Source organism: Acidovorax sp. sic0104 (assembly GCF_019219095.1).
Classification (GTDB): domain Bacteria; phylum Pseudomonadota; class Gammaproteobacteria; order Burkholderiales; family Burkholderiaceae_C; genus Acidovorax.
The window spans coordinates 1-55,406 of record NZ_JAHUWH010000027.1; the positions used below are offsets into that span (position 1 = coordinate 1).

At 65.8% G+C, this 55,406-nt stretch carries 57 protein-coding genes, 1 tRNA gene and 1 pseudogene (1 of these 59 running past the window's edge); 31 read left to right on the forward strand and 28 right to left on the reverse strand.

Features of this window, described 5'->3' with window-relative positions; all coding sequences use genetic code 11:
* From KW835_RS25195 to KW835_RS25215, 5 genes are all read left to right on the forward strand, one after another.
* The coding region (locus KW835_RS25195) for an RHS repeat-associated core domain-containing protein (protein WP_218387496.1) at positions 1-587 on the forward strand (587 nt) is incomplete at its 5' end.
* A 28-nt stretch (positions 588-615) separates the two neighbouring features.
* Complete coding sequence (locus tag KW835_RS25200; protein ID WP_218387497.1) at positions 616-1,017, forward strand: hypothetical protein; 402 nt, start codon at positions 616-618, stop codon at positions 1,015-1,017.
* Positions 1,018-1,118: 101 nt separating this feature from the next.
* Entirely contained in the window at positions 1,119-2,147 is a 1,029-nt protein-coding gene (locus KW835_RS25205) for an RHS repeat-associated core domain-containing protein (protein WP_218387498.1), read from the forward strand.
* Positions 2,144-2,515 carry a hypothetical protein gene (locus KW835_RS25210; protein WP_218387499.1) on the forward strand — a complete coding sequence of 124 codons (372 nt, stop codon included), beginning with the start codon at positions 2,144-2,146 and terminating at the stop codon, positions 2,513-2,515. The genes KW835_RS25205 and KW835_RS25210 overlap by 4 nt, the downstream gene beginning before the upstream one ends.
* A gap of 46 nt (positions 2,516-2,561) precedes the next feature.
* Positions 2,562-2,852: a hypothetical protein gene (locus tag KW835_RS25215; protein WP_218387500.1), complete on the forward strand. Its 291-nt coding sequence runs from the start codon at positions 2,562-2,564 to the stop codon at positions 2,850-2,852.
* 263 nt (positions 2,853-3,115) lie between these two features.
* Here the strand turns inward: KW835_RS25215 and KW835_RS25220 are convergent, their stop codons facing one another.
* The 8 genes from KW835_RS25220 to KW835_RS25255 form a co-directional block, all read right to left on the reverse strand.
* Positions 3,116-3,730: a hypothetical protein gene (locus KW835_RS25220; RefSeq protein WP_218387501.1), complete on the reverse strand. Its 615-nt coding sequence runs from the start codon at positions 3,728-3,730 to the stop codon at positions 3,116-3,118.
* 69 nt (positions 3,731-3,799) lie between these two features.
* Positions 3,800-3,874: transfer RNA gene (locus tag KW835_RS25225), tRNA-Arg, on the reverse strand.
* A 63-nt stretch (positions 3,875-3,937) separates the two neighbouring features.
* On the reverse strand, positions 3,938-8,491 hold the full coding sequence (locus tag KW835_RS25230; RefSeq protein WP_218387502.1) for a translocation/assembly module TamB domain-containing protein: 4,554 nt from the start codon (positions 8,489-8,491) through the stop codon (positions 3,938-3,940).
* Positions 8,491-10,308, reverse strand: coding sequence for an autotransporter assembly complex family protein (locus KW835_RS25235; protein WP_255593943.1), 1,818 nt, complete (start codon positions 10,306-10,308; stop codon positions 8,491-8,493). The genes KW835_RS25230 and KW835_RS25235 overlap by 1 nt, the downstream gene beginning before the upstream one ends.
* A gap of 265 nt (positions 10,309-10,573) precedes the next feature.
* Positions 10,574-11,761 carry a VWA domain-containing protein gene (locus KW835_RS25240; RefSeq protein ID WP_218387503.1) on the reverse strand — a complete coding sequence of 396 codons (1,188 nt, stop codon included), beginning with the start codon at positions 11,759-11,761 and terminating at the stop codon, positions 10,574-10,576.
* A 21-nt stretch (positions 11,762-11,782) separates the two neighbouring features.
* Positions 11,783-12,382: a GNAT family N-acetyltransferase gene (locus KW835_RS25245; RefSeq protein WP_218387504.1), complete on the reverse strand. Its 600-nt coding sequence runs from the start codon at positions 12,380-12,382 to the stop codon at positions 11,783-11,785.
* 49 nt (positions 12,383-12,431) lie between these two features.
* Entirely contained in the window at positions 12,432-12,671 is a 240-nt protein-coding gene (locus KW835_RS25250) for a hypothetical protein (RefSeq protein WP_218387505.1), read from the reverse strand.
* A gap of 112 nt (positions 12,672-12,783) precedes the next feature.
* On the reverse strand, positions 12,784-13,638 hold the full coding sequence (locus KW835_RS25255; RefSeq protein WP_218387506.1) for a MoxR family ATPase: 855 nt from the start codon (positions 13,636-13,638) through the stop codon (positions 12,784-12,786).
* Between the two features lie 111 nt (positions 13,639-13,749).
* Between KW835_RS25255 and KW835_RS25260 the strand changes: the two genes are divergently transcribed.
* Positions 13,750-14,412 carry a cytochrome c gene (locus KW835_RS25260; protein ID WP_218387507.1) on the forward strand — a complete coding sequence of 221 codons (663 nt, stop codon included), beginning with the start codon at positions 13,750-13,752 and terminating at the stop codon, positions 14,410-14,412.
* 75 nt (positions 14,413-14,487) lie between these two features.
* Here the strand turns inward: KW835_RS25260 and KW835_RS25265 are convergent, their stop codons facing one another.
* Both KW835_RS25265 and KW835_RS25270 read right to left on the reverse strand, forming a co-directional pair.
* Positions 14,488-17,076: a bifunctional diguanylate cyclase/phosphodiesterase gene (locus KW835_RS25265; RefSeq protein ID WP_218387508.1), complete on the reverse strand. Its 2,589-nt coding sequence runs from the start codon at positions 17,074-17,076 to the stop codon at positions 14,488-14,490.
* A 238-nt stretch (positions 17,077-17,314) separates the two neighbouring features.
* The gene (locus KW835_RS25270) at positions 17,315-17,749 is read right to left on the reverse strand and encodes a DUF1841 family protein (RefSeq protein WP_218387509.1); all 435 of its coding nucleotides are present in this window, start codon (positions 17,747-17,749) and stop codon (positions 17,315-17,317) included.
* A 206-nt stretch (positions 17,750-17,955) separates the two neighbouring features.
* Here KW835_RS25270 and KW835_RS25275 point away from each other — a divergent pair, with 206 nt between their 5' ends.
* A complete protein-coding gene (locus KW835_RS25275; RefSeq protein ID WP_218387510.1) occupies positions 17,956-18,177 on the forward strand; it encodes a hypothetical protein in 222 nt (73 codons plus the stop codon).
* Between the two features lie 99 nt (positions 18,178-18,276).
* On the opposite strand, the gene KW835_RS25280 is transcribed toward KW835_RS25275, so the two are convergent.
* On the reverse strand, positions 18,277-19,077 hold the full coding sequence (locus tag KW835_RS25280) for an IclR family transcriptional regulator C-terminal domain-containing protein (protein ID WP_218387511.1): 801 nt from the start codon (positions 19,075-19,077) through the stop codon (positions 18,277-18,279).
* Between the two features lie 89 nt (positions 19,078-19,166).
* Between KW835_RS25280 and KW835_RS25285 the strand changes: the two genes are divergently transcribed.
* From KW835_RS25285 to KW835_RS25305, 5 genes and pseudogenes are all read left to right on the forward strand, one after another.
* Positions 19,167-19,868, forward strand: coding sequence for a 3-oxoacid CoA-transferase subunit A (locus tag KW835_RS25285; protein ID WP_218387512.1), 702 nt, complete (start codon positions 19,167-19,169; stop codon positions 19,866-19,868).
* 29 nt (positions 19,869-19,897) lie between these two features.
* Positions 19,898-20,551 carry a 3-oxoacid CoA-transferase subunit B gene (locus KW835_RS25290; RefSeq protein WP_218387513.1) on the forward strand — a complete coding sequence of 218 codons (654 nt, stop codon included), beginning with the start codon at positions 19,898-19,900 and terminating at the stop codon, positions 20,549-20,551.
* Positions 20,552-20,694: 143 nt separating this feature from the next.
* On the forward strand, positions 20,695-21,906 hold the full coding sequence (pcaF, locus tag KW835_RS25295) for a 3-oxoadipyl-CoA thiolase (protein ID WP_218387514.1): 1,212 nt from the start codon (positions 20,695-20,697) through the stop codon (positions 21,904-21,906).
* Entirely contained in the window at positions 21,903-22,646 is a 744-nt protein-coding gene (locus KW835_RS25300) for an SDR family oxidoreductase (RefSeq protein WP_218387515.1), read from the forward strand. The genes pcaF and KW835_RS25300 overlap by 4 nt, the downstream gene beginning before the upstream one ends.
* 55 nt (positions 22,647-22,701) lie before the next feature.
* Positions 22,702-23,468 (forward strand): annotated as a pseudogene (locus tag KW835_RS25305) (Bug family tripartite tricarboxylate transporter substrate binding protein); the annotation flags it as partial.
* Positions 23,469-23,555: 87 nt separating this feature from the next.
* On the opposite strand, the gene KW835_RS25310 reads toward KW835_RS25305, so the two are convergent.
* Positions 23,556-24,158, reverse strand: coding sequence for a short chain dehydrogenase (locus KW835_RS25310; protein WP_218387516.1), 603 nt, complete (start codon positions 24,156-24,158; stop codon positions 23,556-23,558).
* Positions 24,159-24,278: 120 nt separating this feature from the next.
* On the opposite strand from KW835_RS25310, the gene KW835_RS25315 reads away from it, so the two are divergent.
* Positions 24,279-25,172, forward strand: coding sequence for a LysR substrate-binding domain-containing protein (locus KW835_RS25315; protein ID WP_218387517.1), 894 nt, complete (start codon positions 24,279-24,281; stop codon positions 25,170-25,172).
* Between the two features lie 29 nt (positions 25,173-25,201).
* On the opposite strand, the gene KW835_RS25320 is transcribed toward KW835_RS25315, so the two are convergent.
* The 9 genes from KW835_RS25320 to KW835_RS25360 form a co-directional block, all read right to left on the reverse strand.
* On the reverse strand, positions 25,202-26,491 hold the full coding sequence (locus KW835_RS25320; RefSeq protein WP_218387518.1) for a type II toxin-antitoxin system HipA family toxin: 1,290 nt from the start codon (positions 26,489-26,491) through the stop codon (positions 25,202-25,204).
* Positions 26,488-27,120, reverse strand: a complete 633-nt coding sequence (locus tag KW835_RS27010) for a helix-turn-helix transcriptional regulator (RefSeq protein WP_255593941.1) — start codon at positions 27,118-27,120, stop codon at positions 26,488-26,490. Before KW835_RS27010 ends, KW835_RS25320 begins: the two co-directional genes overlap by 4 nt.
* Before the next feature lie 163 nt (positions 27,121-27,283).
* Positions 27,284-27,772, reverse strand: coding sequence for a PaaI family thioesterase (locus KW835_RS25330; RefSeq protein WP_218387519.1), 489 nt, complete (start codon positions 27,770-27,772; stop codon positions 27,284-27,286).
* On the reverse strand, positions 27,769-28,476 hold the full coding sequence (locus KW835_RS25335) for a transglutaminase family protein (protein ID WP_218387520.1): 708 nt from the start codon (positions 28,474-28,476) through the stop codon (positions 27,769-27,771). The genes KW835_RS25330 and KW835_RS25335 overlap by 4 nt, the downstream gene beginning before the upstream one ends.
* 122 nt (positions 28,477-28,598) lie before the next feature.
* Complete coding sequence (locus KW835_RS25340) at positions 28,599-29,246, reverse strand: trimeric intracellular cation channel family protein (RefSeq protein ID WP_218387521.1); 648 nt, start codon at positions 29,244-29,246, stop codon at positions 28,599-28,601.
* Between the two features lie 126 nt (positions 29,247-29,372).
* On the reverse strand, positions 29,373-29,720 hold the full coding sequence (locus tag KW835_RS25345; protein ID WP_218387522.1) for a hypothetical protein: 348 nt from the start codon (positions 29,718-29,720) through the stop codon (positions 29,373-29,375).
* A complete protein-coding gene (locus tag KW835_RS25350; protein ID WP_218387523.1) occupies positions 29,717-30,583 on the reverse strand; it encodes a hypothetical protein in 867 nt (288 codons plus the stop codon). Before KW835_RS25350 ends, KW835_RS25345 begins: the two co-directional genes overlap by 4 nt.
* Positions 30,584-30,743: 160 nt before the next feature.
* Positions 30,744-31,907 carry a PepSY domain-containing protein gene (locus tag KW835_RS25355; protein ID WP_218387524.1) on the reverse strand — a complete coding sequence of 388 codons (1,164 nt, stop codon included), beginning with the start codon at positions 31,905-31,907 and terminating at the stop codon, positions 30,744-30,746.
* Positions 31,908-31,939: 32 nt separating this feature from the next.
* Positions 31,940-34,003, reverse strand: coding sequence for a TonB-dependent siderophore receptor (locus tag KW835_RS25360; RefSeq protein WP_218387549.1), 2,064 nt, complete (start codon positions 34,001-34,003; stop codon positions 31,940-31,942).
* A 371-nt stretch (positions 34,004-34,374) separates the two neighbouring features.
* Between KW835_RS25360 and KW835_RS25365 the strand changes: the two genes are divergently transcribed.
* Complete coding sequence (locus KW835_RS25365) at positions 34,375-34,800, forward strand: hypothetical protein (protein ID WP_218387525.1); 426 nt, start codon at positions 34,375-34,377, stop codon at positions 34,798-34,800.
* An 85-nt stretch (positions 34,801-34,885) separates the two neighbouring features.
* On the opposite strand, the gene kefC is transcribed toward KW835_RS25365, so the two are convergent.
* The gene (kefC, locus tag KW835_RS25370; protein WP_218387526.1) at positions 34,886-36,790 is read right to left on the reverse strand and encodes a glutathione-regulated potassium-efflux system protein KefC; all 1,905 of its coding nucleotides are present in this window, start codon (positions 36,788-36,790) and stop codon (positions 34,886-34,888) included.
* A gap of 271 nt (positions 36,791-37,061) precedes the next feature.
* Between kefC and KW835_RS25375 the strand changes: the two genes are divergently transcribed.
* From KW835_RS25375 to KW835_RS25390, 4 genes are all read left to right on the forward strand, one after another.
* Positions 37,062-37,700, forward strand: a complete 639-nt coding sequence (locus KW835_RS25375) for a LysE family transporter (protein WP_218387527.1) — start codon at positions 37,062-37,064, stop codon at positions 37,698-37,700.
* A gap of 153 nt (positions 37,701-37,853) precedes the next feature.
* A complete protein-coding gene (locus KW835_RS25380) occupies positions 37,854-38,471 on the forward strand; it encodes a ParA family protein (RefSeq protein WP_218387528.1) in 618 nt (205 codons plus the stop codon).
* Between the two features lie 102 nt (positions 38,472-38,573).
* A complete protein-coding gene (locus KW835_RS25385) occupies positions 38,574-39,038 on the forward strand; it encodes a MaoC family dehydratase (RefSeq protein ID WP_218387529.1) in 465 nt (154 codons plus the stop codon).
* 185 nt (positions 39,039-39,223) lie between these two features.
* Positions 39,224-40,165, forward strand: a complete 942-nt coding sequence (locus tag KW835_RS25390) for a LysR family transcriptional regulator (RefSeq protein WP_218387530.1) — start codon at positions 39,224-39,226, stop codon at positions 40,163-40,165.
* Positions 40,166-40,174: 9 nt separating this feature from the next.
* Here the strand turns inward: KW835_RS25390 and trmL are convergent, their stop codons facing one another.
* Both trmL and KW835_RS25400 read right to left on the reverse strand, forming a co-directional pair.
* Complete coding sequence (gene trmL, locus KW835_RS25395) at positions 40,175-40,702, reverse strand: tRNA (uridine(34)/cytosine(34)/5-carboxymethylaminomethyluridine(34)-2'-O)-methyltransferase TrmL (RefSeq protein ID WP_218387531.1); 528 nt, start codon at positions 40,700-40,702, stop codon at positions 40,175-40,177.
* Positions 40,703-40,765: 63 nt separating this feature from the next.
* Positions 40,766-41,488 (reverse strand): ComF family protein, encoded by a 723-nt coding sequence (locus KW835_RS25400; protein ID WP_218387532.1) that lies wholly within the window; start codon positions 41,486-41,488, stop codon positions 40,766-40,768.
* 33 nt (positions 41,489-41,521) lie between these two features.
* Here KW835_RS25400 and KW835_RS25405 point away from each other — a divergent pair, with 33 nt between their 5' ends.
* The 8 genes from KW835_RS25405 (at position 41,522) to KW835_RS25440 (ending at position 48,042) form a co-directional block, all read left to right on the forward strand.
* On the forward strand, positions 41,522-42,451 hold the full coding sequence (locus tag KW835_RS25405) for a biotin synthase (protein WP_218387533.1): 930 nt from the start codon (positions 41,522-41,524) through the stop codon (positions 42,449-42,451).
* Positions 42,452-42,689: 238 nt separating this feature from the next.
* Positions 42,690-43,166 (forward strand): DUF2244 domain-containing protein, encoded by a 477-nt coding sequence (locus KW835_RS25410; protein ID WP_218387534.1) that lies wholly within the window; start codon positions 42,690-42,692, stop codon positions 43,164-43,166.
* Between the two features lie 59 nt (positions 43,167-43,225).
* Complete coding sequence (coxB, locus tag KW835_RS25415) at positions 43,226-44,395, forward strand: cytochrome c oxidase subunit II (protein WP_218387535.1); 1,170 nt, start codon at positions 43,226-43,228, stop codon at positions 44,393-44,395.
* A 29-nt stretch (positions 44,396-44,424) separates the two neighbouring features.
* Positions 44,425-46,056 (forward strand): cytochrome c oxidase subunit I, encoded by a 1,632-nt coding sequence (gene ctaD, locus KW835_RS25420; protein WP_218387536.1) that lies wholly within the window; start codon positions 44,425-44,427, stop codon positions 46,054-46,056.
* A gap of 10 nt (positions 46,057-46,066) precedes the next feature.
* Positions 46,067-46,177: a cytochrome oxidase small assembly protein gene (locus KW835_RS25425; protein ID WP_218296306.1), complete on the forward strand. Its 111-nt coding sequence runs from the start codon at positions 46,067-46,069 to the stop codon at positions 46,175-46,177.
* Positions 46,178-46,195: 18 nt separating this feature from the next.
* Positions 46,196-46,828: a cytochrome c oxidase assembly protein gene (locus tag KW835_RS25430; protein WP_218387537.1), complete on the forward strand. Its 633-nt coding sequence runs from the start codon at positions 46,196-46,198 to the stop codon at positions 46,826-46,828.
* Entirely contained in the window at positions 46,825-47,058 is a 234-nt protein-coding gene (locus KW835_RS25435) for a DUF2970 domain-containing protein (protein ID WP_218387538.1), read from the forward strand. The genes KW835_RS25430 and KW835_RS25435 overlap by 4 nt, the downstream gene beginning before the upstream one ends.
* Before the next feature lie 102 nt (positions 47,059-47,160).
* Complete coding sequence (locus KW835_RS25440; protein ID WP_218387539.1) at positions 47,161-48,042, forward strand: cytochrome c oxidase subunit 3; 882 nt, start codon at positions 47,161-47,163, stop codon at positions 48,040-48,042.
* 147 nt (positions 48,043-48,189) lie between these two features.
* Here the strand turns inward: KW835_RS25440 and KW835_RS25445 are convergent, their stop codons facing one another.
* Complete coding sequence (locus tag KW835_RS25445; RefSeq protein WP_218387540.1) at positions 48,190-48,420, reverse strand: twin transmembrane helix small protein; 231 nt, start codon at positions 48,418-48,420, stop codon at positions 48,190-48,192.
* Positions 48,421-48,435: 15 nt separating this feature from the next.
* Here KW835_RS25445 and KW835_RS25450 point away from each other — a divergent pair, with 15 nt between their 5' ends.
* The 5 genes from KW835_RS25450 to KW835_RS25470 are packed head-to-tail and all read left to right on the forward strand — an operon-like array spanning position 48,436 to position 52,610.
* Complete coding sequence (locus KW835_RS25450; protein WP_218387541.1) at positions 48,436-49,221, forward strand: SURF1 family protein; 786 nt, start codon at positions 48,436-48,438, stop codon at positions 49,219-49,221.
* Positions 49,163-49,909, forward strand: a complete 747-nt coding sequence (locus tag KW835_RS25455; RefSeq protein ID WP_218387542.1) for a hypothetical protein — start codon at positions 49,163-49,165, stop codon at positions 49,907-49,909. The genes KW835_RS25450 and KW835_RS25455 overlap by 59 nt, the downstream gene beginning before the upstream one ends.
* A gap of 2 nt (positions 49,910-49,911) precedes the next feature.
* Positions 49,912-51,093 (forward strand): heme A synthase, encoded by a 1,182-nt coding sequence (locus KW835_RS25460; RefSeq protein WP_218387550.1) that lies wholly within the window; start codon positions 49,912-49,914, stop codon positions 51,091-51,093.
* Complete coding sequence (gene cyoE, locus KW835_RS25465; RefSeq protein WP_218387543.1) at positions 51,090-51,989, forward strand: heme o synthase; 900 nt, start codon at positions 51,090-51,092, stop codon at positions 51,987-51,989. Before KW835_RS25460 ends, cyoE begins: the two co-directional genes overlap by 4 nt.
* Before the next feature lie 9 nt (positions 51,990-51,998).
* Positions 51,999-52,610, forward strand: coding sequence for an SCO family protein (locus KW835_RS25470; RefSeq protein ID WP_218387544.1), 612 nt, complete (start codon positions 51,999-52,001; stop codon positions 52,608-52,610).
* A 107-nt stretch (positions 52,611-52,717) separates the two neighbouring features.
* On the opposite strand, the gene KW835_RS25475 is transcribed toward KW835_RS25470, so the two are convergent.
* From KW835_RS25475 to KW835_RS25485, 3 genes are all read right to left on the reverse strand, one after another.
* Positions 52,718-53,749: a tripartite tricarboxylate transporter substrate binding protein gene (locus tag KW835_RS25475; RefSeq protein WP_218387545.1), complete on the reverse strand. Its 1,032-nt coding sequence runs from the start codon at positions 53,747-53,749 to the stop codon at positions 52,718-52,720.
* A 137-nt stretch (positions 53,750-53,886) separates the two neighbouring features.
* Complete coding sequence (gene rpoH, locus KW835_RS25480; protein WP_218387546.1) at positions 53,887-54,828, reverse strand: RNA polymerase sigma factor RpoH; 942 nt, start codon at positions 54,826-54,828, stop codon at positions 53,887-53,889.
* Positions 54,829-55,330: 502 nt separating this feature from the next.
* Positions 55,331-55,406 carry part of the coding region annotated (locus KW835_RS25485; RefSeq protein WP_218387547.1) for a hypothetical protein on the reverse strand (this coding region is incomplete at its 5' end). The annotated region continues 149 nt past the right edge of the window, so 76 of the 225 annotated nt are shown.

A 55,406-nucleotide genomic window follows, 5' to 3' on the forward strand; every position in this document is an offset into this window, starting at 1 on the left:
TTGGCGATGAGCAACCCACCACGGCGGCCAAGCGCTTCACCAGCGAGACTACCACCCCGACGACGGGCGCCACCAGCGTGCCTGAGGTGACCTTCAACCTGCGGTATCCGGGGCAGTACTTTGACGCGGAGACCAAGCTGCACTACAACTACTTCAGGAGCTATGACAGCAGGACGGGGCGGTATACGCAAGGGGATCCGATTGGGCTGGACGGGGGGTGGAATCGGTTTGCCTATGTGGATGGGAACCCTCTATCACAGGCCGACCCAACTGGATTGGCTCCGAATGTTAAACGTGCCAGTTGCACAAAACTCGATCTACAGGTCTGTGATGCAAAGTGTGGCTCTCGGGAAAAAGTACAGGCTTGTTATGTTCAGAATATCCCGCGTTGGAAGAAATACGATCCAGTAACAGGGCAAAAGGATGTGGACATGGAGCGACAAGTTAACTGTGCTTGCAAAGATGAAGAGCCTGTGTGTGGAAAAACATGTCAAACACTTATAGTGGGCGGACTCATTATTCTTGGCTCCTGCCTTGCTGGGCCTGTTGGAGGTGTACTCGGAGGGCTCGCTGGAGCGGCGCAATAAATTCAGCACGACGACGTAGAAAGAAGATATGGATGTCAATTCCCTCGAGATAGGGGCAACTTATTATCGAATTGCTTTTGCCGACGTAGCTCAAACGATGCCTAGCATAGAACCGTTGGTGTACGCCGGAGTTAACATATTCAATCTACCCTCTGGCAGGTCCGATAAGTATTATTTCCAGGATGCGGTCTCCGTCGTAAAGTTTGGTTTGGGTATTCAGTTGGGGCAAGAAGTGCAACCCGCCGCCGAGACGTCGGATCTGAGTCCGACGAGTCATGAGGGGCGTGTGTACTCGGCTCACGAGGCAAGAGAGATAGGTGAGGTGATAGTTGATCTTCAAGCTCTTGCTATTGAAATTAATTGCACGCTCAAACGAGCCAAGGAGTTGCGCTTTCCGAAGCTATCGAAGGCGAAAGGAAAGTGGGTCTAGCGAACCCTGCGCAGACCGTCGCGACTGGGCGTCGGCTCCAACACCGGCCAGGGAACCGACACCCCCAGACCAAATACGCCCACAACGGCCTGGGCCAGCGCGTGTTCAAGACCGAGCCGCTGTACAGCAGCGCAGCGGCCAAGCCCGCCAGCACCAAGACCCTGGCCAACCTGCTGGCCGATGACGATGAAAGCGATGGCAAAAACAGCCAGGAGCAACCCGGCTTCATCGAACAGTTCAAGGCCTTCCTCTCCAAACTCTGGAGCCCGGCCACCAGCGATGCAGAAAAACTCGGCTGGAGCTACGTGTACGCAGAAGACGGCACCCTGCTGGGGGAATACGGCTCGGGCGGCGCCAACAGCGCAGGCACGGCCCAATACCTGTACCTGCCCACTGCCTCAGGTCCTATGCCCATTGCGGCAGTGATCAAGGGTCAGACCTATGCCATCCACAGCGACCACCTGAACACCCCGAGAAAGCTCACGCAGGCAGACGGGCAGGCGGCATGGCAGTGGGAATACAGCGCGTTTGGGGATGAGCAACCCACCACGGCGGCCAAGCGCTTCACCAGCGAGACCACCACCCCGACGACGGGCGCCACGAGCGTGCCTGAGGTGACCTTCAACCTGCGGTATCCGGGGCAGTACTTTGACGCGGAGACCAAGCTGCACTACAACTACTTCAGGAGCTATGACAGCAGGACGGGGCGGTATACGCAGGGCGATCCGATTGGGCTGGATGGAGGGTGGAATCGGTTTGGGTATGTGGGGGGGGATCCGCTCGGTTTTATTGATGTATTTGGTTTGCAAAAGACGGCCGATGAAATGTTAGGCCCTGACACCAAAGACGGTCCTCGGCCACTTGACTACCCCATAACGCCCAAACGGCCATTTATTCCCCCTCCACGTCCTCCGCAGCCGCCGAGTGATCCTGACCCTTGGCCAGGTCCCGACGATGCGAAAGGTCAATGCATCAGGCTATCAGTGCAATGCAGGCAGCAGCGTTGGACCGGCAATTGCAATGCTTGTGAGATGAAATGCATCGCACAAGGCGAATGGCCATTCCGCGGACCTGCCTCATGCCGACCTCGGAAGAATCAAAATCAATGCGCAGCACCAGGATTTGAATGACTAATACCGATGAATTAATGGGTTGGCTTCACAATATGGCAGAACGCTCGGCAAGCGAATTAATAGACCATTTTGATGAAAAAGATAGATGCTCGCTTTCTAAACTTGTAGAGCAGTGTGTGCCGGTCCGGCTGGTGCCGGATGACTTAAATGCGGAGGAGTTTGCTGATTGGATTCATGGCTTAAAAGCTAGTGAAAAAGAATGGAATCGGAATTTGGGAGCTAGAATATTGAAGGCTGAAAATCTCTCAGAGGGTGGTGATCGTGCAAAAGGGGCAGAGTGTTTGGCAGAATTTGCACAGGAATGCCCTTGGTTGCCGCTAAGGGAAATTGCACAGATTGAGGCTGCGCGGCTTCGTAAAGAGTAGTTGTTGAATTCCACTGTTGATGCTTCGAATGCATATTGGAAGTTAATTGCCAAGCGGTTGCCGGAGTACGCATCTGGGGGGGACTCGTGGCCGAGACGCTGGCCATGCTAAGGCTGAACCACAACTGCAAGATGCACTCCGAGTTGGATCTGCACTCTCAGTTAAAATTTTTTTGGTTCGTATTAATAGTAGCCACTTGATTTTTAAAGAAGTGGATGTGGTTATTTGGCTTTCATTTTTGGATTATGTGGCTTTGAAATTGATTTGCCATATTGGAAATAAAAGAATGCAAAAACTATTTTATGGTGCATCCGAAGGCGATATTTTCAAAATTTAGTTTTGATCTATGTAGGGCATTGGTGTTGGTAGGCCTGGTCGGGCTTATCAAAAATACAATTAAGACTCTGAATGCGGAAATTGGAATATAAAAATAGATTCTGTCTTGGATGGAAAGATGGAAGTGGTAGCTCGATATTTGCGCTGGGATTACAAAGACAACTCGCGGGTTGATGAGGGGTCGCGAAAAAGGCCCTGGCATCACTGCCAGGGCCTTTTGCATTTCAGAGCCAGACACGCGCCTGGCCAGGTTCATCGTGACGCTCAGGCCGCCTCAGCAGCATCCGCCCGCTGCAGCTGCAGCGCCTGCACTGGCGTGAGATACGCACGCCCCGCAAACGGCCCGAGTTGCAGCGGCCCCAGCGCTTCCACCTCCGGCTGTGTCTGCGCCTCCGGCTGCTGTTTGGCAGCATCCACCAACCGATTCAATACGAGCTTCATGCGGTGCATCTTCACGTCGTCCACATGGCGCTCCACCTCGATGTCATCCGGCACATGCGACAGCAGCGCCATCGCCCGAGAAAGCCCGTCCTCAGACGCCGCAAGGGCCTTGAACACCTCCACCCGCGCATAGGCCGCATACGCGTTGTCGTGGGCTTGCGCAAAGGCCTGCGCAGCCCGTGATGCGGCGACGCGGCTGGGCAAGGCTGTGCGCTCCGAATCAGCCAGCGCCTCGCGCAGCTCTTCGGCGATGGCCAGTGCATCGTTCTTCTTGAACAGCGCTTCCTTGACCGGCTTCGTCTTCTCATAGCCCGAAGCCGCGAGCACTGCCTTGAACTCCTGCGTTGCCGCCTCGCCCGCCGCTTCATACGTGGCGATCGTATTGGCCGCATGCGATCGCGTTTCCGACGGTGGGCCGTGCAGGGTTGTTGAGCCCAAGAGGCAGACGCCAAGCGAGAGCACATAAAAAAAGTCCGCAAGAGCCTGAACCCTTGCGAACTGTGTGTTTGGTCCCCTCGACAGGAATCGAACCTGTATCTAGCGCTTAGGAGGCACTCGTTCTATCCATTGAACTACGAGGAGAGAGCAACCGCGCATTGTAGGGGCTGTGCGGCGCGGTTTCTGGCGGGGCGGCTCTACCGTGCCTCAGTCGTACTTCATGGTGTAGATCAAATCCACCGCGCTCTTCTCCCCCGTCTGGCCGCGCAATGTGAGGCGGCGGGACAGGTCGTAGAAGATGTACAGCGTGCCCAGCGTGCCCGACAGGCTGCGCTCGTACGTCACATACAAGTCCTTGGACAGGCGCTTGCCGAAGGTGAGCGCCGCGCCCGTGGCATCTTCGCCCGCGCCGGGGCCCTTGAAGCCGATCTCGTCCAGGCCCACGCGGTTGGCGATGTTGGCGGCGGTGTTGTTGCCGCCACCGCCACCTCGGCCCAGCAGGGCCAGGGCGGCTTGCTGCAGCACGGCGGCCTCGGCGCCGCCGGCGGCGGCGTTGCGGCCCAGCACCACCCACGACAGCTTTTCGGCGTCGGGCAGTTCGGGGTCGGAGTACAGGCGCACGCGCGGGGCCTGGGCGCTGCCGCTGACCTGCACGCCCGCGCGCACGCTGATGTTGGGGCGCAAAGCCAGGATGTCGAGCGACGGGTTGTTGTACGGGCCGTTGAAGCGGATGAGGCCGGTCTCCACGTCCAGCATCTGGCCCCAGGCGCGGTAGCGGCCTTCTTCGGTGCGCACTTCGCCGGTCACGCGCGGCGGGGCGCCGGCCACGGCGCTGCTGCGGATGTCGACCTCGCCGGTCAGCCGTGTAGTGATGCCGTGCCCGTGCAGCGCGAAGTCGCGGCCCAGGTTGAGGGTGATGGCGATGTCGGGCGGCTTGGCGGTTTCGGCCTGGGCGGCCACCTGGTTGGCGCGGGCGGCGGCCTGGGCCTTGGCCTGGTCTTCCTTGTCCTTGGCGGCAGAGCGCACGACTACGTCCGAGCCCAGGCTGGGCGCGCTTTCGTCGGGCAGGATGATGGTGGCGCGGTCGGTGGTCAGCTTGCCGCGCAGGCTGATCTGGCCCTGCTGCAGCTGGGCCTGCAATTGGCCCGACACGCTGATCTGCCGGTCTGCGCGCACTAGCACCTGCAGGGCCTTGGCCTCGGCCTGCATCGACATGGCGATGCCCGACATGCCGTTGCCCGCCTGGCCCCAGGTGATGCGGCCCGTGCCGGTCAATGTGCCGCCATCCTGCGGCGCAGCAGTGCGGTTGCCGCTGAATCCCGCGATGCGGGCCCCGCTGCCGCGCCCGCCCTGCAGGCGGAACTCGGTGATGTCGAGCTGGTTGCCGCTCAGCGCCGCCCGCAGGCGTCCGGCTTGCAGGTCCACGCCGTCGACCACAGAGCGCACGGCCAGTTCGTCCGCCCCGAGCGTGCCGGCCCAGCGGGGCACGTCGCGTGTGCCCGACAGGGTGGCGCTGGCATCGAGGGTGCCGCGCACACGCCAGCCAGGCGGTGCCAGGGCGGACCACACCCCGACGTCCGGCAGGCGCGCACGCAACGTGCCGGCCAGCGGTGCATCGGCGGCCCAGGTGATGGCCGCAAGGTCGGTGCCGGCCCCTGCGCTGCTGCTGTTGCTGTTGCCCAGCGTCAGCCGGGTGCTGGCGCTGGCGTCTATCTCGCCGGCACGGTCACTGGCCCAGGCCAGGCGGGCGCGCAGGGCGTCGCCTTGCAGGTCCACCGAGATCTCGGCTTGCCGCACGCCGGCCGGCGTGCCTGCCGCTGGCTTGGACGTGGCCTCCGTCGCGATCACGGTGGTGGCTCCTGCTCCGGCACCTTGGCCGCTGCTTTGCACGGCAGTCACGGCGGTAGGGTCGCCCGCCAGAATGCGCAGGTCGCCGCTGGCGCGGCGCAGGCTGGCGCTGGCGCGCAGGGGGTTGGCCGTGTCCAGGTTCCATTGGCCGTCGAGCAGCAGGGTGCTGGCCAGGCCCATGCGGGCCAGCAGCGGTTGCATGGGGCGGCCCGCCGCTGCCGGGGTGCCGCCGATGCCCAGTGCGTCTACCCAGGCCAGCGGCAGGCCTTGCAATGTGCCCTGGGTCTGCAGCTGCAAGGCTGCTCCGGTGCTCACACGCACGGGCTGCCAGCGCAGCACCACGGCGCCGGGCTCCGGGCCGGTCAGCCGGGCCTGGCCTGCGGAGGTCTGCAGGGTCAGGGCGGACGCGGGGGACGTTGGTGTGTTGGTGCTGCGTTGGTTGTTGGCGCGGGCGGTGGCGCCGGCCGTGCTGCCCGCACCCGAGGCTGTGGTCACGGTCACGGACAGGGGTTCGGCCAGCTGCAGCGACCAGGGGCCGGGCCGCTGGGCATCCTGTGCCTGCACGCGCAGTTCGCTGATCTGCGCGCGCCACTGTGCGGGGGCCGCCAGGCCGCCGGACAGCCGGGCCTGCAGGCTGGCGCGCTGCATCTGCTGGGCCTGGCTGGCGTTCAGGCGCGCTTCGCCGTCCAGCGACAAGGCGGCCTGCAGCACGTTGCCCGACAGCTCGGCCTTCACGCCGCGCAACTGCAGGGCCAGGGGCCGGCTGCCCGCGTCCTTGGATGGGGGCAGGGCCAGGTCGAATTGCGATGTGGCCAGCGTGGCCTGCAGCTCGAAGGTGTCTTTGCCTGCAGGCATTGCGCCGCCGCTACCTGCGGCTTTCAACTGGCCTGCCAGCGTCTGCCAGCCGCCCTTCCAGCGCGACGTCACCGAGACGGCGCCTTTGCCAGACGCGCCCTGCAGGGTGGCCTGCACCGTGCCGCCCACCCACGGCAGGCCGGCGAGCCAGCGCTGGGTGGCATCCGCATCGGTCCACTGCAGTTGCAGGTCGCCAGCGCCGCTTGTGGGCGCAATGCTGCCCTGGGCGCGTGCCGTGGCGCCGGGCACGGTCACCGCCAGCTGGCCCTGCACGGCGGGGCCAGCCAGGGCGATACGCAGGTCGGTGGCCTGGGCGCGTGCCTGCAGGGCGTCGAGCAGCAGGCGGTCCAGCTGCACGGTGCCGCCTCCGGGAGCGCTGTTCGCAGCCGCTGGTTGCCAACTGCCCTGCGCGGCCAGCGTCTGGATGCTGAGCAGCGCGGGGCGGCCCTTGGCCCCCGCGCGTGCGGGCACCAAGGCAGCGCCGGTGGCGCGGATGTCCGCGTTGAAGCGCACCTTGTCGCCCTGCGTGTTCGCGCTGATGCGGCCTGCCAGCGGCACGGCGGCCATGGCGGTGTGCAGCAGGTCGGGGCGCAGGTTGCGCAGTTGCGCCTCGCCCTCCACGGCCTGGGTGGACGGGGTGAAGTGGCCTTGCAGCGTGGCCGTGCCCTGGCCTGCGGTGGCGACGGCGCTGGGCACGGACCAGCGCGTGCCGTCATAGGTGGCCTGCGCCTGCAGGGCGGACAGGGGCAGTCGGCCTTGGTCCCACGGGCCGGCCAGGTCGTTCTTCAGTTCCGCCCGCAGGGCCCAGCCGGTGGTCGGGCCTCCAGGAGCGCTCGGAGCGTTGGGGGCCGTGCCGGGCGCGGGAGGCTGCGGGGCGCCTGGCGTGGTGACTGCCACGGGCCCGGCCTGCACGGTGCCGTGCAGCAGTGTGCGGGGGGCCTCGGGCCACAGCGCGGCCAGGTCTGCCGCGCGCAGTGCGGCGATGGCAGCCAGCAAGGGCTGGTCGGCCCAGGGCGTGAGGGTGGCGGCCAGGTCGGCCTGCATGGGCGCTGCCGGGGGTGGGGGCGATGCTTGTTCGCGCCGGGTTGCGCTGGCTACGCTGGCTGCGCGGGATGCTGTCTTGCTGGCGGCCCGGGCGGTGGGTGGTGTGGCGGGTGCTGCAGCAGGCGGGGCCGACGCGGCAGAAGCTGCGGAGGCCGGTGGTGCGACGGGCGCGGCTGCGGGGCTGATGCGAGCCTTCAGTTCCAGTTGCGCGGCAGCGGTGGCCAGCGTGCCTTGCAGGGTGGCATGCGCGCCCAGGTGCAGCGGCGCGCCGCCGCCGGGCACGGCCGTCTGCACGGTACCGTCCACCGTGGCCGCCAGGGCCATGGGCGCGTCGGCCTGCAGAGTGGCCTTGGCGCTGTAGCGTCCCTGCGCCAGTTCGACCTGCTGGATGTTCAGGCGGTGCTCGCTGCCGTCGTAGCGGTAGTCACCCTGCAGGCCCAGCACCTGCACGCTCTGCGGGCCCGCCCATTCGATGGTGTCCACGCGAAAGGGCGCGCCGATCTGCAGTGGCAGCCGCAGCTGCATGAGCGGTTCGCGCGGTTCGGTGCTGGGCGGCGCATCGGCGGCTGGTGTGATCTGCACCCGCGCGGCGTGCACCTCGCCCAGCTCCAGACGACGGTGCAGCAGGGGCATGAGCTGCCAGCCCAGTGCGATGTCGTTCACTTCCACCGAGAGTGCCGGGCTGCTCCAGCGCAGCCAGCCGATGCGCCCACCACCGCGCAGCGAGCCGCTGACATCGCGGCTCTCCAGCTGCTGGCCTGCAGGCAGGTACTGCGCGGCACGTGCCAGGGCGGCTGCCAGCGATGTGCTGCTGCCGGCCCACCACCACAGCGCTGCAGCCGCTGTGATGAACAGCGCCACCAGCGCCGCGAGGAACCAGCCCAGGCCGCGCAGCGCGCGGTGCGCCTTGCGCCGCTGTGGCGGCTTGTGAGATGACGAGCCGGCGCTGAAGTCCGATGACCTGGCGCGTGGCGACGCCGGAGCTGGCGGCGGGGTGGCGTCCTGGGTGGCCATCAGAAGCTGAACCCCAGCCGCAGGTGCACCCGCACCTCCTTGGTCTTCACACCGTAGGCCAGGTCTGCCTGCAGCGGGCCCACGGGGCTGCGCCAGCGCACGCCCGCGCCCACGCCGACGCGCGGGTCCAGGTCGCCCGCGCGGTCGGCCACGGCGCCTGCATCCACGAACACGGTGCTTTCCCAGTCGGTCATCTCGCCCTTGTAGACGATGGGGCGCTGCCACTCGACGCTGCCCACGGCCATGTAGCGGCCGCCATACAGCTGGCCGTTGTCGGTGCGGGCGCCGATGCTGCGGTAGCCGTAGCCCCGCACGGTGGTGTCGCCACCGGTCAGAAAGAGCTGCGTCACGGGCACCTGGGCGCCGTCGCGCGCCAGCACGGCACCGGCCTCGGTGCGCACGGCGATGCGGGCATTGCGGCCCTGGCCGGCATCGTCCTGCACGCGGCCTGCGGGGATGAAGGTCTGCCAGCGCACGAGCGTACGCACGAAGGGGTCGCGCTCGGGCCGCAAGGTGGTGCCCAGCCCCAGCTCCACGGCGATGCCATGGCCCCGCGTGGGCGCGGTCATGTTGTTGAAGTAGCGGCCCGTCCAGCCGTAGTTGACGCTGACGGCGGTACCCGAGGGCGGTGCGCCCGCGCCCTGGCTGTTGGCGTAGTCGTACTGCAGGAAGTAGCTGCGGTCGATGGCCTTGGTGCTCTTGCTGCGGCCCGAGCGCAGGCGGCCGCTGTTGGTCTCGAAGTCGCCCGTGTCCTCGCGCTGCACCTGGCCGCCTGCGAACCAGCGCCAGCCGTTGGTGTCGGGCAGTGCCGTCCATTCGGTGCTGGCCAGTTTCGTCTCGCGGTCGAGCGACAGCTTGCTGACTGCGCGCCAGCCGATGCCGGGCAGCTTGTTGTGGATGTGCTCCAGCGACAGGCGCGCGCCGCTGTCGGTGGAAAAGCCGGGGCCGAACACCAGCTTTTGCAGCGGCGCCTCGCGCACCTGGGCCACCACGGGTGCGGCCTGCGGGTCGGTGCCTTCGGTGTCGAGCGTGAGGAACACAGCGTCGTAATACCCGCTGCTGGCCAGGCGCAATTGGGCGTCCAGCAACTCGGCCTCGTCGTATACCGCGCCGGTGGGCAGGCGCGCCAGGCGCCGTGCGCCGTCGGGGTCATAGCGCTCGCTGCCCTGCACGCGCAGGGGGCCGAAGCGGTAGGCCGGGCCGGGGTCGTAGGTGACGCTCAGCTTTGCCTCGTGCTTGTCGGCGTCGATCTCGGCGCGGCTGTTGGCGATGCGGGCAGTGGGGTGGCGGCGGGCCTGCAGCTGGCGCAGGCCATCGGTCTTGGCCGAATCCCACGCCGACTGCGTGAACGCCAGGCCCGGCGACAGGGACCAGTTGCGCTGCACGCGCTGCTGCTGGCGGGTGGTGGCCTTGGCGTCTTCGGGGTCTGCTGCGGGGTTGCCCGAGAAGTCGATGTCCGCGCTGGCGATGTGGGTCTGCGGCCCGGGCTGTACGGTGACCACCACGGTGCGCGGCGCGGCCTTGGAGTCCGGCGTTTCGGTCAGCTCGACAGTGATGGTGGGGGCGAAGTAGCCCAGGGCGCCCAGCAGCTCGCGTGCGTTGGCGTCGGCCGCGCCCAGCAGGCGCTGAAGCTCGCTGGCATTCACGTCGGGCAGGTTGCGAAAGCGCTGCAGCTCCAGGTGCCGCTGCAGCGTGCCGCGCACGGTATCGGGCGCGCGCACTTCGACCGCGAACGAGGGCGATGAAGACTCTGCAATGACCGGCGACGTGCCCGATGCGTTGTCGCCCTCGTCCTTGTCGACCCCGGGCCGCAGCATGCTGCAGCCTTGCAGGCCCAGCACGCCAACAAGCAGCAACGCCGGCCACAGGGCCGGCGTTGGGGAGATGGCGGTGGGGCGCAGGGGGCTGAAAGGCACGGTGGGCAAGGGAGTGTGGGGCGTCCGGGGCGTCAAAAACGGCGTTTCAGGTGTCTTGCACGCCGCACCTGCACCTTGTTGGTGCCCTGACACTATGCCCTGAAAGTTTGGCGGTCCTTGTCAGACAGCTTCGCTCACTGTGCCCCCGCGCACAGTGCCTGCGGTTCTACTTGGACAGCAGGCGCATGGTTTCTTCCAGCCCCTTGAGCGACAGCGGGTACATGCGGTTGCCCAGCAACTGCTGGATGATGCTGATGCTCTGGCGGTACTGCCAGACGCCCTGCGGCTCGGGGTTGATCCAGGCGTGCTTGGGAAAGGCATGCGTGAGGCGCTGGATCCATTCGGCGCCCGCTTCCTCGTTGTTGTACTCCACGCTGCCGCCGGGTTGCAGGATCTCGTACGGGCTCATGGTCGCGTCGCCCACGAAGATCAGCTTGTAGTCGCGGTTGTACTTGCGGATGATGTCCCAGGTCGGGAACTTCTCGGCGAAGCGGCGCCGGTTGTTCTTCCACATGAAGTCGTACACGCAGTTGTGGAAGTAGTAGAACTCCAGGTGCTTGAACTCTGTCTTCACGGCGCTGAACAGCTCTTCCACGCGCTGGATGTGCTCGTCCATGGTGCCGCCCACGTCCATGAGCAGCAGCACTTTCACGTTGTTGTGCCGCTCGGGCACCATCTTGATGTCCAGGTAGCCGGCGTTGGCCGCCGTGCTGCGGATGGTGTCGGGCAGATCCAGCTCCAGGTCGTGGCCTTCGCGTGCGAACTTGCGCAGGCGGCGCAGGGCCACCTTGATGTTGCGCGTGCCCAGCTCCTGCTGGTCGTCGTAGTCCTTGTAGGCGCGCTGCTCCCACACCTTGACGGCGCTCTTGTTCTTGCCCGCGCCGCCGATGCGAACGCCCTGCGGGTTGTAGCCGCCGTGGCCGAAGGGGCTGGTGCCGCCGGTGCCGATCCACTTGCTGCCGCCCTCGTGGCGCTCCTTCTGTTCTTCCAGGCGCTTCTTGAGCGTCTCCATCAGCTCATCCCAGCCCATCTTCTCGATGGCGGCCTTCTGCTCGGGCGTGAGCTCGTTCTCCAGGATCTTGCGCAGCCAGTCGGCGGGCACTTCCTTGGTGAAGTCGGCCACCATCTCCACGCCCTTGAAGTAGGCGCCAAAGGCCCGGTCGAACTTGTCGTAGTGCTTTTCGTCCTTGACCAGGGTCAGGCGAGAGAGGTTGTAGAAATCGTCCAGGCTCCAGGCGTCGTCCGAGCGGGGTCCCACCACGCCCGCCTGCAGGGCTTCAAGCAGGGTGAGGTATTCCTTGACCGACACCGGCAGCTTGGCCGCGCGCAGCGTGTAGAAGAAGTCTATGAGCATGTTGTGGGCTCCTGGCGCTTGTCAGGTCTGCGTATGGCGCTCTAAAAGATATAGCAACTGCGCCTTGGCTTCGGGCCACTCGCCAGCGCGCATGCTGTACATCACCGTGTCGCGGATGGTGCCGTCGCGGCGCAGCGCGTGGCCGCGGATGACGCCGTCCTTCCTGGCACCCAGGCGCTCGATGGCGCGCTGCGAGGCGAAGTTGTAGTTGTCGGTGCGCCAGCCCACCACGTGGCAGCCCAGCATGTCGAAAGCATGGCCCATGAGCAGCAGTTTGCAGGTGGTGTTGACGTGGCTGCGCTGCACGCTCTGGCGGTACCAGGTGTAGCCGATCTCCACTCGGCGCACGGCGGGCACGATGTCGTGGAAGCTGCTGGAGCCCAGCACCTGGCCGGTGGCTTCGTCGATGACGGCGAAAGCGAAGCGGTGGCCTTCGTCGCGGCCTTTCAGGGCGGTCTCGATGTAGGCGCGCGTGTCCTGCGGCTCGGGAACCGAAGTGATACGCAGCTTCCACAGCTCGCCGTCGGCTGCGGCCAGGCGCAGGCCTTCTTCGTGCGACAGTGCCAGGGGCTCCAGGCGTACGCCGCGGTCGGTCAGGGTGACGGGTTCTACAAAGGCCATGTTGCTGTCTTTGCGGTTGTTGCCTTCAAGCGTGCGTGCCTCAAGCCACTCAATCTTTGGTGCGCTCGCGGCGGCTCTTCTGCCAGCGCCGCGCCGCATGCAGGCCCAGGCCGCCGCCCAGGCCCACCAGGGCAATGCCCAGCAGCGCCTTGGTGCCGTAGCCGGGGGCAAAGATATCGAGGCCCAGCCACTGGCCGATCCAGAAGCCGGCCAGCGCGCCGCCGACGAAACCGATGGCGTCGGCAATGCCGTCGAGCAGCGAGGGAGTGGGCGGGGTGGGCTGGGTCATGGGGGCTTGTTCAAGTGGGTCAACTGAAGGCCTGCCGCCGGGCTGCGTCAGGGCGGGCCAGCCCAATTTTTGGGGGGAGGGCAGCGGCCCGTGGAACGGCGGAGCGTGGCGGTCAACGATTCCTTTGGTTCATGAACACCAGCTTCTCGAACAGGCTCACGTCCTGTTCGTTCTTGAGCAGCGCACCCACCAGTGGCGGCACGGCCACCTTGTTGTCGGCGCTTTGCAGTGCGGTCAACGGAATGTCTTCGGCCACCAGCAGCTTGAGCCAGTCGAGCAGCTCACTGGTCGAAGGTTTCTTCTTGAGGCCGGGGAGGTTGCGCACGTCGTAGAAGGTCTTCATCGCGACGGAAAGCAGCTCGCTCTTGAGCGTGGGGAAGTGCACGCCCACGATCTGGCGCATGGTGTCGGCCTCGGGGAACTTGATGAAGTGAAAGAAGCAGCGGCGCAGGAAGGCGTCGGGCAGCTCTTTTTCATTGTTGGAGGTGATGAACACCAGGGGGCGGTGCTTGGCCTTGATGAGCTCGCGCGTCTCGTAGCAGTAGAACTCCATGCGGTCGATCTCGCGCAGCAGGTCGTTCGGAAACTCGATGTCGGCCTTGTCGATCTCGTCGATCAGCAGGGCGACGGGACGGTCGGCCGTGAAGGCCTGCCACAGCACGCCCTGGACGATGTAGTTGCGGATGTTCTTCACGCGTTCGGCGCTGTCGCCATCATTGAGCTGGCTGTCGCGCAGGCGGCTCACGGCGTCGTATTCATACAGGCCCTGCTGCGCCTTGGTGGTGGACTTGATGTGCCATTGCAACAGTGGCATGTCCAGCGCCTGGGCCACTTCCTCGGCCAGCATGGTCTTGCCGGTGCCGGGCTCACCCTTGATGAGCAGTGGGCGCTGCAGGGTGATGGCTGCATTCACGGCGAGCATCAGGTCTTGGGTGGCGACGTAGTTCTGGGAACCTTGGAATTTCATGAGGGAAATCACCGGATCGTTGATGGATGGGGCTTGACAGGCGCTGGCTATAATCTGCTGTTGATCAGATCCCCAGAGCTGACTGAACTTCCACGAGATTGTGCGCGCAAAATGAACAAAACGCTGACCACGCTATTCGCCCTGGCTGTCGCTTCCGTGACCGCCGTCTCCCATGCCCAGGAAGCCAAAGGCGACGTGGAAGCAGGCAAGCAAAAGATCGCCATGTGCATCGGCTGCCACGGCATTCCGGGCTACCAGGCCAGCTTTCCGGAAGTGCACAAGGTGCCGATGATTTCGGGCCAGAGCGCCAAGTACATCGCAGCTGCGCTCACCGCCTACCAAAAGGGCGAGCGCAAGCACCCCACCATGCGCGGCATCGCCGATTCGCTGTCTGAAAAGGACATCGCCGACGTGTCTGCCTACTACGAGCAGCATGGCAAGACCGGTGCTGAGCTTCCCGCCAAGCCCGGCCGCGAACCCAGCGTGCAGGTGGCCGAGTTGCTCAAGAAGGGCGCCTGCGTTTCGTGCCACGGCGACAACTTCGCCAAGCCCATCGACCCGTCCTACCCCAAGATCGCAGGCCAGCACGCCGACTACCTTTTCGTGGCCTTGAAGTCGTACAAGGCCGAGAAGAACCCCAATGTGGGCCGCAGCAACGCCATCATGGGCGGCGTGGCCAAGCAGTTCACCAATGCCGAACTCAAGGCGCTGTCCAATTACATCAGCGGCATCGACGGCGACCTGCATGTGGTGCCGCAATCGCGCTTTCGCTGATCGCAGCAAGACCCCGGCGATGTGATCGGTCACCCGCCGCAGCCAGAACAACCCGCCACGCACTGGCGGGTTTTTTCATGCCTGCGTCGATGACGTCGACGATGGTGTGGGCAGCGAACCCGTGCCGTCGCCGTCCAGCGAACGCACCGACAAGTCCATCTCCTGCAGCAGCGCCGGGCGGCCGAACCAGTACCCCTGCGCGCTGGCGCAGCCCATCTCGCGCAGGCGCTGCGCGGCGGCCTGTGTCTCCACACCCTCGGCCACCACGGTCACGCCGAAACCCTGCGACATGTTCAGCACGGCGGTGACGATGGCGGCGTTCTGCGGCGATTCGAGCAGGTTGCGCACAAAGCTCTGGTCCACCTTCACGCAGTCGAACGGCAGGCGGCTCAGATAGGCCAGCGACGAGTAGCCGGTGCCGAAGTCGTCGATGGCGATCTTCACGCCCAGCGCACGGATGCGCGCCAGGCGCTGGCCTGTCACCGCGTCGCCTTCGATCAGCACCGACTCGGTCAACTCCAGGGTCAGCCGCTGGGGCGACAGGCCGCTGGCTTCCAGCACCTGCTGCAGCGTGGCCGGGAAGTCCGACTGGATGAGCTGACGCGCCGACACGTTCACATGCAGGTCGAACCCTTCGGGCAGTTGCGGCAGCTGCCGCGCGATGTCCTGCGTGGCGTGTCGCAGCACCCAGGCACCCAAGGCGAGGATCAGGTCTGACTCTTCGGCCACTGCAATGAAAACGCCAGGCGGCACCATGCCGCGTGTCGGGTGCTGCCAGCGCAGCAGCGCCTCGGCGCCGCTCACGCGGCCGGTGGACAGCTCGATCACGGGCTGGTAGTGCACGAGGAATTGGTCCTTTTCCAGGGCCTGGCGCAGCTCACTGGCCAATCGTGCGCGCTCCTTCGATTGCTCTGCCATGGCGGGTTCGAACACCACGCACTGGTTCAGGCCGCGCCGCTTGGCCTCGCCCAGCGCGATGCTGGCGTTGCGCAGCCATTCGGGCAGGTTGTCGCCGCGCAGGTGCCCGCCCACTACGCCGACCGATGCGTGCACCATGACTTCGTCTGCTCCGGCGGAAAACGGCGTGGTGAACAGGGCCAGCACTGCCTTGGCAGTCTGCGCTTGCGACGCGGCATCGCCGCCGCTCAGGTGCAGCAGCGCGAACTCGTCGCCACCCAGGCGGGCCATGAGTACCGGCGCTGGCAGGCGGGCGCGCAGGCGCTCGCTGACGGCCTGCAGCAGGCGATCGCCGGTGCCGTAGCCCACGTTGTCGTTGATGGCGCGGAAGGCGTCCAGCCCCACTAGCGCGAGCACCGCCGGCTGCGGTTCGGTCCAACTGGCCTGTTCCAGCAGTCCCCGGCGTGTGAGCAACTGTGTGAGGCTGTCGTAGATGAGCAGCTCGCGCATCTGGTTGAACGAGCGCTGCAGCCGGTCCGCCATCTGGTTGAATGCGTGCACGAGGATGGTGGTCTCCAGCAGCGGGCTGCTTTTTTCGATGCCCGTGCTCCATTCGCCGCGTGCAATCCGGTTGGCGGCTTCGGCCGTCATGAGGATGGGGCGGGCGGCGCGCTCGATGACCCATAGCCCGAGGATGAGGCCCAGCACGGCGATGGCAGCGGTGGCCAGCAGCGCCCGGCGGTTGGCGCTGCGCGAGTCGCCCAGCAGATCGGATTCGGGCAGCAGCACCACGATGCGCCAGTCGATGCCGCGCGTGTCCGCATACGGCGTGACGCGGCCGAAGTAGTGCTCGTCCTGGTAGGTGAACCGAAAACCCGTGCCTGCCGCCGGGGGCACCTGCTGCTGAAGGTAGGGTCCTGCGGCGCGAATTTGCGGGCTTGCACTTTGTGCCACGGTCAGCCGCTCGCGCTGGCCGGAGGCGCCCAACTGGTCGCCGAGCGGCGCACCGGCCTCTGAATGCGCCACGATGCGGCCTTGCGCATCCGTGATGAAGATATGGCCCTGTCCGCGCAGAGGTTCCTCGCGCAGGAATCGGCTCAGGCTGTCCAGGCGCACGTCGGCCTCCATCACGCCCAGCAGTTGCCCCTGCGCCACCACGGGGGAGGCGGCGGAGATGGTCACGTCGCCACGCTCGCCGGCCGTGGTGTAGATCGGCGACCACAGCGCCTTGCCCGACTGCGCCACCGGGGCGTACCAGGGCCGCACGCGCGGGTCGTAGTTGGGAAACGCGGCGGCCACCTTGTCCGGCGTGTCGCCTTCGTACACGTTCATCAGGCCCCGCGTCGTGCTGTCCTTGAGGATCAGCCTAAAGCCCCCTGGGGCGCTGGCCTCGCGGCGGATGCCCGCGTACTCGCCGGCCTGGCTGCCGAAGCTCAGCAGGCTGATTTGCTGGTGTTCGGCGTAAAGCGACGAAAAGACGCCCTGCAGGTGCAGATACACAGGCTGGAGGTCCCCGGGGCGGTACAGGCCATGGCGCGCTATCGCATCGCCGATGCTGCGCTGGATGAGGAACGGCGCCTCCAGGAACTCGGCCAGGCGCCCGCGCGAAGTGTTGGTGATGGCGTCGAGCAGGCGCACGCTTTCCTGGTCGATGAGATCGGTGATCTGCCGGTGCTGCGTGACGGCCTGCAGTGCCACCGTGGCTGCAAACAGCATGGCAAAAGGCACGGCGATGGCCGTTCGCAGGGAGAGCTGAAATGCGCGCATCCGTGGGGGCTCCGTGGCCGGACTGTACGGACCGCACGCAAGGAGCATGCCGCGCGCAGCCAGGGTCGATGGGTCCTATGGATCCTACAGGTCCTTCAGGACCCATTGTGTGCGCCACCACGAAGAAGCCGCAAGCGCACCAAAAAATTGGCTCTACCGATGATGTTGTGCTGCAGCCTACGGCCAGGCGTGCAGCTCCCTGGTCCCGTGTGGCGACTGAGGGTTGCGGTGCCTGACCTTAGTCCTTGGTCGCGCGCCGCTGCACGCAGGCGATGTAGGCCTGGCCGTCGGGCGGGCGGCCCGCGCGCTGGCTTTCCCAGAGCATTTCGCCCAGGCAGTCCATGGCGGCGTGGTGGGCGTCGTGCAGCGAGTCCAGGCGCGCTGTCAACAGTTCGACGGCCTGGCGGATGCCGCGGGGCTGGTCGATGCTGCACTGCTCGCTGATCGACAAATGCATCGACAAATGGAGGAAGGGGTTGGTCTGGCCCGGGGTTTCGTCGTAGTTGCGGGCCACGGCCGCGTCGGCGTCGGACAGATCGGCATGGTATTCGGGGTGCTCGGCAATCCACAGGCTGGCCAGCGTCTCGATGGCTTCCATGGGGGCGCCGGCCTGGGTCTTGGTGTGCACGCCGCAGAGAAAGCGGCGCACGTCGGCTTGGGAGGGGCTGAACATGGGCCGGGAGGTTAGCACGCACGCCCCGGGCCCTGTGGGAGCAGGGTTGCCTGCAAAGCCGTTTTCATGCGAGCTTGCCGGCTGTTGCGGCGCGGCGCCGTCCTACGTGTCGCGACTGCGGCCGCTCCTACATTTGCGGTACGCAGAGAGGGCCGGGTCCGATCTGCCAGATTTCATGAATGGCCCGGTGTTTGGGAGAGAGTTTTATGACTGCAATGCGAATCACGGGTGTGCTGCTGCTGGTGCTGGGCCTCGCGGGCTTTCTGACCGGTGGCTTCAGCTTCACCAAGGACACCACGCAGGCCAAGCTGGGTCCGCTGGAGCTGACCGTGAAGGAGAAGGAGTCCGTGCAGATCCCTCAGTGGATGAGCCTGGGCGCGATGGTGTTGGGCGGCATGGTCCTGGTGTTCGGTTTTCGCAAGAACTGAGCCTGCGCGCAGAGTTTCACACCAGCCGACCGCGGGTGGGTCCCGCATGCGGCGCGCAGCGCCCCTGCGATCTTTTTCCGTCTGCCCTTGCTGCGCCCGTCAGCCGCGTGGCGCACCCATCATGCGCGAGATGGTGCGGGCCGCGCCCAGCAAGGCGGGCAGCAGCGTCTCCTGCATCATGGCCGCGCTGGTTCGATTGGCTTGGCCGCTGATGTTCAGGGCCGCGACCGTTCGGCCCGTGCGGTCGGTGAGCGGCGCGGCGATTGATATCAACCCTTCCTCCAGCTCCTGATTCACCAGGCACCAGCCCTGCTGGCGTGCCTCGCGGATGCGCGACAGCAGCGCGGGCAGTTCGGTGGTGGTGTGCTCGGTGAACCGCTCCAGCGGGTGCTGTTCCAGGCGCGCCTGCAGCTCAGCATCGGGCAGCCCGGCCAGCAGCACCCGGCCCATCGACGTCCACGGCGCGGGCAGGCGCGAGCCCACGCCCAGGTTGGTGCGCATGATCTTGTGCGTGGGCACGCGCAGCACATAGACGATGTCCAGGCCGTCGAGCACGGCGGCTGATGACGACTCGCGCACTTCTTCCACCAGGTCCTCCATGACCGGCTCGGCCAGGTTCCAGATCGGCAGCGACGACAAGTACGCAAAGCCCAGGTCCAGGATGCGCGGGCTCAGGCGAAAGAGCTTGCCGTCCGTCTCTACATAGCCCAGCGTCTGCAGCGTGAGCAGGATGCGCCGCGCGCCCGCGCGGGTCAGCCCGGTCTGCGCGGCCACTTCGCTCAGAGTCTGCGCCGGCCGGGCAGCGCTGAACGAGCGGATCACCTCCAGCCCGCGGGCGAACGACTGCACATAGCTGTCGCTGGGCTTGGGGTCTTTGGCGGGAAGCGTTTCCAGGTTCATACGGAGGCCCTCTATAATTCTTTATGCGAACATTTGTTCTATAAGCGAACAAATTCTAAACTGACTCCAGCAATCCCGAAAGCATTTCGATGATCAACAAACTGGCGGACTCTGTGGCCCAGGCCCTTGCGGGGGTGAAGGATGGTGCCACGGTGTTGATAGGTGGGTTCGGCACGGCCGGCATTCCCGGTGAGCTGATTGACGGCCTGATCGCCCAGGGAGCGAGCGACCTCACGGTGGTGAACAACAACGCTGGCAATGCCGACCAGGGCCTGGCCGCGCTGCTCAAGGCGGGCCGGGTGCGCAAGATCATCTGCAGCTTTCCGCGCCAGGTCGACAGCTACGTGTTCGACGACCTGTACCGCAGCGGCAAGCTCGAACTCGAGCTCGTGCCGCAGGGCAATCTGGCCGAGCGTCTGCGCGCGGCGGGCGCCGGCATCGGCGCCTTCTTCTGCCCCACGGCGCACGGGACCGAGTTGGCTGCCGGCAAGGAGACGCGCGAGATCAACGGCAAACACTACGTGCTCGAATATCCCATCCACGGCGATGTGGCGCTCATCAAGGCCGAGCAGGGCGACCGCTGGGGCAACCTCACCTACCGCATGTCTGCGCGCAACTTCGGCCCGGTGATGGCTACTGCCGCCAAGACCACGATCGCCACCGTGCACGAGGTGGTGGAACTGGGTGCACTGGACCCCGAGGCCATCGTCACGCCCGGCATCTACGTGACGCATGTCGTGAAGATCGACCGCACCGCCACGCAAGCCGGTGGCTTCAAAAAATCGGCATGAAATCGGCCTCTACCGCACAAGGATAAAGCGTGAGCAGCTATCAAAAGCGTAGTAAAGAAGACTTGGCGAAACGCGTGGCGCAAGACATCCACGATGGCGCCTACGTCAACCTGGGCATCGGCCAGCCCACCCTGGTGGCCAACCACATTCCTGCGGGCCGCGAGGTCATCCTGCAAAGCGAAAACGGCATCCTGGGCATGGGCCCGGCGCCCGCTGCGGGGCTGGAAGATTACGACCTCATCAACGCCGGCAAGCAGCCTGTCACGCTGCTGCCGGGCGGCGCGTATTTTCACCACGCCGACAGCTTCGCGATGATGCGTGGCGGCCACCTGGACATCTGCGTGCTGGGCGCATTCCAGGTGTCGGCCACGGGCGACCTGGCCAACTGGAGCACGGGTGAGCCCGGCGCCATCCCCGCTGTGGGCGGCGCGATGGACCTGGCCATCGGCGCCAAGCAGACCTGGGTGATGATGGACCTGCTGACCAAGCAGGGCGCCAGCAAGATCGTCACGCAATGCAGCTACCCGCTCACCGGTGTCGCGTGCGTGAAGCGCATCTACACCGATCTGTGCACACTGGCCTGCACGCCCGCCGGTCTGCAGCTCATCGACACCGTGCCCGGCCTGCCGCTGGCGGAGCTGGAGCAACTGGTGGGCCTGCCCATCCGCCCCGCCGCCGTTTGAATGCGTCATTTCGTCACCACACCCCATCCGTTCGGGCTGAGCCTGTCGAAGCCAGGGCGCTGTCAGCGCAGCCCTTCGACAAGCTCAGGGTGAACGGTGTGGGGACATTTCCACTGAGTCCATAGAAACGAGGAGACAAAACCATGAGCCAACAACGCCAAGCCTTCATCTGCGACGCGATCCGCACCCCCTTTGGCCGCTACGGCGGCGCGCTCTCCAGCGTGCGCACCGATGACCTGGGCGCCATCCCCATCAAGGCGCTGATGGACCGCAACCCCGGCGTGGACTGGGCGGCCGTGACCGACGTGCTCTACGGCTGCGCCAACCAGGCCGGTGAAGACAACCGCAACGTGGCCCACATGAGCAGCCTGCTGGCGGGCCTGCCCATCGACGTGCCCGGCGCCACCATCAACCGCCTGTGCGGTTCGGGGCTCGATGCCGTGGGCACCGCGGCGCGCGCCATCAAGGCGGGCGAGGCGGGCCTGATGATCGCGGGCGGTGTGGAGAGCATGAGCCGCGCCCCCTTCGTCATGCCCAAGGCAGAGTCGGCCTTCAGCCGTAACAACGCGGTGTATGACACGACGATTGGCTGGCGCTTCATCAACAAGCTGATGAAGGAAAAGTACGGCGTGGACTCCATGCCCGAAACCGCCGAGAACGTGGCCACCGACTTCGGCATCGAACGGGAGGCGCAGGACCGCATGGCCCTGGCCAGCCAGCTCAACGCCGTGGCGGCCATCAAGGCCGGCCACCTGGCACGCGAGATCGTGCCGGTGCACATCCCCCAAAAGAAGGGCGACGCCATCGTCGTCAGCCAGGACGAGCACCCGCGCGAGACCAGCCTGGAAGCGCTGGCCAAGCTCAAGGGCGTGGTGCGGCCCGATGGCACGGTGACGGCGGGCAATGCGTCGGGCGTGAACGACGGCGCCTGCGCGCTGCTGCTGGCAGACGAAGCCAGCGCCGCCAAGTACGGCCTCAAGCCCCGCGCCCGCGTGGTGGGCATGGCGGTGGCCGGTGTGGCGCCGCGCATCATGGGCTTTGGCCCCACGCCCGCCACGCAGAAGGTGCTGGCGCAGACGGGCCTGACCATCGACCACCTGGACGTGATCGAGCTCAACGAAGCCTTCGCCGCGCAGGGCCTGGCCGTGCTGCGCGCGCTGGGCATCAAGGACGACGACGCACGTGTGAACGCCTGGGGCGGCGCCATTGCGCTGGGCCACCCGCTGGGGGCCAGCGGCGCCCGCCTGGTGACCACCGCCGTCAACCGACTGCATGAACACGCCGGCCAGTACGCGCTGTGCACCATGTGCATCGGCGTGGGCCAGGGCATTGCGATCATCCTGGAGCGCGTGTGACCGTGGCGGATTCCAAAAGCATTCCTGTCACCGTCATCACAGGCGCGAGCAACGGCATTGGCCGCGCCATTGCCGAAGCCGTGCTGGCCCAGGGCCGCGCCGTGGTCAACCTCGACTACGTGCTACCGGCCTGGAGCCACCCGCAACTCACCTCGTACCAGGGCGACCTGACCGACGAAGCCTCGACCCGTGAGCGCGCTGCCGAGATTGCGGCCAAGCACAACGTCACGGCGCTGGTGAACAACGCGGGTGCCACGCGCCCCGGCACCATTGACACCGCGACCACCTCGCAGCTGGATGACGTGGTTGGCCTGCACCTGCGTGCGCCCATGCTGCTGGTGCAGGCTTTTCTGCCCACGCTGCGCGCCAGCGGTCAGGGCCGCATCGTCAACATGTCGTCGCGCGCCGCACTGGGCAAGGGCGAGCGCATCGTCTACTCCGCCACCAAGGCCGGAATGATCGGCATGACACGCACGCTGGCCATGGAGCTGGGGCGTGACGGCATCACCGTCAACGCCATTGGCCCCGGGCCCATCGCCACTGAGCTTTTCCGCCAGAGCAACCCCGACGGTGCGCCGCAGACGCAGCGCATCCTGAACAGCATCGCCGTGGGCCGCATGGGCACGCCCGACGATGTGGCGCGCGCGGCGCTGTTTTTCCTCTCGCCCGACAACGGTTTCGTGACGGGCCAGGTTTTGTATGTGTGCGGAGGCACCACGCTGGGCGTGGCACCTGCATGAGATGACAACCCCCTGAGTCGCTTCGCGCCTTCCCCCTTCTCTCGAATGGCTGCGCCACACCCTGTTCATGGGCACCGTGGGCACGCACGCGATCAACGCCGCGCTGTACAAGAAGATGCCCTTCGATCCCATCAAGGACTTCGCGCCGCTCACGCGCGTGGCCAACGTGCCCAATCTGCTGGTAGCCAACCCTGCACAGCCTTACAAGAGCGTGAAGGAGCTGATCGCCTACGCCAAGGCCAACCCCGGCAAGGTCAACTTCGGCTCGTCGGGCAATGGCAGCTCCATTCACCTGTCGGGCGAGCTGTTCAAGAGCCTGGCCAAGGTGGACATGGTGCACGTGCCCTACAAGGGCAGCGCCCCGGCCGTGACCGACCTGCTGGGCAACCAGATCGGCATCATGTTCGACAACATGCCCGAAGAATCTGCCCAAGGCCTTTTTGGGGACCCCGAAAAGGCCTTGGGCAGATTCTTTCCATCCAGCACGTGCGCAGCGGCAAGCTGGTGCCCATTGCCGTAACCACGGCCAAGCGCTCGCCGGAGCTGCCCAATGTGCCGACCATCGCCGAAGCCGGTGTGCCCGGCTACGAAGCCACCTCGTGGTTTGGCATGTTTGCGCCCGCCGGCACGCCCGCACCTGTGCTGGCCAAGCTCAACACCGCATTGGCGAAGGTGCTGAACCAGGCCGAGGTGAAGAAGAAGATCAACGAGCAGGGCGCCGAGACGTACAGCGAAACGCCCGAGCAGTTTGCAGCCTTCATCCAGGCCGAGTCGGTGAAGTGGGGCAAGGTCGTCAAGGAGTCCGGCGCGAGCCTGGACTGAGCTCCCCGGTCGATTGAAGCTACGATATTGATAGCTTCCAGCGCTTTCCCATCAAGCGCTGGAAGCTATTTTTCTTTCAGGGCCGGGTTATTGCACGCGGTACACGCGCCCCGTCTGCGCGCCTTCCACGCTGCGTTGGTAGGCGAGCGCCACGCGCGCCGCGGGCACGGGCTCGAAGCCCGGGAAGAAGGGGCCATACACACCCACCGACTCGGCCAGGACCGTGGGGCTTACCGCATTGATGCGCAGGCCGCGTGGCAGCTCGATGGCGGCTGCGGCCACGAAGCCCTCGATGGCGGCATTCACCGCCGTCGCATTGGCGCCATTGCGGATGGGCTCGACCCCGACGATGCCGCTCGTCAGCGTGATCGATCCGCCATCCTTCAGAACCTTCTGGCCGATGAGCGCCAGTTGCACCTGGCCCAAAAGCTTGTCCTGCAGGCCGATGTTGAACTGCTCGGCCGTCATCTCGGCCAGTGGGCCGAAATGCAGGTTGCCTGCGGTGCTGATGATTGCGTCGACATGCCCCACCGCCGCGAACAACTGAGCGACCGTGCCCGGCTGCGCAAAGTCCACGCGGTGCGTGCCGCTGCTGCGGCCTGCGGTGATCACGTCATGGCGTGCGCCCAGGTTGGCCATCACGGCCTGGCCGATGGTGCCGCTGGCGCCGATGAGAAGAATCTTGGACATGGTGTTTTCCTCGGTAGATAGGTGGGGGGAACAGACAGGCCTTGATTCTTTTAAAAATCAATCAATGCATAAAGTACATTGGTCTTCTTTTTGTACTAACCATTGATTAGGAATCGGCCCATGGACAGGCTGCGCAACATGGAAGTCATGGTGGCCGTGGCCGAGGCCGGCAGCTTTGCCGCAGCCGCCCGGCAACTGCAGATATCGGCGGTGATGGTGGGCAAGCACATCCAGCAGCTCGAAGCCTACCTGGGGGCGCGCGTGTTCCAGCGCAGCACGCGCCAGAACAGCCTGACCGAGGTGGGCGCCGCGTTCTACGAGGACTGCAAGCGCGTGCTGGAGCAGGTGCGCTGGGCCGAGTCCGCCGTGGAGCGCAGCCGCGCCGTGCCGCAGGGCCTGCTGCGCGTGAGCGCACCCTTCACGCTGGGCAGCCACGTCATCGCGCCGCTGGTGGCCGACTTCCTGCAGCGCCACCAGCAGGTGCGCGTGGACCTGCAGCTCACCGACAGCGTGGTGGACCTGGCGGGCGAAGGCTTTGATGCCGCGGTGCGCATCGGCAGGGTGGTGGACGAAGGCCTGGTGGCCCGCTCCTTGCGCCCGTACCGCATGGTGATCGCCGCCGCACCCGCCTATCTGCAGCGCCACGGCACGCCCGAGCGCGCGGCCGACCTGGGCCGCCACCAATGCCTGAGCCACTCGGTGTGGCAGCGCAGGGTGGAATGGACGCTGCGCGACGGCAGCGAACAGTTCTACTGGCCCGAGAACGCACGCCTCATTTGCAACCAGGGCGACGGCCTGCGGCAGGCGGCGTTGAGCGGCCTGGGCCTCATCATGCAGCCCGAGGTGCTGCTGGCGGCCGACCTGGCCAGCGGGGCACTCGTGCCGGTGATGCAGCACTGCCTGCCGGTGCCGCGCCCGGTGCACCTGGTGTATGCGCCCGACCGGCGGCAGTTGCCCAAGCTGTCGCGGTTTGTGGAGTACGTGGTGGAGCGTCTGGGTGCGCAAGAGAACTGAACGGCTTTGAAGTTCTCGCAGAAGGAGGCTCAGCAGAACGCCCGGCGCTGCTGCCGGAGTGCATCGCGGTCGATGCTGGCCGCCAACTGCTCCATGTCTGCCGCGCAGACGCCGTGCTGCAGAAAGTGCCGGGGCCATTGCTCGACCGCCTGGGCGACTTCCTGGATCAGTGCGATGGCACGTGCCCGCGTGATGCCGAATTCGCTCAGATCGGTCAGCGCGTTGTCCAGCGTGGACTGCGCGCCGTGCCGGCCCACCACCATGGCCTGGTAGCCCATGTTCTGCAGCGTGGGCACCACGTCGAACGCAGGGGCCAGGTCGTAGTACCCGTCAAAGCCCAGGCGCAGGCAGTGGTTGCGCTCGTGGTCATCGGTGTTGTCCATGAGGATGTTGAACACCATGCGCCGAAACAGCTCTTCGCGCAGTGCCTTCTGCCTGTCGGGGTGTGCTTGGCGCAGCAGCACGGTGGCGAGTGCTCCATAGCTTTCGGCCAGTCCCGCCGCTGCCAGCGCTGTCCTGGCAGAGATGCAGTGCACGCGCAGGCTCAGCGTATCCAGTTGCACACGGTCAAACCGCTGGATCGTGAGTGCGTGGCGCCGCGGTCCCCTGCCCAACCGCGATGCAAGGGGCAGAACGCCCGTGGAGGCCACATGGATGCCCGCCTGCTCCGCCAGCGTCATGGTGGCGTGCTCGATGAGGGGCGTGTCCACGGTGTCGTCCAGCTCGCTGAACTTGATCACGCAAGGGCCGCTGTCGGTTTGCAGCAGCGCCTTGGGCCGCGCCCCGCCCAGCGTCACGCCAGGCTGCACCAGCCGCTGGATCTCGGGGGTGACCGGAGCTTGTGACTGCACCTCTTCCACCGCCCGCACCATGGCCTCCAGATCGCGCAACTGCGGGTACGGCCCGATGCGGCGGGGGATGTAGTGGTCGGCCGATGTCGAGATACCCAGCGCGCCAAAGCGGTCGTCACCGGCAAACAGCAGCATCTCCAGAATGGACAGGCGTGCGGGGCGGTCGATGTGGCGGATGATGCGCTCGCCCCAGCGGTCTGGCCGCGCATCGTCGATGGCGCCAGGAGCGCTGTCCTTGTGGCCCGCGCTGTACGCTTGGCCTGCCAGCAAGGGAAGGTCTTCGCTCAGCGCAAACTGCCACCAGTCTGCTGCGTAGGTGAACGTGGCGCAGTTGGGCACCAGCTGCGACAGACCCACCGCTCCGGTCAGCACGGGCTGTGCGGGGTTGACCAGCGCCCAGACGTAGAGCGTGTCTTGCGGCAGGTAGGACTGCGGCATGACCTGCGGCGCGGCGGACTGCGGGCTCATGGCCGCGCTTTCTTGTGCCCCGCGATCAGCGCGGCCAGGCCTGCGGCCGTGCTGTTGGGCGAGCGGTTCGGCGCGCCGAGCCCCACGACTTGCAAGGCTTGCTCGATCTGTTCTTCGGGGCTCAACCCAGTGGTCTTCTGCATGGCCTTTTTTGCTGGGTTGGCAGGGCTTGTTCCCTCGAAGGAGCCCTTCGTCTCTTGGACAAAGTGCGCGGCTCCCAGGCGGGCAGGTACGCTGGTGTTTGAGACGGGCGGCAGGACCGCAGGTTTTGCGGTGCTTGCTGGCGCCTTCGCGTCTTTGTGCGCCGCAGCCTGCGCAGCGCGCCGTGGCCGGGCTCTGGCCACTTCAAGCTCCAGCGATGTGAGGTCGTTCTGCGGCGCAATCAGGTCGGCCAGTCCCTGGGCTTGGTTGATGAGCCACATGCACATCACATACGACGCCATGGACACCGACGGGTCGCCGCGCTCGATGCGCGCCATGGTGGGTTGCGATACGCCCAGCCGCTGGGCCCACTGGGCCTGCGTTTCCTTTCGGCGCTTGCGTGCAATCACGATGTTCTGCGCGAGCAACGCGATCTGCTGAAGAACTGCCTGGGGGTAGTCAGCGGGCTTGGTGTTTTGGGATGGCATTCATAGATGTTATCTGAATAATATTTAAAAGAACATCTATGAATTAACTTTCCGCAAATGAATCGGAGGGAAAGTATTCATAGATGCATAAAAATTGGCAATTTATGCATGTCTATGAATGAATTTTCCGTCCTGTGCATTCCTTTTGCGGGGCCTGAGCGGATCACTCCACCGCCATGCCAGGCACTTCCGGCCCGATCTTGAACACCCCGCTCACCCGTGCGCACGGCTCGCCATCGGCGGTGACCAGGCCTTGGGCGAACACCAGCGATCGTGTGATGCGCAGCGGGCCCGCCTCACCCTGCACCCACATGCCCAGCCGGACCGGGGCCAGGTAGTCGACCTGCAGGCTGATGGTGGGCAGGAAGCGGCCTTCCAGCTCGGTGGTCTTGTGGTGCACTGACAGCGGCAGCAGCATGTCGCAGAACGTGGCCATCATGCCGCCGTGCAGGTTGCCCATGGTGTTCACATGGCGCTGCTCGACGCGAAATCCGAACTGGACTTCGGCACCCTGCCGGCGCAGGAACAGCGGGCCGTTGCTCTGGATGAAGGGGCCGCCAGCGCCGAGCACGCCGAAGCCCTCCGGAATCGCGGGCGGGTTGTCTGGCGCAAAGGTGTCTGCGGCGGGGCTGCCCTCGCGGTGCCCGGTCACCGGGCTACCTCGCGCGACACGTCCGCGTCGAAGCTCGCTCCGTTCAGCGCGCTGGTGGTGCTGCTGCGGCCACTGCTGCCGGTATCGAGCCAGCCGCTGTACACGGCCTGGAAGTCCGCCACGATCTGCGCGAGCGGCATGTCGTCGAAGGCGCCGCGCTGGTGCACATACTCCATGTGGCGCGCGCCGGATTTGTCGAACGGGTGGTAGATGGAATCGTTCTCGCCGTCGAATTCGAGCGGCAGCAGCCCGAAGCGGTCGCACAGCTCGATGTTGAAAGCCGGCGTGGCCTTGCGCCACTGTCCGCCGAGCCAGATGTCGGTATAGCCGTGCCAGATGAAGAGGTCGGTCTTCATGGTCTCGCGCATGCGCTCGGTGCTGAGGTGGTTGCGCACGTCGGCAAAGCCCATGCGCGCGGGGATGCCCGCAGCGCGGCACGCGGCGGTGAGCAGCGCGGCCTTGGGCACGCACCAGCCGTGGCCGTTGGCCAGCACGCTGCTGGCCGCCATGCCCTCGGGCGACAGGTCGATGCGGTAGGGGTCGTAGCGAAAGCCGTCGCGCACGGCCAGGTACAGGGCGATGGCGCGTTCACGGTCGGTGGCGCCGCGTGCGTGCTCGGCTGCGAAGGCCTGCACGGCCGGGGCGTCGCTGTCGATGAGCGCGGTGGCCCGCAGCGCAGCGGGCGTGGGGTGGTCCGGGGTCATGGTTCTTTGTCTCCTTGCGGCCCAGTGTGACTGCCGCTGCGGTGCGAGGCTGTCACGGTCGTGCCAAGGGGCAGTGTGCCGGATGACGCGCGCAGGCCGCAGGCCATGGGGTTTCGGTGGCGTCACACCCGCCAGGCCGGCAGCTCCCAGTTGCGCCACAGCGCCAGGCCGCGCAGCCCGGCCGTGAGCAGCACACAGGCCACCAGGGGCGCCCAGTCCGGGGCGTGCAGGTGGCGCAGGGCCACGTCGGCCCAGCCGCCGGCGAAGGCGCACAGCGCATACGGCCGGTGGTCGCTGAAGGCCTGGGGCACCTCGTTGCACAGCACGTCGCGCAGCACGCCGCCGAAGACGCCGGTGATCACGCCCATCATCACCGCGATGATCGGCTCCATGCCGATGGCGGTGGCGATGTCCAGGCCCACCGCCGCGAACAGGCCCAGGCCGATGGCGTCGGGCACGAGCATGGCGCGCTCGGTGGGCTCGAAGTGGCGCTGGCGCATGAACAGCATGGCGCCCACGCACAGGGCCAGGATGCCCCAGACAAAACCGGTGTGGCGGATCCAGAAGAAGGGCCGCTGGTCCAGCAGCAGGTCGCGCAGCGTGCCGCCGCCAAAGGCTGCGACGAAGGCCAGCACGCACACGCCCACGGCGTCGAGCCGCTTGCGCGCGGCCGCAATCACGCCCGACAGTGCGAACGCGATGGTGGCCGCCACTTCCAGCAGAAAGCGCAGGGTGTGCACCCAGGGGGCGTCGAGCAGCGAAGGGTCCATGGGCGCGATTGTGCCGTGGCGCCGCGCGAGGAAGGGCAAGCTCCGGGGTGCACCCAAATTGCTATTGAAAATGTAGCTATTAGCGCTTGTTTATCAAGCGCTGGAGCCTGGTTTGACCCAAAAAAATCACGCCCGCACGAGCTGCCAGGCCAGCGCCAGCACACAGCCGGTGCCGCCCAGCGCGCCCAGCCGGCGGGCCCACTGCAGGCTGGCGGTGGGCCACTGGTTCATGGACAGCACCAGCAGCCAGCCCAGCACCATCCATGCGGCCACCACCAGGGCCAGGCCGGCCGCCAGCCCCGCCGCCGTGGTGGCGGCCAGGGCCTGCAGCACCAGGGTGGCCAGCGCCATGGCAAAGGCGCGCCCCGATGCCCCGGTTCCGTCGCCCCAGGCGCGGGTGGACACGGTGCGGGCCCAGCCGGTCAGGGCCATCAGGGAAGCCAGTGCGGCGCACGCGCCGGTGATTTCGTTCATGCGGTCTCCGGGGGCTGGGGATTTGCGGCGGGGGCAGGCGGATGCGGCGTGGCGTGGCCCGCGCGCCGTCCGCGCATTGCGGGCATCGCACGCACTGCACGCAGCAGCCACGGGGCGGCGGCGGCCAGCGCGCACAGCGCGGACGCCGCCGCCCACTGCACCAGCCCGGCCTTGGCCGCCAGGCCGCCATAGGCCAGTGCCGCCAGTGTCCACAGCAGCGCGGTGGTGCGGGGCGCCCAGTGGCGCAGCGTGGCAGCCGGCAGGGCCACGAAGAAGGACAGCAGCAGGCCCAGCATGCCGGAGGATCTTGCAGGCTCCGTGGCGACGATGTGGGCGAGCCGGAACGACTCCACGGCCAGCACACCGCTCAGCCAGAACGGCAGGTGCGCGGGCACCACCAGGCGGCCCCAGCCGCGCGGGTGCCAGCGGGAGCGTGGCGGTGCCACGGGGTGTGCAGCGGTGCCGGACGTTGCCACGGCAGCAGGGCGGACCGCCTTGCGCCGATGCGCCTGTACCCGCTGCGGCCCGATGAAGACAGCGATGCCCGCGCAGGCCATGCCCACGGCGGCCAGGCTGGCGCACATGGCAGGCGCCTGCGCGCTGCCCAGCACCCAGCCCGCCAGACCTGCCATCACCAGCATGGCGCCAGCGCCGCCCAGTGCCACGCGCCACAGCGCGAGGGTGCGCAGCGCGGCAGCGGCCAATGCGGACATCAGCAGCCACACGCCGATGAGCACCCACGTCGCCCACACCGGCCGCTGCGCCAGCGAGGGCAGGCCGGACGGCCCCCACAAATGCACGAACACCGCCACGACCAGCGCGGCGGGCGTGGTGGCGTGCAGGGCCAGGAAGAAGCGTTGCATGGTCGAAGGAATAGAAGAATCCGGCGGCTTGGAGCTGGACATGGGAGCGGATCGGGGCCTCATTCGGATGGGCGTTCGGTCATTCGATACCGTCCGGGCGGAGCCTGTCGAAGCCTTGCCCGGCGCGTCGACAGGCTCCGCGTGAACGGTTCAATGGGTATCAGCCGGCCGCCGCGATGCCGCCCCCCGCAGCGTCTTGCGCAGTCTCGGCCTCGCGCCGGCGCTGCTGGCGAGCGTCCAACCAGATCAGCGTGCCCGAGATCGACAAAAAGGCCGGTGTCATGCCCAGAAAGAAGTACAGCCACTTGAGCGCCAGCCCGCCGAAGTCGCCGAAGTGCAGCGGCTCCATGAGCCCGTTGACGAGCGACCAGAAGCCCGCCGTGCGCGGGTCGTGCACCTTTTTCGGCACGCCCGTCGCGGCGTTGATGTCCACCCGCGCGGTGCTGGCCAGGTGGTTGTTCAGATTCCCGGTGAATCCGGCCTCGGCCGTGTCGGTGCCCCAGCGGCGCATGGAGACATAGCGGGCCTCCAGGCCCGGTACGGCCTGCTGCGCGGTCGCGTACAGCGCGTCCAGTGACTGCATGCGCACCGGCTCGGCCGCGTCGCCCGCGGCTGCCTTGCGCACAGGTTTTGCAGCCGCTGCCGGGGCGGAGGCACTGCTGGTGGTCACGTACTTGTAGCCCTGCTCGAACAGCGGTGCCAGGCCCATCCACGCGCCCGTGGCAGCGATCAGGATGTGAAAGAACAAGCCCCAGATGCCGGCGGACTTGTGCAGGTCGGACATCACCACGCGAAAGCTGCGGCCCCAGCGCTGGGTGAACAGCTCGGCCAGGATCTTGCGGTGGATGACGATGCCGGTGGCAATGAGCACCAGCATGGCCGCGCCCAGAAAGCCCACGATCCAGCGCGGCCCGAAGAACAGGAACACGTGCAGCATGCGCAGGTACTGGCCCAGCTGGCTGTCCACCGGGCCCACCACCGCGCCGGTGTCCGAGCGCATGGCGACCTTGGTGCGCGTGCTGGCGGGTGCGCCGCGCTCGCGGATGAAGGCGAAGTAGCTCGGGTTCACCGCATCGGGCAGCGCGATGGTCTCCACCGTGGCGCCGGGGTAGCGGGTGTGCAGCTGGGTCAGCACCGCGTCGAGCGATGCCGGGTGCTCCGACCGGGGCAACTTCGCCAGCGACGGATTGGCCCACAGGTCGATCTCGTTCTTGAAGACCACCACCGCGCCCGAGAAGCACACGATGAACAGCAGGAGCCCCGTGACGATGCCCGCCCAGGAGTGCAGGACGAAGAGGCGGTTGAGGGTGCGCTGACTGGTCATGGTGGCGGTGGCGCGCGAGGGGCCCAAGGGGATCAGAAGAAGTACGCCACGCCCACGCTGAAGTTGCGCGGCAGCGCGGGCGAGACCACGTTGGCATTGATCGCGCCGTCGTAGTACGCCTTGTTGAACACGTTCTTCACGCCGGCCGTCACGCGGTAGTTGTCGCCCGCGTAGCTGATGGACGCATCGGCCACCACGTACGACGGCAGCGTGAAGGGGTACGAGCCGATCTGCTCGCTCACATAGCGCCCGCCCACGCCCAGCGTCACGCGCGAGTACTGCGGCAGCTTGTAGGTGGCCCACGCGGTGAGCGTGTGGCGCGGCGTGAGGTTCAGCGGCAGGCCCACGATGGCGGCATTGTTGTCGCGCGTGACCTTGGTCTGTGTGTAGGTGTAGGCGCTGGTCAGCTTCCAGCCGTTCTTGAGGTCGGCGCCCAGCTCCAGCTCCAGGCCGCGCGCGCGCTGCTGGCCGGTCTGCACGCTGAAGCCGGTGTTCACCGGGTCGGCGGTGGTGACGTTCTCGCGCACCAGGTCGAACACGGCGAGCGCGCCGGTGAGCTGGCCATTGGGCGACTCATACTTCACGCCGGCCTCCCACTGCTTGCCGGTCTCGGGCACGAAGTTCGATCCCGCAAAGGTCAGGCCCGATTGGGGCAGGAACGATTCGCCGTAGCTGCCGTACGCGGCCCAGCCGGGCTTGAACTCGTAGACCAGGCCGGCCGACAGCGTGGTGGCGCTGTCCTTCTGGCGCGTCTGGGTGTTCGCCACGCGGTTGTCGGTGTCGTTGGTGGACCAGTCGCGGCGCAGGCCCACGAGGGCCGTCCAGCCTTCGCCGAACTTGATCTGGTCCTGCGCGTACAGGCCCGCCACCGTGAGCTTGGCGGGCGCATCGCTGGTCAGTGCTTCGGGGCAGGTGGCCTGCATGCCGTACACCGGCGCGAACAGGTCGAGCGCGCCGATACGGCAGGTGCGGCTGGCCAGAAGGCTGTGGCCGCTGCGCACATCCAGGCCGGTGACGAGCTGGTGCTTGGCGCCCAGTGCCTCGAAGCGCGAGAGCAGCGAGGTGTCGGTGGCCAGCAGGTCGTAGTCCATGTACTGGCGCGATGCCTGGCGGTTCTGCAGCCGCTGGTTGGCCTGCAGGGCCTGGTTGGAGACGAAATTGCCCGTGCCTTTCTCGGTCTCGTAGCGCACGTTCTGGCGCAAGGTCATGGCGTCGGACAGCTTGTGCTCCAGCGCATAGCCCACCGTGGTGCTCTCCACGTCGTACACGCCAAAGGCCGGCTCGCCCGTGAACAGCGTGCGGGACAGCGTGCCATTGCGGTTGGGCAGCAGCGTGCCGTAGGGCGTGATGCCCTGCTGGCGCATCCATTCGCTGCGGCTGTAGGTGGCAAACAGCACCAGGTCGGTCTGCGCACCCAAGTCGATGGACAGCGAGGGCGCGAACCAGCGGTCCTTGCGGTAGACGAACTGCGTCGGGTCGTCGGACTCGGACACCTGCGCGTTGATCCGCAGCGCCGTCTTGCCCGATTCGGACAGCGGCCGGTTCACATCGGCCTGCAGCGTGCGCTGGCCGAAACTGCCCACTTCCACGCCCACTTCATTGAGTGCCTCCTTCTTGGGCCGCTTGCTCACCGCATTGACGATGCCGCCAGGCTGCACCTGGCCGTAGAGCACCGAGGCCGTGCCCTTGAGCACCTCGAAGCGCTCGTAGCCGTAGGGCTGCAGCTTGGCCCACATGCCGGGGCTTTGCACCAGGCCGTCCACCAGGATGGATTCGGTGGAGCGAAAGCCACGGATGTTGATGTCGTCGAACCCCCGGCGCCCGAAGTTGACGGGGCTCACGCCTGCCACGGTCTGCAGCGCCTGCTGCACGTTCACGATCTGGCGCGACTCCATCTGTTCGCGCGTGACCACGCTGACCGACTGCGGCGTCTCCAGCCGCCGCATGGGGGCCTTGCCGGCGGTCTGCGCTTCGACGGGGGCAAAGCCCATGTCCTTTTCGGTGCTGGCGTTGATGCGCACTTCCTGCAACTGAGGGGCCGCGACGGCGGCGGGGGCCGTGGTTTCCGCAGCCGGGGCCCCGGCCTGTTGCGCCATCGCTGCCTGGGCCAGGCACAGGGCCAGCGGGGTCAGGGCGAAAAGGCGGGCCTGGCGGGCGGAGGGATTCGAAAACGCAAAGGTGCGGCGGGCAGCGCTGGACGCCAGGGCCGCGCGGGAGTGCTTCAAAGACATGGATGTCCCGGTGGTGGAGGGTGGGCAAAAACGCGGGGTGCACTGGCTCGCGTTGTGTTCCGGGACGCTGGCTGGCGGGAGGGTAGGGATTGTAATGCGAATAGTTATCGTTTGAGAGCACGCCGCGATGTTCCTGTGCGGCAGCGTCCCTGGGGCGGTTGGCCGGCCACCGGCCTTACTGCGGGATGAGAAACTGGGGCAAACTCTCGGGCTCTTGATCGCTGAGAGGATGTGTGGTGAGACGTATTGCTGCAGCCCTGGGGCTGGCACTGATCCTGGGACCCGTGCTGGTGGTCACGGCAGTGGTGCTTTTCGACGACCGCCCACCACCGGCGTGCACGCGCTACTCCGTTCCCGTGACCTTCACTTCCGTGGTGCCCCGGCAGCACCCGCGGGGCGGCAATCGGGTGGGCGTGCCGGACGTGCAGTTTTCCTATTCCCTGGATGGACGCAGCTACACCAGCACGACGCTTTTTTGTGAATCACCTGCCAGTGCGTCCTACGAACACGGCCGCATGCGCGAGTTTGTGGCGCAAGCGCAAGGCAGCTCCGACATCGTGGCCTGGGTGCCAAGCGCAGACCCCGGGGCTGGCTGCATTTCATTGACCCCCGCATTTGGCTACAGCCGGGTTCATGAAGTCGCCCCCCTGTGCCGGCGCTAGCGGGCTCCGGGGCCAGGGCTGTACGCACACCTGGCCGCAGTGAATGCTATTGAATCGATAGCTTCAGGCGTAATGTAGATATGCGTCACGGCGCATTTTTCTCTGAGGCCTGGGTGTCAGCGGGGTGTTCGCCGCTTTGTCCATCCTCCGCCGCGCCGTAGCCCGGGTATGCGCCCCCGGCCGCACCCAGCGCCGCATTCTCCTGCCGCTCCCTCGCCATCTGCTCGGCAAACTGGTTGCGGCCTTCCCGCGCCACGGCGATGAACTTGGCGCGGTCCTTGTGGTGGGGGTACATGCGGTCGGCCAGTGCGATGTTGTGCGCGCGAAAGCGCTGGGTGATCGCTGTCGCTTCGGCGGGAGGCAGGCCCATCAGTTCCAGCACCGTGTGGGCGCTTTGCAGGCTGGACTCGAACAGTTCGCGCTGCACCAGCGTCACGCCGACATCGCGCAGCTTGTTCCAGTGGGTGACGTCGCGTGCGCGGGCCACGACCTGCAGGTGGGGGAAGTGCTCGCGCGCGAGCTTGGCGATCTGCAGGGACTGATCGGCGTCGTCCACCGCGATGACGAGGATGCGCGCATGCTCGGCCCCGGCGATGCGCAGCAGGTCCAGCCGCGTGGCGTCGCCGTAGAACACGCGGTAGCCGAAGGTGCGGGCGACTTCGAGCATCTCCACGCTGTGGTCCAGCACGGTGGTGCGCAGGCCTTGGGCCAGCAGCACGCGAGAGACGATCTGGCCGTAGCGGCCGAAGCCCGCGATGACGATGGGCGCTTCCTGCGGCTCGGAAATTTCTTCGGCCGCAGGTGCCTTGACGTGCGCATAGCGGCGCAGCAGCACGCGGTCCATCGCCACGAGCAGCAGCGGGCTGATGAGCATCGACAGCGCCACGGCGCCGATGAGCAGCGAGGCCGTCTCGGCCGGAAACACGCTGGCGCCGGCGGCGGCCTGGAACACCACGAAGGCGAACTCGCCGCCCTGGGCCAGCAGCAGCGTGAACACCGGGCGTTCCTGGTAGGGGATGTTCACGAGCTTGGCCAGCGTATAGATGACGAAGGCCTTGGCGGCGAGAAAGCCCACCAGGATGGCCGCCATGAGGCCGGGCGAGCGCAGGATCACGCCGAAGTCGATGCTCATGCCCACGGCGATGAAGAACAGCCCGAGCAGCAGGCCTTTGAAGGGCTCGATGTCGGCTTCGAGCTCGCGCCGGTATTCGCTGTCGGCCAGCAGCACGCCGGCCAGAAAGGCGCCGAGTGCCATCGACAGGCCCACCATCACCATCAGGTAGGCGATGCCCACCACCAGCAGGAGCGCCGCAGCAGTGAAGATCTCGGGGGTGTTGCTCTTGGCGATCCACCGCAGCACGGGGCGCAGCAGCAATCGCCCGCCCAGGATGATGGCGGCGATGACACCGACGATCTTGAACACCTCCAGCGCCATCCCCCCCGGCGTGTGGCCCGCGCCGTCGCCTGCAGCGGCGCCCAGCACCGGCAGCAGCGCCAGGATGGGGATGGCCGCCACGTCCTGGAACAGCAGGATCGAAAAGCCCGCCTGGCCGCTCTGTGTGCGCATGAGGTTGCGTTCGGCCAGCACCTGCAGCGCGATGGCCGTGGACGACAGCGCCAGGCCCAGCGAGCCCACCAGGCTCACGCGCCAGGGCAGGCCCGCGAGGGAACCCAGCGCGAACAGCACGGCCGCGCAGCCCAGCACCTGGGCGGTGCCGGTGCCGAAGATGGGGCGGCGCAACGCCCACAGGCGGCTGGGCTGCAGCTCCAGCCCCACCAGGAACAGCATCAGCACCACGCCGAACTCGGCAAAGTGCAGGATGTCCTGGACATTGCTCACCAGGCCCAGGCCCCAGGGGCCGATGGCGATGCCCGCCGCCAGGTAGCCGATGATCGCCCCCAAGCCCAGCGCCTTGGCGATGGGCACGGCCAGCACCGCCGCGGTGAGGTAAAGAAAACCGTAGGTGAGCCAGGTGGGGGCGTGTTCCATGTTTGAACCGGGGAGCTGGGTGCAGGGGCGGGAAGGTGGTCGGGCGGTGGCAAGGATTCTGGCACTGCGGTGAGCGCGCGTCGGCCGCTGCGTGGTGTTTTGCGCGCCGACTGCGGGACGGTTGCGCACGGATGGCCTTGGTGCTTCTATTTTGATAGCTGTCGGCGTTTGGTGGAAAGGCGCGAGCGGCTGTTTCTGGCTGCGTCAAGACGCTGGGCGGGCTGCGTTGCTAAGATGCGGGCCCCCTTTGGCTTTCTCGCGGTGTGAACTCATGGACTTGCAGACCTGGCTGGCTTTTTTTGCGGCGTCGTGCCTGATTGCGGTGTCGCCCGGCTCCGGGGCCGTGCTGTCGATGAGCCATGGCCTGTCGTACGGCGTGCGCAAGACCGGGGCCACCATCTTCGGCCTGCAACTGGGGCTGCTGCTGATCCTGCTGGTGGCCGGGGCGGGCGTTGGCTCGCTGCTGCTGGCGTCCGAGCTGGCCTTCAGCATCGTGAAGGTGCTGGGCGCCTGCTACCTGATCTACGTGGGCTTCAACCAGTGGCGCGCAGGCGATGCCTCGCCCGTGCAGGGCGACGAGGCCGCGTCGGCGGGCACATGGCAAAAGCGTTGCCTGACCGGCTTTTTGACGAATGCCACCAACCCCAAGGGCATCATCTTCATGGTGGCCGTGCTGCCGCAGTTCATGACCGACACCCGCCCGCTATGGACGCAACTGCTGGTGATGGCCGCCACCACGCTGACGGTGGACGTGGTGGTGATGCACGGCTACGCTTTCGGGGCCAGCGCGCTGCGCCGCCTGATGCGCAGCGCGCGGGCCGTGCGCACGCAGAACCGGGTGTTCGGCGGACTTCTGATGGCGGTGGGTGCGGGGCTGTTCTTCGTCAAGCGGGGCGGGCAGCACGCCTGACCCGTGGACCGCCGTGGCGGCATCATCGCGGTCAGAACATTTCGCGGAAATTGCTCTTGATTTAATAGCTGCTGGCGCTTCCATTTAAAGAGCCAGAGCTCGATATGGCTTGCAATTGTTGTTCGTGGACCGACTGATTCCAAGGAGTTCCTCATGCCAGTGATCGTTGTCGCCAATCCCAAGGGCGGCGTGGGCAAGTCCACGCTGTCCACCAACATCGCGGGCTACTTTGCGAGCCAGGGGCACCCCGTGATCCTGGGCGATACCGACCGGCAGGAGTCCGCCCGGCTGTGGCTGGGCCTGCGCCCGCCCGCCGCGCGTGAAATAGGGAGCTGGGATGCCAGTTCGGACGTGATCAGCCGCCCGCCCAAGGGCACCACGCATGCGGTGCTCGACACCCCCGCCGGCCTGCACGGCTGGCGCCTGAACGACGTGCTCAAGCTGGCCGACAAGATCATCGTGCCCCTGCAACCCAGCGTGTTCGACATCTTCGCCACGCGCAGCTTCCTGGACCAGTTGGCCGAGCACCGCCACGCCGCGGGCGTACCCGTAGGAATCGTGGGCATGCGAGTGGATGCGCGCACCAAGGCTGCGGAGCAGTTGCACCACTTCGTGGACAACCTGGGCTTCCCGGTGCTGGGCTACCTTCGCGACACGCAGAACTACGTGCACCTGGCGGCACACGGCCTCACGCTGTTCGACGTGGCGCCGGGCCGCGTGGCGCGGGACCTGGAGCAGTGGCAAGGCATCCGCACCTGGCTCGACGCATGACCGACACGGTTTTGAAGGACTCTGTGAAGCAAGAAACTCTGCGGGAAAACACCTGTCCCGTGCCAGACAAGGCGGTCCGGGGGGCGGCGCTACATTGCCAGCATGAAAATCTTCCGCTCCTACTCCGAAGTCAGTGCCTGCGTGGGCCAGGAGGTCGCCGTGACCGAATGGATCACCATCACGCAGGAACAGGTCAACCTGTTCGCCCAGGCCACGGGCGACCACCAGTGGATCCATGTGGACCCGGAGCGTGCGAAGGCCGGGCCGTTCGGCGCGCCGATCGCGCACGGGTTTCTCACGCTGTCGTTGATCCCGCAGTTCTTCGAGACGGGCCTGACCATCGAGGGCTCGCGCATGGGCGTGAACTACGGGCTCAACAAGGTGCGCTTCACGGCGCCCGTGCCTGTGGGAAGCCGCCTGCGGGCACGCCTGACGCTGCAGGCTGCCGAGCCTGTGGCGCCCGATGGCATCCAGATGACGTGGCTGGTGACGGTGGAGCGCGAGGGCAGCGACAAGCCGGTGTGCGTGGCAGAGTCGCTGGCGCGCAATTTCGGCGCACCGGCGTAGAAGGACAACCCCCTGAGCGGCTGTGCCGCTTCCCCCTTCTCTCGAATGGCTGCGCCATTCGGGAAGGGGGACACCGCCAGCGCGGCGGGGCGGCCCTTGCGCGGCGGTCGCTGGCCTGGATCGCGCGTGTTCCACGGACTGCGCTCTCGTTAGACGCTCGTGTTTTTAGGCAGGAGGCTTGAACCATGGACCGTCTGCAAGCCATGAAAGTCTTCGAGCGCGTGGTGGAGGAGGGCGGCTTTGCCGCCGCCGCCCGCGCCATGGACATGTCTCCCCCGGTGGTCACCCGCATGGTGGCCGAGCTGGAGCAGCACCTGGGTACCCGCCTGTTGCAGCGCACGACACGCAAGCTGGCGCTCACCGACGCAGGCGAGGCTTACCTGCAGCGCGTGCGCACCATACTGCACGAGATCGACGATGCCGAGGCCGCCGCTGCCGCCAGCACGCGCGACTTGCGCGGCACGATCCGCATCGTGGCGGCCCCCGTGCTGGCCAGCAACTTCCTGGCGCCCATGGTGGCGCTGTGGCATGCCCACCACCCCAAGCTGATGCTCGACATCAGCATCGACGCGTTTGCCATGGCCCGCGTGGACGAGTTCGATGTGACCATCATGGTGGCGGGCGAGGACTTCGACGCCAACATCGTGGCGCGGCCGCTGCTGCAGGGAGAGGCGATCGTGGTCGCATCGCCCGACTACCTGGAGCGCCGGGGTATCCCGCGGGAGCCGCAGGACCTGGTGCACCACGACCACCTGCGCGACTCCGGCATGGCTGCCCGTTCGCAGGCGGGGCCGGGGCGCAAGCTGCGCCTGCAGTCACTTAGCGGCAACCAGCCCGCGCAGGAAATCGACGTACCGGCCGTGCTGCAGTCCGTGAGCACCGAACTGCTGCTGCGCGCTGCGGTGGACGGCGCCGGCGTGGCGGTCACTTCGCGGCTGCTGGCGGAAGAGCATCTTGCGCGAGGCGAACTGGTGCACATACTGCCCGCCTGGATCTTCTCGCGCTACACCATCTATGCCGCGCTGCCATCGGGGCGCATGCTGCCGGCGCGTACCAGGGTGTTTCTGGATTTTCTCAGCGAACAGGTTCCGCTGGCGATGGCGGAACAGCGGCACCAGAAGGGCTAGTGCCTGCGGTCAGCTCAGTTGCGCAAAGCCGCTGATGATCGTGCCTTCGGGTTCCACTTCGATCCCGCCATCCGGCATGGCGAAGCTGTTTTGGCGCCAGGCTTCGAACACCGTCACCGCGACCGCATTCGACAAATTGAGACTGCGCTGGCCTGCCACCATCGGAAGGCGCAGCCGTTGCGCAGGCGGGAAGCTGTCGCGCAGTTCGGGCGGCAGGCCGCGTGTCTCGGCGCCGAACACCAGCCAGTCGCCCGCGAAGAACGGCGTGGAGTGCACAGGCTGCGAGCCGTGCGTGGTCATGGCGAACATGCGGGTCGGGTCGGGCTGGGCATCGCGCAGAAAGGCGGTCCACCCCGCGTGGCACTGCACCTGTGTGTACTCGTGGTAGTCGAGACCCGCACGGCGCATCTGCTTGTCGTCCATCGAGAACCCCAGCGGTTCAATCAGGTGGAGCGTGCAGCCCGTGTTGGCCGCAAGGCGAATCACATTCCCGGTGTTGGGCGGGATTTCGGGCTCGACAAGGACAATATGAAACATATGCCGTCATTGTCTTCGTCTTCGGTGTGAGTTGAGCAACCGCTCGTAATCAAAAGTATCCCGTCAGTCGGTGCCCGTGCGCGCCAGCACCACCGCCGTGACATGCGCCACGCCTGTCTCGCGCAGCGCCTGGGTGGCGGCGTGCAGGGTAGCTCCGGTGGTCATCACATCGTCCAGCAGCACCACATGCTGTCCCCTCAGTGCGGCGGCGCGGCCCGGCTCGACCGCAAAGGCGCCGTGCAGATTGCGCAGGCGCTGAGCCCGCGGCAGGCCGCTCTGGGATTGGGTGGTTGCCGTGCGCAGCAGTGTGTGGGTGTCGGCTTTCGGGCCGGCCAGTTGCCGGGCCAGCAGCGCCGACTGGTTGAAGCCTCGTTCCCGCAGGCGCTGGGCGGACAGCGGAACGGGCAGCACCCGGTCCGCTGCGTCCAGCGCGGGCTCTATCCGGGGCGTGCTGCGCACCAGGGTGGCCAGCGTGCCGGCCCACCCCGCATCGCCCCGGAACTTGAAGTCCCCAAGGATGTCCGCCCAAGGGTAGGCATAGTCCACCGCCGCCATGCAGGCATCGAAGAGCGGCGGGTGCAGCGTGCAGGCGCCGCAGACGGTGGTGCCCTCGGGCACCCGCAGCGCGCAGCGCTGGCAGCGCGGGGCGGGTTGTGCGAACCGCGCCGCGCAGGCATCGCAGACACGTTGCGACGGCCAGGCGTGGCATACCGCGCACTGGCTGGGGACGCGGCCAGCCATGGCGCGTGCTTGGCGTGAAATCCCCAGAAGGGCCTTGAAGAGCATGAATCAATATACTCGCGCGTCCCCTGTACACCCATGTCTTCCGAGCGCCCCCCCACCATCGACCCCGCCGCCGCAGCCCGCTGGCATGCCGCAGCGCCTGCCGCATCGCCCTGGCTCCATGAAGAGGTGGCGCGCCGCATGGAAGACCGCCTTCAATGGATACGCCAGCCCCCCGAGTCCTGGTGCCACTGGGACGCCGTGCGCGGCGGGCTGCAGGCCCATTCGCTGGTAAGCGCACGCTATCCCAAGGCGCGTTGCCAGGTCTACGAGAGCGCTCCCGGCCGTGATGGCGCCGCGCAGCAGGCGCTGGCCAAGCCCTGGTGGAGCCCCGCGCGCTGGGGCGTCGGCGGCCCGCAGTTCGGCCTGCCGGCCGATGCGAGCGTGCAGATGCTGTGGGCCAACATGGCGCTGCACACGGCGGCTGACCCGCAGGCGCTGATCGGCCAGTGGCACCGCGCCCTGGCAGTGGATGGCTACCTGATGTTCTCTTGCCTGGGGCCCGACACGCTGCGCGAATTGCACGCCGTCTATGCGGCGCTCAGCTGGCCGCCCGCTGGGCATGCGTTCACCGACATGCACGATTGGGGCGACATGCTCGTGCACGCCGGCTTTGCGGAACCGGTGATGGACATGGAGCGCGTCACACTGACCTTTGCCACGCCCGAGCGGCTGGTGCAGGAACTTCGCGAGCTCGGTTGCAACCTGCACCCTGAGCGTTTTGGCGGGCTGCGCGGCAAGCGCTGGCGTGATCGGTTGTACCGGACGTTGGCAGATCGCCTGGCAGACCCGGCGCAAGGTGGTCAGCTGGCACTGACTTTCGAGATCATCTACGGCCACGCCTTCAAGCCCGCGCCCCGCGTGCGCGTGAGCGAAAGCAGCGCCGTCTCGCTGCAGGACATGCGCGCCATGCTGCGCCAGGGTGGCAAGGACGGCGGTCCGGGCGGTGGAGCCCGCCACGCCTGACCGGGCGGGTCTGGCAAGGGTTTTCCAGACTTGATTTCGACGAGTGTTGCTCGAGCGGCGCACCCATGTGGGGGTATCGTCTTCACTTGCAACAGCGTGTCAATGACATGGAACAAGGCACGCTACAATTCAGGGTTATTGGGCTTTCGGGCACATCCTCGCGCAACGTGACGGCTGCACAGCCTTGCCAGCATTTTTTCTGGTGCGGTGGCAGCCGGCAGTCTAGTGAACTCCACCGGTGACAGCCTTGGTCTTTCGTTTTGCCACTGTCTCGGGTCAGCGCATCGATTGGCGCCTGGCTCGCAACTGCTCGGTCACCCCCGCGCAGATGGGGTGGATGTACCTGTCGCTGTGTTCGGTATCGCTGGGCATAGCGACTTTTTTCTGGATGCTCGGAGCCCGGCTGGTCATGCCTTTCGCATGGCTGGAGATAGTGGTTGTTGGTTTGGCATTCGCCATGTACGGACGTCATGCGGCCGACGGCGAGAGGATTTCGCTGCAGGGTTCGCGCCTTGTGGTGGAGCAGGAGACAGCAGGCAAGCTGAAACGCGCCGAATTCGACCGGAACTGGGTCCGCGTGGAACCCAAGACCGGCGACCGATCGCTGATCACCTTGTCTGCCCAGGGACGTTCGATCGACGTGGGGCGGCATGTGCGCCCCGAGCTTCGGCCGGCCCTGGCATCGGAGATCCGCATGGCCTTGCGCGCCGCCTGACCCCACGCAGGCGCACGCAGAGGATTGGTTAAATTGAAGCTTAGAAGTAAGTGAGAACTATGAAGAGCATTTCCAACAAGCTGGCTTCTCTGCTGCTGATTGCCGGTGCATGGGTAGGTTCCGTAGCCCATGCCGTTCAGGACCTGCCTGGCGGCCCTGCAGTCAACCAGCTGAACCTGGCTCCACCCGTCACCAAGATCGCAGAAGAGCAGCATTTTCTGCACTGGATGATGCTGATCATCTGCACGGTGATCTTCGTGGCAGTGTTCTCCGTGATGTTCTACTCCATCTGGAAGCACCGCCGCTCCAAGGGCGCCAAGGCGGCCAACTTCCACGAGTCCGTCACCGTCGAGGTGGTCTGGACCATCGTCCCCTTCATCATCGTGATCCTGATGGCACTGCCTGCCACCAAGGTGCTGGTGGCGCAAAAGGACACGACCAACGCCGACCTCACCATCAAGACCACGGGCTATCAGTGGAAGTGGGGCTACGACTACATCACCGGAGAAGGTGAAGGCCTGGCGTTCATCTCCACGCTGGACAGCAGCCACCGCGTGATGTCCGATAGCGGCAACGTGAAGGAAGCGCCCGCCAACTACCTGCTCAAGGTGGACAACCCGATGGTGGTGCCGGTCAACAAGAAGATCCGCATCATCACCACCGCCAACGACGTGATCCATGCCTTCATGGTGCCCGCCTTTGGCATCAAGCAGGATGCGATCCCCGGCTTCGTGCGTGACACCTGGTTCCGTGCCGAGAAGATCGGCGACTACTACGGCCAATGTGCCGAGCTGTGCGGCAAGGAACATGCGTACATGCCCATCCACGTGAAGGTCGTCTCCGCAGAGGACTACACCGCATGGGTGGCCGACCAGAAGAAGAAAGCCGCCGCCAAGCTGGACGACCCGACCAAGGTCTGGACGCTGGACGACATCATGAAGCGGGGCGAGAAGGTGTATGCCGCCAACTGCGCGGCCTGCCACCAGGCCAACGGCAAGGGCGCCGGTCCCATCAAGCCGCTGGACGGCTCTGCAATCGTGCTGGATGCAGATCACGCCAAGCAGATCCAGATATTGCTCAAGGGCGCAGCCAATGGTGCGATGCCTGCCTGGGCACAGCTCAGCGATACCGATATTGCCTCTGTGGTGACCTACACGAAGAATTCCTGGTCCAACAAGACCGGACAGCTGGTGCAGCCTGCTGAAATCGTGGCCCAGCGCGGCAAGTAATCATCGCCCAACGTATTGAGGAATCCAACATGAGCGCAGTTCTCGACAACCACGGGCACGCTGGCGACCACGCACACGACGACCATGGCCACCATGGTCCCACCGGCTGGCGCCGCTGGGTGTTCGCCACCAACCACAAGGACATCGGTACGCTGTACCTGCTGTTCTCGTTCACCATGCTGATGATCGGCGGCATCCTGGCACTGCTGATCCGTGCCGAGCTGTTCCAGCCCGGCCTGCAACTGGTGAATCCCGAGCTGTTCAACCAGCTCACCACCATGCACGGCCTGATCATGGTGTTCGGCGCCATCATGCCGGCCTTCGTGGGCTTTGCAAACTGGATGATCCCGCTGCAGATCGGCGCATCCGACATGGCCTTTGCCCGCATGAATAACTTCAGCTTCTGGCTGATGATTCCTGCGGCCCTCATGCTGGTGGCATCGTTCTTCATGCCCGGCGGTGCACCTGCTGCCGGCTGGACGCTGTACGCGCCACTGACGCTGCAGATGGGTCCCTCCATGGATGCCGGCATCTTCGCGATGCACATCCTGGGTGCCTCGTCCATCATGGGCTCCATCAACATCATCGTGACCATCCTGAACATGCGCGCCCCCGGCATGACGCTGATGAAGATGCCCATGTTCGCCTGGACCTGGCTCATCACCGCCTACCTGCTGATCGCCGTGATGCCTGTGCTGGCCGGCGCCATCACCATGACGTTGACGGACCGCCACTTCGGCACCAGCTTCTTCAACCCCGCTGGCGGCGGTGACCCGGTGATGTACCAGCACATCTTCTGGTTCTTCGGCCACCCCGAGGTGTACATCATGATCTTGCCGGCCTTCGGCATCATCAGCCAGATCGTGCCCGCGTTCGCCCGCAAGAAGCTGTTCGGCTACGCCTCCATGGTGTACGCCACCTCGTCGATCGCCATCCTGTCGTTCATCGTGTGGGCCCACCACATGTTCACGACCGGCATGCCCGTGACTGGCCAGCTGTTCTTCATGTACGCCACCATGCTGATCTCCGTGCCCACGGCCGTGAAGATCTTCAACTGGATCGCTACCATGTGGCGCGGCTCCATGACGTTCGAGACTCCCATGCTGTTCGCCGTGGGCTTCATCTTCGTGTTCACCATGGGTGGCTTCACCGGCCTGATCCTGGCCATGGCGCCCATCGACATCCAGCTGCAGGACACCTACTACGTCGTGGCGCACTTCCACTACGTGCTGGTGGCCGGCTCGCTGTTCTCCATGTTCGCCGGCGTCTACTACTGGCTGCCCAAGTGGACGGGCGTGATGTACTCCGAAAAGCGCGGCCAGATCCATTTCTGGGGTTCGCTGATCACCTTCAACATCACGTTCTTCCCCATGCACTTCCTGGGCCTGGCCGGCATGCCCCGCCGCTACGCCGACTACCCCATGCAGTTCGCCGACTTCAACGCCATTGCTTCGGTGGGTGCGTTCGGTTTCGGCCTGATGCAGGTGTACTTCTTCCTGGCGGTGGTTGTGCCCGCCATGCGCGGCAAGGGTGAAAAAGCGCCTGCCAAGCCCTGGGACGGCGCCGAAGGCCTGGAATGGGAAGTGCCATCGCCCGCACCTTTCCACACCTTCGAGAACCCGCCCAAGCTGGATGCCACGGCAACCCGCGTGATCGGTTGATGCCATGCCCATGACGCCCGAGCAAAAGAAGAGCAACCTGCGGATGGCATTGATCCTTGCATCCGTGGCGGTGGTGTTCTTCGTCGGGTTCATGGTCAAGGTGGTTCTGCTGTCCCGCTGAACGAATACACCCATTGCCATGAGCCTGCGCCGCGAAAACGCCAAGATGGTCGGCAAGCTGGTCGTGATTGCGGCCGGCATGTTCGCCTTCGGCTATGTGCTGATCCCCATCTACAAGCACATCTGCGAGATGACGGGCATCAATATCCTGTCGCTCTCAGAGCGGCAGGTGCCGGGCAACGGCGTGGCCGGCAAGGACGTGAAGGTGCCTGCCAACACGCAGGTGGACAAGAGCCGCACGATTACCGTCGAGTTCGACGCCAATGCGCGCGGCCCCTGGGACTTCAAGCCAGCGCAGCGCTCGGTGCAGGTGCATCCCGGCGAATTGACCACGGTGATGTACGAGTTCCAGAACGTGCAGAACCGCCGCATGGCAGCCCAGGCCATACCGAGCTATGCGCCGCGCCAGGCGGCTGCGCATTTCAACAAGCTAGAGTGCTTCTGCTTCAACCAGTACACCCTCGAGCCCGGTGAGAAGAAAGAGTGGCCCGTTGCCTTCGTGATCGATCCACGACTGTCCAAGGATGTGACCACGATCACGCTGTCCTATACCTTCTTTGAAGTCGGCGGCAAGACGCCTGCGGCTCCGGAATCGACAGCGGCTGTGGGCAGTGTGCTTCCGGCGGCATTGGCGACGGGAGCAGGGTCATGAACGCGCCACGGGGGCAGCAGCCCGCTTCGGCCTCCAAACCGCACGAGCGCAGGGGCTCGCTGCTGCGCACGGTGCGCGCCGTGGCTTGGTCGCTGATTGGCCTGCGCAAGGGCAGCGAGTACCAGCAGGATGTGGAAAAGCTCAACCCGCTGCACATCATCGCTGTGGGTCTCGCGGCGGTTTTCCTGCTGGTGATCGGCCTGATAGGGCTGGTGAACTGGATCGTTTGAGTTGCGTGAGTCATAGATGAATACGGGTCGAGTCGGTTGGGAAAGACGTACCCCGAAGACAAGACCGAGACAAACAAAGAATTTTGAGAGCCAGGAGCTGAAATGAGTGCATCGACCCACGGCGGAACCCCGTACTACTACGTGCCTGCAGAGTCTCGCCACCCGGTGATGGCGGCGGCCGGCCTGTTCTTCGTCATCCTGGGCGCAGGCCAATGGATCAACGGTCACGACTGGGGCAAGTATTCCCTGGCGCTGGGCTTGGTGTGGTGGCTGTTCGTGCTGTACCAATGGTTCGGCGATGCGGTGCGCGAGAGCCAGGGTGGCCTGTACGGCCACAAGATCGACATCTCGTACCGATGGAGCATGAGCTGGTTCATCTTCTCCGAAGTGATGTTCTTCGGCGCCTTCTTCACCGCCCTGTGGTGGGCCCGTACGCATTCGGTGCCTGCGCTGGGCAGCCTGGACAACGCGCTGCTCTGGCCTGACTTCAAGGCCGTGTGGCCCAGCATCGCGGCCGGCGTCACGGCGTCGCCCGCAGGCATCGTGGAGCCCTTCCAGACCGTGGGCCCCTTCTGGCTGCCCACCATCAACACCGCGCTGCTGTTGACATCGGGCGTGACGCTGACCATTGCCCACCACGCACTGCGTGAAAACCACCGTGGCAAGACCATCGCCTTCATGTGGGCGACCGTGCTGCTGGGCTTCGTGTTCCTGCTGGTGCAGGGCTACGAGTACTACCACCTGTACACCGATCTGAACCTCAAGCTCAACTCGGGCGTTTTCGGCTCCACCTTCTTCATGCTGACGGGGTTCCACGGGTTCCACGTGTTCCTGGGCATGCTGATGCTGCTGGTGATCACGCTGCGCCTGCAGAAGGGCCATTTCACTGCCGACAAGCACTTCGGCTTCGAGGGCGCCGCCTGGTACTGGCACTTCGTGGACGTGGTCTGGCTGGGCCTGTACGTGCTGGTCTACTGGATGTAGGCTGGCGGCGTGCCGAGAAACCACAGAAAAGCGCCGCAAGGCGCTTTTTTGTTGGTCCTGCCAGCGCCGGCCATCTGAAAGGCTGGCGACGTGGGGCGGGGCGCTAGGCGCTCGCGTCCGAAGGTTTGAAGACTTGCCAGAGGGCGTTTACCGGCTTGCTGGCAGGCCGGTGGGCTGTATGTAGCCGAGCTTCCAGGCCAGCAGCAGGCACAAAAACAGCACAATGGACAACCCGACACGCACCGCCAGCGCCTTGGCCATGTGGTTGCCTTTGGCCCGGTCATCCTTGTCGCTCCGGCCTCTGCGCATCATGAAGAACAGTGCCGATGCGAGGCTGGCCAAAATAGCGATGAACGCCACCACCACAAGATATTTCATGGAGCCCATTATCCCGTGACCGCTCTCCAACGTCCCGTCGGCCTGCGTTTCTGGCTGATCGCGCTGGCTGCGCTGGCGTGCATGGCCACAACGGCATCGCTGGGTCGCTGGCAGCTGTCGCGAGCGGCCGAGAAAGAAGCGCTGCAGGCCGCGCTGGACAAGCGCGGGCGAATGCCGGCGATCGATGGTGCAAGCCTGTTCGCCAGCGCCAGTCCCGCCGCCACCGCAGCGGACGCTGAGCCGCTCGTTCACCGCGTTGCCTTGCTGGAAGGGCGATGGCTGCCGGCCCACACCGTGTTCCTTGACAACCGGCAGATGCAAGGCCGCCCGGGCTTCTTCGTGCTCACGCCGCTGCAACTGAGCGCGCCCGGTGGCGGGGTGGTGCTGGTGCAGCGCGGGTGGGCACCGCGCAATTTCCAGGACCGCACACAGTTGCCGCAAATCCAGACGCCGGCAGATGCCAACGTGCGGGTCGAGGGGCGCGTTGCTGCGTCGCCTTCGCGCCTGTATGAGTTCCAGGGGGCCGATAGCGTTCAGGGGTCTTCCCGCATCCGGCAAAATCTCGACCTGGCAGCGTTTCGCACCGAGACCGGTCTTGCGCTCGCCAACCTCACGGTGCTCCAGACGGACGCAGCGAGCGATGGCTTGCAACGCGACTGGCCTGTGGTCGGCGCCGGGGTCGACAAGCACTACGGTTACGCATTTCAATGGTTCGGGCTCTGCGGCCTGATTGCACTTCTCTATGTCTGGTTCCAACTCGTCCGACGGTTCATTTGCCCGCGCAGCCAGCCTGCCGCCTGAGGGCCCCGGGGACGAACATCCCCTGGGCCTGACCGTGCACACGCTGCCTGCCGCAGATGACGCTGTGGCGTCGGCGCAGCGCACGCAACATGGCCGCTGGAAGATGCTGGGCGTGCTGCTCATCTGTGCGGCCCCGGTCGTCGCCTCGTACTTCACCTACTACGTGATCCGACCCGAAGGGCGGCGCAACTATGGCGAGTTGATCGACCCCCAGCGCACCATGCCGGCATTGTCCGCCACGGCGCTCGATGGCAAGCCGGTGCAGTTGTCCTCGCTCAAGGGCCAATGGCTGTTGGTGAGCGTGGGCGGTGGCACCTGCGACGCATCGTGCCAAAAGCACCTGTACCTGCAGCGACAACTGCGTGAAAGCGTAGGCCGGGAAAAGGATCGCGTGGACTGGGTGTGGCTCGTGAACGATGGCGCACCCGTGCCCGCCGAATTGCAGCCCGCTCTTGCGAAAGCCACGGCTCTGAGGGTGGACGCTGCGGCGCTGGGTGACTGGCTGGCCCCTGCCGAAGGTCACCAGTTGGCGGACCACCTGTACGTGGTCGATCCGATGGGCAACTGGATGATGCGTTTCCCCGCCGCCATGGACAGCTCCGGCGCGGCCAAGGCCAAGCGCGACCTTGAACGTCTGCTGCGCGCATCCTCGTCCTGGGACGAGGCCGGCCGGCCCGGAAAGCCCTGATGATGGACACGCCGCAGCCTCTGTACGACCTCGCGCCGCTGGCCCGCATGATGCTGCTGGGCGTCGTCATCGCGCTGGGCCCTCTGGTGTGGGTGGGCCTGCGCAACCGGGGCAGTTCACCGCTGCGGCGCCTTCAGGCGCTCACGGTGCTCACTCTGTTCCTCACGTTCGACCTGGTGCTGTTCGGCGCCTTCACGCGCCTGACGGATTCGGGCCTTGGCTGCCCGGACTGGCCCGGCTGCTACGGCAGCGCCAGCCCCATGGGCGCCCACGGTGAAATTGCCGCAGCCCAGCAGGCGATGCCCACCGGCCCCGTGACGCATGGCAAGGCCTGGGTCGAGATGATCCACCGCTACCTCGCCACAGGTGTCGGCGTGCTCATCATCGTGCTCACGATTTCGGCATGGGTGCAGCACCGCCGTGCCGCGCGCGGCCAGGGCGAGCGGCCCCCGCTGAGCCCCTGGTGGCCGACATTCACGCTGTTCTGGGTGTGCCTGCAGGGTGCCTTCGGTGCGCTGACGGTGACCATGAAGCTCTTTCCCGCCATCGTCACGCTCCACCTCATCGGCGGCCTGGTGCTACTGGCACTGCTGTGTGTGCAGGCGGTGCGCCACACGCACAGTGCGCGGGGCAAGGCCCCCGTCGCCGTGTCCGCCGCTCTGCGCCATGGCCTGGTCTTGACGGGCGTGCTGCTGGGCGCGCAGGTGGTGCTGGGCGGCTGGGTCAGCACCAACTATGCGGTGCTGGCGTGCACAACCTTCCCCACCTGCCAGGGCAGCTGGTGGCCCGCCATGGACTTCAGCCAGGGCTTCCAGGTCTGGCGAGCGCTTGGCATGCTGCAGGATGGAAGCCACATCAGTTTTGCAGGCCTCACGGCCATCCACTACGTGCACCGCCTGGCGGCGTACGTGGTGCTGCTCGCGCTGGGCCTGACGGCATGGCGCCTGCACCGCACGGACGCGCTGCCGGTGCAGGCTCGATGGCTGGCCGGGCTTGCACTGCTGCAGTTGGCGACCGGTTTGTCGAACGTGGTGCTGGACTGGCCACTTGTCTCCGCCGTGCTGCACACCGGCGGCGCCGCGGCGCTGGTGGTGGTGCTGACCTGGGTCCTGGCGTCCAGCCGTGTGGCAGCCGCCACCCACAATGTCCCCGCGCGCCCGAGCGCATCGAGAGTCTCCGCATGACCGCTGCCCCCGCCCTTGTTTCCCCGCCGTCACGCTTCGCGCAGTTCTATGCCCTGACCAAGCCGCGTGTCGTGCAGCTGATCGTGTTCTGCGCACTCATCGGCATGGTGCTGGCCGTCCCGGGCCTGCCCTCGGCAGCGCAGTTCGGCCTGATGGCCATGGCGTGCCTGGGCGTCTGGCTGGTGGCTGGCGCGGCGGCAGCCTTCAACTGCATCGTCGAGCAGGGCATCGACGCCAAGATGAAACGCACCGCCTGGCGACCCACGGCCAAGGGCGAGCTTTCCAACGCGCAGACGCTGCTGTTCTCGGCCGTGCTGTGCGCTGCCGGCTCGGCGCTGCTGTACTTCTGGGTGAACCCGCTGACCATGTGGCTCACCTTCGCCACCTTCGTGGGCTATGCGGTCGTCTACACGGTGATCCTCAAGCCGCTCACGCCGCAGAACATCGTGATCGGCGGCGCGTCCGGCGCCATGCCGCCCGTGCTGGGTTGGGCCGCCATGACGAACGATGTGGGACCCGAGGCGCTGATTCTGTTTCTCATCATCTTCCTGTGGACCCCGCCGCATTTCTGGGCGCTGGCGCTGTACCGCGTGGAGGACTACCGCAAGTCTGGCCTGCCCATGCTGCCCGTCACCCACGGCAACGAATTCACGCGGCTGCAGGTGTTCCTCTACACGCTGATCCTGCTCGCGGGCTGCCTCATGCCCTTCGTTTATGGCATGAGCTCGTGGATCTACCTGGCGGCCGCACTGGTGCTGAGCGCTGGCTTTTGCGGCTATGGGTTTGCGCTGTGGCGCAACTACTCGGACGCGCTGGCGCGCAAGACCTTCCGTTTTTCCCTCATCCACCTGAGCGCGCTGTTCGCCGCGCTGCTGGTGGACCACTACGTACTGTGAATCCCCACCATGCGCAAGAGAAATGCTCTTAAAACGATAGCTGTTGCCGCCCTGTCCGTGGGCGGTAGCGCGCTTTTTTCTGCCTGCACCGAAAAGAAGGCCGAGTTCCGCGGCGTGGACATCACCGGCGCCGACTACGCGCGCGACCTGCCGCTGACCGACCACAATGGCCAGCCGCGCCATATCGCGGACTTCGCGGGCAAGGTGGTGGTGGTGTTCTTCGGCTTCACGCAGTGCCCCGACGTGTGCCCCACGTCGATGCAGGAGCTGGCCGAAGTCAAGCAGATGCTGGGCAAGGACGGCGAGCGCCTGCAGGGCATCTTCGTCACGGTGGACCCGGAGCGCGACACGCCCGAAGTGCTCAAGGCCTACATGACCAACTTCGACCCTAGCTTCCTGGCACTGCGCGGCACGCCCGAGCAACTGGCCGCCGTGGCCAAGGACTTCAAGATCTACTACAAGAAGGTCGACGGCAAGACGCCCACGAGCTACACCATGGACCACTCCGCCGGCAGCTACGTGTACGACACGGCCGGCCGCCTGCGCGTGTACAACCGCTACGGCAGCGGCGCCCAGGCGCTGGCCTCGGATGTCAAGGCGTTGTTGAGCGAAGCGGCCTGAGCCGCCTGCCACGGGCAGCGGCAGAAACTGCCGCGTTCGATGCACAAAGAAAAGGGCCCGCTGTGCGGGCCCTTTCTCATTGCGCCTGTGGCGTACGCAGTGCGACTTTACTCGGCCTTGATGCCGCGCATGGCGATCACCCCGCCCAGCAGGCTGGTGTCGGCCTTGATGCGGTTGGCCAGACCTTCGGGCGAGGTGCCTGCGACCTGCCAGCCCTGCTGGAACAGCTTGCTGCGCACGTCCTGGCTGCGCGCGATCTCGCTGATGGCGGCAGCCAGCTTCGCCTGGATGGGCTTGGGCATGGTCGCAGGGGCCGCGAACGCATTCCAGATCTCCAGGTTGAAGCCTCGGATGCCTGCCTCTGCCAGGCTGGGCACATCGGGCACCAGCGGGCTGCGGCCGGCGGACGTCACGCCGATGGCGCGCAGCTTGCCCGAGCGCACCTGGGCCTGGGCGAGCGCGGGCGGCAACAGGGCCATCTGCAACTGGCCGCCCAGCATGGCCGTCGCGACCTGCGGGTAGCCAGGGTAGGGCACATGCACCGGGTTGATGTTGCTGCGCGACTTGAGCAGCTCGGTGCCGATGTGGCCCACCGTGCCCACGCCGGGCGTGCCATAGCTCCACTTGTCGCCGCCATTGCGGGCTGCCACGAAGAACTCGCGTGCATCGGCGGTGGCAGGCAGGCCAGGCTGGCTCACGGGGGCCGTCAGCACCAGCGGCGAGGTGCCGATGAGGCTCAGGGGCGCCAGGTCCTTCAGCGGGTCGTAGGGCACGGCGGGGTTGAGCATCTTGGCGATGGTCATGTTGCCGTTGATCATCAGGCCGATGGTGTGGTCGTCACGCGCCTTGGCCACGGCATCGGCACCGATGTTGCCGCCAGCGCCCACCTTGTTCTCCACGATCACCGGCTGGCCCAGCACCTTGGACAGCGGCTCCGAGAACGTGCGCGCCGTCAGGTCTGGCGACGATCCGGCCGGGAAGCCCACGATGATCTTCACGGGCTTGGTGGGCCAGTTCAGCGGTGCGGCTGCTGCAGCGGTGGCGGGCCTGGCGGCGTTGTTCTGGGCCAGGGCCCAGGGGGATGCGGCAGCCAGGGCGATCATCAGCAGCGACGCACGGCGGAAAACGGGGCGTGACATGGGGTCTCCTCGGGAATGTTGGGGCCAAAACGACACGGGGCCCCAGAACTGGGGCCCCGTGAGGCAATTTCTGCTTGGCGTTGAATATACCGTGCGTGTGCGTCCTTGCGGACGCCCCGGTCATGCGCTCGATCAGGTCAGGCGTATTCGGCCAGCGCCTTCTTCATCTTCTTCATGGCCGCTACCTCGATCTGGCGGATGCGCTCGGCGCTCACGCCATAGACCGCGGCCAGTTCGTGCAGCGTCATGCCGCCCGTGCCGTCGTCGTTGACCTTGAGCCAGCGCTCTTCCACGATACGGCGGCTGCGGTCGTCCAGGCTCTCAAGGGCGGTGGCAATGCCGTCGGTGGCCAGGGCATCGCGCTGGCGCGACTCGATCATGGCGGTCGGCTCATGCGATGCATCGGCCAGGTACGCGATGGGACCGAAGGCTTGTTCACCATCGTCCGAGGGCGCAGGGTCCAGCAGCACATCGCCGCCGGACATGCGGGTCTCCATCTCGATGACTTCTTCGCGCTTCACGTTGAGCTGCTCGGCGACGGCGTTGATCTCGCTGTCGGACAAGGTGTCGCGGTGCGTCGCGGCGTCGGCCGCAGCCGCATCCGCCTTGAAACCCTGCTTCATCGACCGCAGGTTGAAGAACAGCTTGCGCTGGGCCTTGGTGGTCGCGACCTTGACCATGCGCCAGTTCTTCAGGATGTATTCGTGAATTTCTGCCTTGATCCAGTGCATCGCGTAGCTCACCAGGCGCACCCCCTGGTCAGGGTCGAAACGCTTGACGGCCTTCATCAGGCCCACGTTGCCTTCCTGGATCAGGTCGCCGTGGGGCAGGCCGTAACCCAGGTATTGGCGAGCAATGGAGACCACCAGGCGCAGATGCGACATCACCAGACGTCCGGCAGCGTCCACGTCATTGTTGTCACGCAACTGGCGCGCGTAGGTCTGTTCTTCTTCGGGCGAGAGCAGCGGCAGGCGGTTGACGGCCGAGATGTAGGCGTCCAGATTGCCCAGCGGGGGCACGAGCGCCCATGGGTTGGACGGTGCCAAAGTCGTCGTCGCGGTTCCATACTGAATGTTCATTCCAGGAATCCTTTCCTCTAAGCCGTGAATGTTAGCACTCAGTCTGATCGAGTGCTAAGCCCCAAGTTCCCGTCTGGTTGTTTGTATATCCTGAGCGTGCGAACGCGAGTGTCGATTCCACTCGAGTTTTGTATTTTTCTCATTGAGTTTTGTATTTTTTGAGTGCTTAAAAATATCGTAACTATTTGATTTGTAATGAAAAATTCTCTTTTTATGCCGTTTCATCAATTTTCCGTGTCCGCCTTTTAAGCGGATTTCAGGAAATTTGTCCCCATCGCTTTGAGAATCGGATCGTGCTTTGGTTGCGTCGCAACGCGGCTTAGCCAGCAGTTGAAAGTACCTTGTTAGTAAGCGGTTGCTTACTTTTTCTACTGCATTAGTAGGAAGAAGTTTGTGAAATTTCGCCCCTATCGATGTGGGCCTAAGCATTGGGAGCAGCGGCGCCCCTCCCCTTTCCAAGGATTGCAGTCGAGCGCGGGAAAATTCCGATCACCGTGGCTAGCTACCCGCTAGCAGTGTTGAGTGGCACTTCCGAAAAAGAAGCGTTTGCTCCTTGGCGCACCACACGCAATACAGTC

Excerpts from the sequence above, each read along its gene's own strand:
- KW835_RS25200 (WP_218387497.1), top strand. The coding sequence starts at position 616 with ATGGATGTCAATTCCCTCGAGATAGGGGCAACTTATTATCGAATTGCT.
- KW835_RS25210 (WP_218387499.1), top strand. The coding sequence starts at position 2,144 with ATGACTAATACCGATGAATTAATGGGTTGGCTTCACAATATGGCAGAA.
- KW835_RS25230 (WP_218387502.1), bottom strand. The coding sequence starts at position 8,491 with ATGGCCACCCAGGACGCCACCCCGCCGCCAGCTCCGGCGTCGCCACGC.
- KW835_RS25235 (WP_255593943.1), bottom strand. The coding sequence starts at position 10,308 with ATGCTGCGGCCCGGGGTCGACAAGGACGAGGGCGACAACGCATCGGGC.
- KW835_RS25240 (WP_218387503.1), bottom strand. The coding sequence starts at position 11,761 with ATGCTCATAGACTTCTTCTACACGCTGCGCGCGGCCAAGCTGCCGGTG.
- KW835_RS25245 (WP_218387504.1), bottom strand. The coding sequence starts at position 12,382 with ATGGCCTTTGTAGAACCCGTCACCCTGACCGACCGCGGCGTACGCCTG.
- KW835_RS25250 (WP_218387505.1), bottom strand. The coding sequence starts at position 12,671 with ATGACCCAGCCCACCCCGCCCACTCCCTCGCTGCTCGACGGCATTGCC.
- KW835_RS25255 (WP_218387506.1), bottom strand. The coding sequence starts at position 13,638 with ATGAAATTCCAAGGTTCCCAGAACTACGTCGCCACCCAAGACCTGATG.
- KW835_RS25260 (WP_218387507.1), top strand. The coding sequence starts at position 13,750 with ATGAACAAAACGCTGACCACGCTATTCGCCCTGGCTGTCGCTTCCGTG.
- KW835_RS25265 (WP_218387508.1), bottom strand. The coding sequence starts at position 17,076 with ATGCGCGCATTTCAGCTCTCCCTGCGAACGGCCATCGCCGTGCCTTTT.
- KW835_RS25270 (WP_218387509.1), bottom strand. The coding sequence starts at position 17,749 with ATGTTCAGCCCCTCCCAAGCCGACGTGCGCCGCTTTCTCTGCGGCGTG.
- KW835_RS25275 (WP_218387510.1), top strand. The coding sequence starts at position 17,956 with ATGACTGCAATGCGAATCACGGGTGTGCTGCTGCTGGTGCTGGGCCTC.
- KW835_RS25280 (WP_218387511.1), bottom strand. The coding sequence starts at position 19,077 with ATGAACCTGGAAACGCTTCCCGCCAAAGACCCCAAGCCCAGCGACAGC.
- KW835_RS25285 (WP_218387512.1), top strand. The coding sequence starts at position 19,167 with ATGATCAACAAACTGGCGGACTCTGTGGCCCAGGCCCTTGCGGGGGTG.
- pcaF (WP_218387514.1), top strand. The coding sequence starts at position 20,695 with ATGAGCCAACAACGCCAAGCCTTCATCTGCGACGCGATCCGCACCCCC.
- KW835_RS25310 (WP_218387516.1), bottom strand. The coding sequence starts at position 24,158 with ATGTCCAAGATTCTTCTCATCGGCGCCAGCGGCACCATCGGCCAGGCC.
- KW835_RS25315 (WP_218387517.1), top strand. The coding sequence starts at position 24,279 with ATGGACAGGCTGCGCAACATGGAAGTCATGGTGGCCGTGGCCGAGGCC.
- KW835_RS25320 (WP_218387518.1), bottom strand. The coding sequence starts at position 26,491 with ATGAGCCCGCAGTCCGCCGCGCCGCAGGTCATGCCGCAGTCCTACCTG.
- KW835_RS27010 (WP_255593941.1), bottom strand. The coding sequence starts at position 27,120 with ATGCCATCCCAAAACACCAAGCCCGCTGACTACCCCCAGGCAGTTCTT.
- KW835_RS25335 (WP_218387520.1), bottom strand. The coding sequence starts at position 28,476 with ATGACCCCGGACCACCCCACGCCCGCTGCGCTGCGGGCCACCGCGCTC.
- KW835_RS25340 (WP_218387521.1), bottom strand. The coding sequence starts at position 29,246 with ATGGACCCTTCGCTGCTCGACGCCCCCTGGGTGCACACCCTGCGCTTT.
- KW835_RS25345 (WP_218387522.1), bottom strand. The coding sequence starts at position 29,720 with ATGAACGAAATCACCGGCGCGTGCGCCGCACTGGCTTCCCTGATGGCC.
- KW835_RS25350 (WP_218387523.1), bottom strand. The coding sequence starts at position 30,583 with ATGCAACGCTTCTTCCTGGCCCTGCACGCCACCACGCCCGCCGCGCTG.
- KW835_RS25355 (WP_218387524.1), bottom strand. The coding sequence starts at position 31,907 with ATGACCAGTCAGCGCACCCTCAACCGCCTCTTCGTCCTGCACTCCTGG.
- KW835_RS25360 (WP_218387549.1), bottom strand. The coding sequence starts at position 34,003 with ATGGCGCAACAGGCCGGGGCCCCGGCTGCGGAAACCACGGCCCCCGCC.
- kefC (WP_218387526.1), bottom strand. The coding sequence starts at position 36,790 with ATGGAACACGCCCCCACCTGGCTCACCTACGGTTTTCTTTACCTCACC.
- KW835_RS25375 (WP_218387527.1), top strand. The coding sequence starts at position 37,062 with ATGGACTTGCAGACCTGGCTGGCTTTTTTTGCGGCGTCGTGCCTGATT.
- KW835_RS25380 (WP_218387528.1), top strand. The coding sequence starts at position 37,854 with ATGCCAGTGATCGTTGTCGCCAATCCCAAGGGCGGCGTGGGCAAGTCC.
- KW835_RS25385 (WP_218387529.1), top strand. The coding sequence starts at position 38,574 with ATGAAAATCTTCCGCTCCTACTCCGAAGTCAGTGCCTGCGTGGGCCAG.
- KW835_RS25390 (WP_218387530.1), top strand. The coding sequence starts at position 39,224 with ATGGACCGTCTGCAAGCCATGAAAGTCTTCGAGCGCGTGGTGGAGGAG.
- trmL (WP_218387531.1), bottom strand. The coding sequence starts at position 40,702 with ATGTTTCATATTGTCCTTGTCGAGCCCGAAATCCCGCCCAACACCGGG.
- KW835_RS25400 (WP_218387532.1), bottom strand. The coding sequence starts at position 41,488 with ATGCTCTTCAAGGCCCTTCTGGGGATTTCACGCCAAGCACGCGCCATG.
- KW835_RS25405 (WP_218387533.1), top strand. The coding sequence starts at position 41,522 with ATGTCTTCCGAGCGCCCCCCCACCATCGACCCCGCCGCCGCAGCCCGC.
- coxB (WP_218387535.1), top strand. The coding sequence starts at position 43,226 with ATGAAGAGCATTTCCAACAAGCTGGCTTCTCTGCTGCTGATTGCCGGT.
- ctaD (WP_218387536.1), top strand. The coding sequence starts at position 44,425 with ATGAGCGCAGTTCTCGACAACCACGGGCACGCTGGCGACCACGCACAC.
- KW835_RS25425 (WP_218296306.1), top strand. The coding sequence starts at position 46,067 with ATGACGCCCGAGCAAAAGAAGAGCAACCTGCGGATGGCATTGATCCTT.
- KW835_RS25430 (WP_218387537.1), top strand. The coding sequence starts at position 46,196 with ATGAGCCTGCGCCGCGAAAACGCCAAGATGGTCGGCAAGCTGGTCGTG.
- KW835_RS25435 (WP_218387538.1), top strand. The coding sequence starts at position 46,825 with ATGAACGCGCCACGGGGGCAGCAGCCCGCTTCGGCCTCCAAACCGCAC.
- KW835_RS25440 (WP_218387539.1), top strand. The coding sequence starts at position 47,161 with ATGAGTGCATCGACCCACGGCGGAACCCCGTACTACTACGTGCCTGCA.
- KW835_RS25445 (WP_218387540.1), bottom strand. The coding sequence starts at position 48,420 with ATGAAATATCTTGTGGTGGTGGCGTTCATCGCTATTTTGGCCAGCCTC.
- KW835_RS25455 (WP_218387542.1), top strand. The coding sequence starts at position 49,163 with ATGTCTGGTTCCAACTCGTCCGACGGTTCATTTGCCCGCGCAGCCAGC.
- KW835_RS25460 (WP_218387550.1), top strand. The coding sequence starts at position 49,912 with ATGGACACGCCGCAGCCTCTGTACGACCTCGCGCCGCTGGCCCGCATG.
- cyoE (WP_218387543.1), top strand. The coding sequence starts at position 51,090 with ATGACCGCTGCCCCCGCCCTTGTTTCCCCGCCGTCACGCTTCGCGCAG.
- KW835_RS25470 (WP_218387544.1), top strand. The coding sequence starts at position 51,999 with ATGCGCAAGAGAAATGCTCTTAAAACGATAGCTGTTGCCGCCCTGTCC.
- KW835_RS25475 (WP_218387545.1), bottom strand. The coding sequence starts at position 53,749 with ATGTCACGCCCCGTTTTCCGCCGTGCGTCGCTGCTGATGATCGCCCTG.
- rpoH (WP_218387546.1), bottom strand. The coding sequence starts at position 54,828 with ATGAACATTCAGTATGGAACCGCGACGACGACTTTGGCACCGTCCAAC.